Annotated in this window: 50 protein-coding genes, 2 tRNA genes and 1 riboswitch (2 of these 53 cut by a window edge); of the genes, 35 read left to right on the top strand and 17 right to left on the bottom strand. The window is 70.4% G+C overall.

Translation table 11 applies throughout. The features are described 5' to 3' along the window. On the top strand, window positions 1-269 hold the end of the coding sequence (locus tag H9Y04_RS31640; RefSeq protein WP_187817522.1) for a class E sortase. It extends 568 nt beyond the left edge of the window; 269 of the gene's 837 nt are visible here — the last part of the coding sequence; its start codon lies beyond the left edge, outside the window; it ends in the stop codon at window positions 267-269. Window positions 270-297: 28 nt separating this feature from the next. Here H9Y04_RS31640 and H9Y04_RS31635 read toward each other — a convergent pair whose 3' ends face one another. Further along, a complete protein-coding gene (locus H9Y04_RS31635) occupies window positions 298-1,302 on the bottom strand; it encodes a hypothetical protein (protein ID WP_308801279.1) in 1,005 nt (334 codons plus the stop codon). Beyond that, window positions 1,299-1,844, bottom strand: a complete 546-nt coding sequence (locus H9Y04_RS31630; RefSeq protein ID WP_187817521.1) for a SigE family RNA polymerase sigma factor — start codon at window positions 1,842-1,844, stop codon at window positions 1,299-1,301. The genes H9Y04_RS31635 and H9Y04_RS31630 overlap by 4 nt, the downstream gene beginning before the upstream one ends. A gap of 161 nt (window positions 1,845-2,005) precedes the next feature. Here H9Y04_RS31630 and H9Y04_RS31625 point away from each other — a divergent pair, with 161 nt between their 5' ends. The 5 genes from H9Y04_RS31625 (at window position 2,006) to H9Y04_RS31605 (ending at window position 5,953) form a co-directional block, all read left to right on the top strand. Then, the gene (locus H9Y04_RS31625) at window positions 2,006-2,224 is read left to right on the top strand and encodes a DUF3311 domain-containing protein (RefSeq protein ID WP_308801277.1); all 219 of its coding nucleotides are present in this window, start codon (window positions 2,006-2,008) and stop codon (window positions 2,222-2,224) included. Then, window positions 2,221-3,729, top strand: a complete 1,509-nt coding sequence (locus H9Y04_RS31620) for a sodium:solute symporter family protein (protein WP_187817520.1) — start codon at window positions 2,221-2,223, stop codon at window positions 3,727-3,729. Before H9Y04_RS31625 ends, H9Y04_RS31620 begins: the two co-directional genes overlap by 4 nt. 41 nt (window positions 3,730-3,770) lie before the next feature. Then, on the top strand, window positions 3,771-4,100 hold the full coding sequence (locus tag H9Y04_RS31615) for a DUF6412 domain-containing protein (RefSeq protein WP_438818172.1): 330 nt from the start codon (window positions 3,771-3,773) through the stop codon (window positions 4,098-4,100). 117 nt (window positions 4,101-4,217) lie between these two features. Beyond that, on the top strand, window positions 4,218-4,964 hold the full coding sequence (locus H9Y04_RS31610; protein WP_187817519.1) for a YidC/Oxa1 family membrane protein insertase: 747 nt from the start codon (window positions 4,218-4,220) through the stop codon (window positions 4,962-4,964). Between the two features lie 137 nt (window positions 4,965-5,101). Further along, a complete protein-coding gene (locus H9Y04_RS31605; protein ID WP_187817518.1) occupies window positions 5,102-5,953 on the top strand; it encodes a fumarylacetoacetate hydrolase family protein in 852 nt (283 codons plus the stop codon). Between the two features lie 77 nt (window positions 5,954-6,030). Here H9Y04_RS31605 and H9Y04_RS31600 read toward each other — a convergent pair whose 3' ends face one another. Then, the gene (locus tag H9Y04_RS31600) at window positions 6,031-6,477 is read right to left on the bottom strand and encodes a heme-degrading domain-containing protein (RefSeq protein WP_187817571.1); all 447 of its coding nucleotides are present in this window, start codon (window positions 6,475-6,477) and stop codon (window positions 6,031-6,033) included. Window positions 6,478-6,500: 23 nt separating this feature from the next. Then, entirely contained in the window at window positions 6,501-7,574 is a 1,074-nt protein-coding gene (locus tag H9Y04_RS31595; protein WP_187817517.1) for a Gfo/Idh/MocA family oxidoreductase, read from the bottom strand. A 47-nt stretch (window positions 7,575-7,621) separates the two neighbouring features. Here H9Y04_RS31595 and H9Y04_RS31590 point away from each other — a divergent pair, with 47 nt between their 5' ends. The 14 genes from H9Y04_RS31590 to H9Y04_RS31525 all read left to right on the top strand — a co-directional run bounded on the left by H9Y04_RS31590 (window position 7,622) and on the right by H9Y04_RS31525 (window position 21,073). Continuing rightward, on the top strand, window positions 7,622-8,746 hold the full coding sequence (locus tag H9Y04_RS31590; protein ID WP_187817516.1) for an ROK family transcriptional regulator: 1,125 nt from the start codon (window positions 7,622-7,624) through the stop codon (window positions 8,744-8,746). A gap of 232 nt (window positions 8,747-8,978) precedes the next feature. Then, a complete protein-coding gene (locus H9Y04_RS31585) occupies window positions 8,979-10,316 on the top strand; it encodes a hypothetical protein (protein ID WP_187817515.1) in 1,338 nt (445 codons plus the stop codon). 118 nt (window positions 10,317-10,434) lie between these two features. Continuing rightward, window positions 10,435-11,205: a GntR family transcriptional regulator gene (locus tag H9Y04_RS31580; protein ID WP_187817514.1), complete on the top strand. Its 771-nt coding sequence runs from the start codon at window positions 10,435-10,437 to the stop codon at window positions 11,203-11,205. Between the two features lie 136 nt (window positions 11,206-11,341). Continuing rightward, complete coding sequence (locus tag H9Y04_RS31575; RefSeq protein ID WP_187817513.1) at window positions 11,342-12,463, top strand: TIGR03364 family FAD-dependent oxidoreductase; 1,122 nt, start codon at window positions 11,342-11,344, stop codon at window positions 12,461-12,463. After that, window positions 12,457-13,170, top strand: coding sequence for a phosphonatase-like hydrolase (locus H9Y04_RS31570; RefSeq protein WP_187817512.1), 714 nt, complete (start codon window positions 12,457-12,459; stop codon window positions 13,168-13,170). Before H9Y04_RS31575 ends, H9Y04_RS31570 begins: the two co-directional genes overlap by 7 nt. Window positions 13,171-13,221: 51 nt before the next feature. Then, window positions 13,222-14,136 (top strand): phosphate/phosphite/phosphonate ABC transporter substrate-binding protein, encoded by a 915-nt coding sequence (locus H9Y04_RS31565; protein ID WP_187817511.1) that lies wholly within the window; start codon window positions 13,222-13,224, stop codon window positions 14,134-14,136. Next, a complete protein-coding gene (locus H9Y04_RS31560; RefSeq protein WP_187817510.1) occupies window positions 14,136-14,849 on the top strand; it encodes a phosphonate ABC transporter ATP-binding protein in 714 nt (237 codons plus the stop codon). The genes H9Y04_RS31565 and H9Y04_RS31560 overlap by 1 nt, the downstream gene beginning before the upstream one ends. Further along, window positions 14,846-15,670 carry a phosphonate ABC transporter, permease protein PhnE gene (gene phnE, locus H9Y04_RS31555; protein WP_187817509.1) on the top strand — a complete coding sequence of 275 codons (825 nt, stop codon included), beginning with the start codon at window positions 14,846-14,848 and terminating at the stop codon, window positions 15,668-15,670. The genes H9Y04_RS31560 and phnE overlap by 4 nt, the downstream gene beginning before the upstream one ends. After that, complete coding sequence (locus tag H9Y04_RS31550; RefSeq protein ID WP_187817508.1) at window positions 15,667-16,746, top strand: zinc-binding dehydrogenase; 1,080 nt, start codon at window positions 15,667-15,669, stop codon at window positions 16,744-16,746. The genes phnE and H9Y04_RS31550 overlap by 4 nt, the downstream gene beginning before the upstream one ends. Before the next feature lie 103 nt (window positions 16,747-16,849). After that, window positions 16,850-18,373 (top strand): alkaline phosphatase family protein, encoded by a 1,524-nt coding sequence (locus H9Y04_RS31545; protein ID WP_308801272.1) that lies wholly within the window; start codon window positions 16,850-16,852, stop codon window positions 18,371-18,373. A 151-nt stretch (window positions 18,374-18,524) separates the two neighbouring features. After that, on the top strand, window positions 18,525-19,265 hold the full coding sequence (locus H9Y04_RS31540; RefSeq protein ID WP_214661836.1) for an HAD-IIA family hydrolase: 741 nt from the start codon (window positions 18,525-18,527) through the stop codon (window positions 19,263-19,265). Window positions 19,266-19,549: 284 nt separating this feature from the next. Continuing rightward, complete coding sequence (locus H9Y04_RS31535; protein ID WP_187817505.1) at window positions 19,550-20,074, top strand: hypothetical protein; 525 nt, start codon at window positions 19,550-19,552, stop codon at window positions 20,072-20,074. 4 nt (window positions 20,075-20,078) lie between these two features. Continuing rightward, the gene (locus tag H9Y04_RS31530) at window positions 20,079-20,741 is read left to right on the top strand and encodes a class F sortase (RefSeq protein WP_187817504.1); all 663 of its coding nucleotides are present in this window, start codon (window positions 20,079-20,081) and stop codon (window positions 20,739-20,741) included. A gap of 98 nt (window positions 20,742-20,839) precedes the next feature. Next, the gene (locus tag H9Y04_RS31525; protein ID WP_187817503.1) at window positions 20,840-21,073 is read left to right on the top strand and encodes a hypothetical protein; all 234 of its coding nucleotides are present in this window, start codon (window positions 20,840-20,842) and stop codon (window positions 21,071-21,073) included. A gap of 295 nt (window positions 21,074-21,368) precedes the next feature. Here H9Y04_RS31525 and H9Y04_RS31520 read toward each other — a convergent pair whose 3' ends face one another. From H9Y04_RS31520 to H9Y04_RS31510, 3 genes are all read right to left on the bottom strand, one after another. Further along, window positions 21,369-22,130: a CbtA family protein gene (locus H9Y04_RS31520; protein WP_187817502.1), complete on the bottom strand. Its 762-nt coding sequence runs from the start codon at window positions 22,128-22,130 to the stop codon at window positions 21,369-21,371. Between the two features lie 19 nt (window positions 22,131-22,149). Then, the gene (locus H9Y04_RS31515; protein WP_187817501.1) at window positions 22,150-22,368 is read right to left on the bottom strand and encodes a CbtB domain-containing protein; all 219 of its coding nucleotides are present in this window, start codon (window positions 22,366-22,368) and stop codon (window positions 22,150-22,152) included. 34 nt (window positions 22,369-22,402) lie between these two features. Then, window positions 22,403-22,558: riboswitch (cobalamin riboswitch) on the bottom strand. A gap of 348 nt (window positions 22,559-22,906) precedes the next feature. Beyond that, on the bottom strand, window positions 22,907-23,677 hold the full coding sequence (locus tag H9Y04_RS31510) for a GAF and ANTAR domain-containing protein (protein ID WP_187817500.1): 771 nt from the start codon (window positions 23,675-23,677) through the stop codon (window positions 22,907-22,909). Between the two features lie 183 nt (window positions 23,678-23,860). Here H9Y04_RS31510 and H9Y04_RS31505 point away from each other — a divergent pair, with 183 nt between their 5' ends. Beyond that, window positions 23,861-24,880 (top strand): glycoside hydrolase family 6 protein, encoded by a 1,020-nt coding sequence (locus tag H9Y04_RS31505; RefSeq protein ID WP_187817499.1) that lies wholly within the window; start codon window positions 23,861-23,863, stop codon window positions 24,878-24,880. Between the two features lie 93 nt (window positions 24,881-24,973). On the opposite strand, the gene glxA is transcribed toward H9Y04_RS31505, so the two are convergent. From glxA to H9Y04_RS31485, 4 genes are all read right to left on the bottom strand, one after another. Next, window positions 24,974-26,932 (bottom strand): radical copper oxidase GlxA, encoded by a 1,959-nt coding sequence (gene glxA, locus H9Y04_RS31500; RefSeq protein WP_187817498.1) that lies wholly within the window; start codon window positions 26,930-26,932, stop codon window positions 24,974-24,976. Then, a complete protein-coding gene (locus H9Y04_RS31495) occupies window positions 26,929-28,905 on the bottom strand; it encodes a glycosyltransferase family 2 protein (RefSeq protein WP_187817497.1) in 1,977 nt (658 codons plus the stop codon). Before H9Y04_RS31495 ends, glxA begins: the two co-directional genes overlap by 4 nt. 368 nt (window positions 28,906-29,273) lie before the next feature. Next, window positions 29,274-29,981: a FadR/GntR family transcriptional regulator gene (locus H9Y04_RS31490; RefSeq protein ID WP_187817496.1), complete on the bottom strand. Its 708-nt coding sequence runs from the start codon at window positions 29,979-29,981 to the stop codon at window positions 29,274-29,276. Window positions 29,982-30,117: 136 nt separating this feature from the next. Continuing rightward, window positions 30,118-30,191 (bottom strand) — tRNA-Lys (locus H9Y04_RS31485). Between the two features lie 199 nt (window positions 30,192-30,390). On the opposite strand from H9Y04_RS31485, the gene H9Y04_RS31480 reads away from it, so the two are divergent. The 9 genes from H9Y04_RS31480 to H9Y04_RS31440 all read left to right on the top strand — a co-directional run bounded on the left by H9Y04_RS31480 (window position 30,391) and on the right by H9Y04_RS31440 (window position 39,375). Then, complete coding sequence (locus tag H9Y04_RS31480; protein ID WP_187817495.1) at window positions 30,391-31,686, top strand: peptidoglycan-binding protein; 1,296 nt, start codon at window positions 30,391-30,393, stop codon at window positions 31,684-31,686. Between the two features lie 79 nt (window positions 31,687-31,765). After that, complete coding sequence (locus tag H9Y04_RS31475) at window positions 31,766-33,049, top strand: SPFH domain-containing protein (RefSeq protein ID WP_236071689.1); 1,284 nt, start codon at window positions 31,766-31,768, stop codon at window positions 33,047-33,049. Continuing rightward, window positions 33,036-33,692: a nucleoside/nucleotide kinase family protein gene (locus H9Y04_RS31470; protein WP_187817494.1), complete on the top strand. Its 657-nt coding sequence runs from the start codon at window positions 33,036-33,038 to the stop codon at window positions 33,690-33,692. The genes H9Y04_RS31475 and H9Y04_RS31470 overlap by 14 nt, the downstream gene beginning before the upstream one ends. A 164-nt stretch (window positions 33,693-33,856) precedes the next feature. Further along, window positions 33,857-34,456 (top strand): lytic polysaccharide monooxygenase auxiliary activity family 9 protein, encoded by a 600-nt coding sequence (locus tag H9Y04_RS31465; protein ID WP_187817493.1) that lies wholly within the window; start codon window positions 33,857-33,859, stop codon window positions 34,454-34,456. 130 nt (window positions 34,457-34,586) lie between these two features. Further along, window positions 34,587-35,048 (top strand): DUF3592 domain-containing protein, encoded by a 462-nt coding sequence (locus H9Y04_RS31460; protein WP_187817492.1) that lies wholly within the window; start codon window positions 34,587-34,589, stop codon window positions 35,046-35,048. Window positions 35,049-35,094: 46 nt separating this feature from the next. Continuing rightward, window positions 35,095-36,762, top strand: a complete 1,668-nt coding sequence (locus H9Y04_RS31455) for an AMP-binding protein (protein WP_187817491.1) — start codon at window positions 35,095-35,097, stop codon at window positions 36,760-36,762. Between the two features lie 61 nt (window positions 36,763-36,823). After that, a tRNA-Lys gene (locus tag H9Y04_RS31450) sits at window positions 36,824-36,897 on the top strand. Between the two features lie 385 nt (window positions 36,898-37,282). After that, window positions 37,283-38,794: an alkaline phosphatase D family protein gene (locus H9Y04_RS31445; protein ID WP_236071714.1), complete on the top strand. Its 1,512-nt coding sequence runs from the start codon at window positions 37,283-37,285 to the stop codon at window positions 38,792-38,794. A gap of 227 nt (window positions 38,795-39,021) precedes the next feature. Further along, window positions 39,022-39,375, top strand: a complete 354-nt coding sequence (locus H9Y04_RS31440) for a DUF4333 domain-containing protein (RefSeq protein WP_187817489.1) — start codon at window positions 39,022-39,024, stop codon at window positions 39,373-39,375. 60 nt (window positions 39,376-39,435) lie between these two features. Here the strand turns inward: H9Y04_RS31440 and H9Y04_RS31435 are convergent, their stop codons facing one another. The 3 genes from H9Y04_RS31435 to H9Y04_RS31425 form a co-directional block, all read right to left on the bottom strand. Next, the gene (locus H9Y04_RS31435; protein ID WP_187817488.1) at window positions 39,436-39,924 is read right to left on the bottom strand and encodes a cupin domain-containing protein; all 489 of its coding nucleotides are present in this window, start codon (window positions 39,922-39,924) and stop codon (window positions 39,436-39,438) included. A gap of 87 nt (window positions 39,925-40,011) precedes the next feature. After that, window positions 40,012-42,234: a terpene synthase family protein gene (locus H9Y04_RS31430; protein WP_187817487.1), complete on the bottom strand. Its 2,223-nt coding sequence runs from the start codon at window positions 42,232-42,234 to the stop codon at window positions 40,012-40,014. Then, window positions 42,225-43,631, bottom strand: coding sequence for a family 2B encapsulin nanocompartment shell protein (locus H9Y04_RS31425; protein ID WP_187817486.1), 1,407 nt, complete (start codon window positions 43,629-43,631; stop codon window positions 42,225-42,227). Before H9Y04_RS31425 ends, H9Y04_RS31430 begins: the two co-directional genes overlap by 10 nt. Before the next feature lie 256 nt (window positions 43,632-43,887). Here H9Y04_RS31425 and H9Y04_RS31420 point away from each other — a divergent pair, with 256 nt between their 5' ends. Further along, on the top strand, window positions 43,888-47,028 hold the full coding sequence (locus tag H9Y04_RS31420) for an AfsR/SARP family transcriptional regulator (protein WP_308801266.1): 3,141 nt from the start codon (window positions 43,888-43,890) through the stop codon (window positions 47,026-47,028). Between the two features lie 95 nt (window positions 47,029-47,123). Here H9Y04_RS31420 and H9Y04_RS31415 read toward each other — a convergent pair whose 3' ends face one another. The 3 genes from H9Y04_RS31415 to H9Y04_RS31405 form a co-directional block, all read right to left on the bottom strand. Next, window positions 47,124-47,948, bottom strand: coding sequence for an ABC transporter permease (locus H9Y04_RS31415; protein ID WP_187817485.1), 825 nt, complete (start codon window positions 47,946-47,948; stop codon window positions 47,124-47,126). Window positions 47,949-48,046: 98 nt separating this feature from the next. Continuing rightward, window positions 48,047-49,018, bottom strand: a complete 972-nt coding sequence (locus H9Y04_RS31410) for an ATP-binding cassette domain-containing protein (protein WP_187817484.1) — start codon at window positions 49,016-49,018, stop codon at window positions 48,047-48,049. Between the two features lie 345 nt (window positions 49,019-49,363). Further along, entirely contained in the window at window positions 49,364-50,638 is a 1,275-nt protein-coding gene (locus H9Y04_RS31405; RefSeq protein WP_187817483.1) for a M6 family metalloprotease domain-containing protein, read from the bottom strand. Between the two features lie 337 nt (window positions 50,639-50,975). Here H9Y04_RS31405 and H9Y04_RS31400 point away from each other — a divergent pair, with 337 nt between their 5' ends. The 4 genes from H9Y04_RS31400 to H9Y04_RS31385 form a co-directional block, all read left to right on the top strand. After that, window positions 50,976-52,832 (top strand): putative bifunctional diguanylate cyclase/phosphodiesterase, encoded by a 1,857-nt coding sequence (locus H9Y04_RS31400; RefSeq protein ID WP_187817482.1) that lies wholly within the window; start codon window positions 50,976-50,978, stop codon window positions 52,830-52,832. Window positions 52,833-53,131: 299 nt separating this feature from the next. Then, window positions 53,132-54,658, top strand: a complete 1,527-nt coding sequence (locus H9Y04_RS31395; RefSeq protein ID WP_187817568.1) for a flavin monoamine oxidase family protein — start codon at window positions 53,132-53,134, stop codon at window positions 54,656-54,658. Then, window positions 54,655-55,296 (top strand): Rid family hydrolase, encoded by a 642-nt coding sequence (locus H9Y04_RS31390; RefSeq protein ID WP_187817481.1) that lies wholly within the window; start codon window positions 54,655-54,657, stop codon window positions 55,294-55,296. The genes H9Y04_RS31395 and H9Y04_RS31390 overlap by 4 nt, the downstream gene beginning before the upstream one ends. Window positions 55,297-55,419: 123 nt before the next feature. Continuing rightward, window positions 55,420-56,052: the 5' portion of an LLM class flavin-dependent oxidoreductase gene (locus tag H9Y04_RS31385; protein WP_187817480.1), read on the top strand. Its footprint extends 429 nt past the window's final position; the window shows 633 of its 1,062 coding nt (coding positions 1-633); it begins with the start codon at window positions 55,420-55,422; its stop codon lies beyond the right edge, outside the window.

Below are 56,052 nucleotides of genomic sequence, written 5' to 3'. Positions count from 1 at the left end.
TCCGCTACATCAACCGGCTCGCCAAGGGGGACCGGCTCACGGTGGACACCAAGTCCGCGACCTTCACGTACATCGTGGACCGCACGCTGCCGCAGACCAGCGCGCGCGACAGCGGAGTGATCGCGAAGGTGCCGCGCAGCATCGTGAAACCGTCGTACGGATACAACGAGCCCGGCCTCTACATCACGCTGACCACCTGCACGCCGGAGTACACCTCCAAGTACCGGCTGGTGGTGTGGGGCAAGCTCAGCGCCATCAAGCGGCGTTGACAGCGCCGAGCGTCGCCCCCCGGGCCGGTCAGCTCTTCGGCAGGGCGTGCTCGTAGAACTTGTCCTGGGTCGAGTCGTAGATCTGCTTGCCGTCGGCGTCATAGCCCTTGATGTGCGGGGCGGTCGTCGGCTGCTTCTGAAGGATCCCGGTCGCCGCGAACCAGCCGTGGTCCAGGGACGCCTCGACGGTCTCGTCGCCGTAGGTCACGGTGACGCGCTCGACCTCGGAGGCGAACTGGCCGATGCTGCCCCAGCGGTAGGGCATGCGCCAGCCGCCGCTGGTGATGATGGTCTGCTGGTTGAGCTTGCCGGCGTTGATGTCCGGGTGGACCGGGCCGAACTCCGGGAGCAGCTCCTCGGAGCCGCTGCTGATACCGGTCGACTTACCGTCCACTATCCGGCAGATGACGCGGTTGGGCCGGGGCTTGTCGGTCGTCGCCGCCACCCAGAATCCGTCCCCGGGCGCATTGTCGTCACCGGTCATGCGGTGGGCAAGCAGGATGCGGTAGTCCTCGGCTTTGCCCAGCTCGATCCGCAGGTCCTCGTCGGTGGTGACGTCCATCTCACGGTGGTACGCCAGGCATTTCTCCAGGCCGTCCGCCGCCTGCTCATAGGTGATCCCGTCGGCCAGCTGCTCCGGAGAGCCGGGGGCTGCGGGACCCGAGGGGGTCGGCGTGGGTGTCGTGTGCGCAGGGGGAACGCCGACCTTCGTGGGCGAGGTGGGCGAAGGGGCCTTCGCGACCGGTGTGTTGTCGCCCGAGCCGACCGCATACGCGCCCACGGGCACCGCGATCACCACCGCCAGCGCGGAGGCCGTCACGGCCACGCGCAGCCGCTGTCCTCTGCGTCCCCGGCGCTCGATCGCGTCGAGGGGAGCCTCATGGGTCCTGATCGAACCCGCCTGCCGGCTCAGCAGCTCCCGCAGCCGCGCCTCCGCGGGCGTCTGCGGAGCGGCCCCGTACGCAGCGCCCCCGTACGCAGCGCCCCCGTACGCATCGTCCTGATACTCGTCGTCCTGCGTGAAGTCCTTCACCGGGCCCCTCCCCGACTCGTGGCGATCCCGCCAGGTGTCTGTGCCATCGCGTCCGCCAGCTCCGGACAGGCCCGCAGCTTCGCCAGGCCCTTCGCGGCCTGGCTCTTGACCGTGCCCGTCGAGCAGCCGAGCGTCTCGGCCACCTCGCTCTCCGAGAGGTCCTCCCAGTAGCGCAGCACGACCACCGCCCGCTGCCTCGGCGGCAATTGGGCCAGCGCGCGCAGCAGACTGCCGCGGTCGTCGATCTGAGCGGCGGAGTCACCCGGGCCCGCCACATCCGGCGGTATCGCCGTCAGGTGCTCGCCCACGCGGCGTTTGCGGAACCTGTCGCTGTTGCACGTGACCAGCATCTTGCGGACGTACGCCTCCGGCCGGCTGCTGCGCGACACCTTGCGCCACGACCGGTACGCCTTGGCCAGCGCCGTCTGCGTCAGGTCCTCCGCATGATGGAGATCGCCCGTCAGCAGATACGCCGTGCGCACCAGCTGCGGCCAGCGCGCCCGCACGAACTCCCGGTAGCCGTCCTGCTCCTCGGCTCTCACGCCCTCACCCCCTCGCCATGCCTCCGGGCTGTCGGCACGGCAGCCCCCCGGCTGTCGTGCCGACAGCCCCTCGCCCTCCAGACCACCGTTCCGCCGGATTCGGTTGCCCGGGCCGTAGGTCGCGGTGCCTCTCGGGCGGATCAGGCCTTTAGGCTCACCCGGTGATCGTTCGCCCCCATCTCCTCTGGCTGCTCGTCCCGTTCCTCCTGTACGCAGGCGCCCTGCCGTTCGTCAACCGGGTCGAACCCACCGTCCTCGGGCTGCCGTTCTTCTTCGCCTGGCTGATCGCGGCCACCCTGCTCACGCCGGTCGCCGCCTGGATGACCTGGCGCGGAGACCGCAAGTACCGGGACAAGCACGGGAAGGGGGCCGCTCGATGAGCACCCAGGCCACCGTCGCCACCACCGTCTTCGCGGTCTTCATGGTCGCCACCGTCGCCCTCGGCCTGCTCGCCGTACGCGGAAGAGGCGGACAGGGCGGGCTCGCCGAGTGGTCCGTCGGCGGGCGGAGCCTCGGCGTCGTGTTCATCTGGGTCCTGATGGCCGGCGAGGGCTACACCAGCTTCAGCTACCTCGGCGCCGCGGGCTGGGGCTACAACTACGGCGCACCCGTGCTCTACGTCGTCGCCTACATGTCCTGCGGATACGCGGTCGGCTACGTGGTCGGCCCGATGCTCTGGGCCTACGCCCGCGACCACCAGCTCGTGGGCATCACCGACATGATCAGCCACCGCTACGGGAAGCCCTGGCTCGGCGCCGCCGTCGCCGTGCTCGCGACCGTGTTCCTGCTCCCGTACATCCAGCTGCAGATCACCGGCATGGGCGTGGTCGTCTCGACCATCTCGTACGGCACGATCAGCCTCAACTGGGCCTATTTCCTTGCCTTCGCGATCACCACGGGCTTCGTGGTCGTGAGCGGTCTGCGCGGCAGCGCCTGGGTGTCGGTGCTCAAGGACGTGCTGGTCATCGGCACGCTCGCGTTCCTCGCGATCTATGTACCGCTGCACTACTTCGACGGCTACGGGCCGTTCCTCGACCGTCTCGCCGAGCAGAAGCGCGACTGGCTCACGCTGCCGGGCCACGGGGGAGCCGACAGCGGCCTCGGCATGGCCTGGTTCGCCTCGACCACCGTGCTCAACGCCTTCACCGTGGTGATCTTCCCGACCACCGTCGCCGGCTACCTCGGCGCCCGCAACGCCGACGCCCTGCGCCGCAACGCCATCCTGCTGCCCGCGTACAACATCCTGCTCTTCGTCCCGATGCTGCTCGGCATGGCGGCGCTCTTCGTCGTTCCCGGCCTCGCGGGCGCGGATTCGAACCTCGCGCTCTTCAAGCTCGTCGTGGACTCGCTGCCGGCCTGGGCGGTCGGGGTCATCGGGGTCGCGGCCGCGCTGTCGTCCATCGTGCCCATGGCCGTGTTCATGCTGGTCATCGGCACGATGTGGGGGAGGAGCGTGCTCAGTCACGTGCCGCGTCTGCACAGCCAGGAGCGGCAGAAGAACGCCTCCCAGGCCGTGGTCGTGCTCGCCGGCACGCTCGCGCTGCTCATGACATACGCCGCCCCCAACACCCTCGTCCGGCTCTCGCTCATCTCGTACGAGGGGATGGCGCAGCTCCTTCCGATGCTGCTGCTCGGCCTCGTCTGGCGGCGGCTCGGCACGGCGGCCGCGCTGAGCGGTCTGGTCGTCGGGGTCGGGATCGTCTGCGCGCTGGTCTTCACCGGGAACGATCCGGTGTGGGGGATCAATGCCGGACTTGTGGCTCTCACGGCGAATGTCGTGGTAGTGCTGCTCGTCACCTTTGCCGGGCCCAAGGATCAGGACGTACGTCCCGACCGTGACGTCCTCGCGAAGGAGCCCCTCGTGGAGGAGCCGGTTCGCGCTTAGGATCGGGGGAGCGCACACAAGGGACGCGAGAGGAGGCAGCCGTGATCGACAGGTTCAAGGATCTGCACGTCACCTTCAAGGATCTGCGGATCACCGGCCTGCTGCTCCTGCTCGTCGCCCAGGTGCTGCTCACCGACGCGGGCCCGCTCTCCGCCGCCGTCGCCCTGGCCGCGACCGCCGCGGCCGGCACCGCGCTCGCCGTCTGCGCGCTCATCGCCTCGCGCTCCGTGCCCGGCGCCCAGCCGGCCCGGGTGCGCACCGCGATCCGCGATCGTGAACAACGCACGGCCTTCTTGCCGCAACGCGATCCGGACGCCGCGGGCCGTCCGCGTCCGCGAGCACCGGGGCGTCTCGCCCCGACGGCCGCGTAAGCCTCTCCCGTACGGCTTCACAGCTCCACAGGAGCGCCTCTTCGCGGTCCGTCACGCCGAAATCCCGCCGGTACTCCGGCATTTCCGGTACGACGAGACTCCCTCAAGGGGCCCAGCATGTCCTTTTTCAGCGGCTTCGCCGACGTGGTCGACCAGCTCGCCGACGTTCTCCACCCTCTGTTCCAGGGCGCATCCGTAGCCGTCGCGATCATCCTGTTCACGATGGCCGTACGCCTCGCCGTGCACCCCCTGTCCCGGGCCGCGGCGCGCGGTCAGAAGGCGCGCACCAAGCTCGCCCCGCAGCTGGCCGAGCTGCGCAAGAAGCACGGCAAGAACCCCGAGAAGCTGCAGCGCGAGATGCTCGAACTGCACAAGCGGGAAGGGGTTTCGCCGCTCTCCGGCTGCCTGCCGAGCCTGCTGCAGCTGCCCGCCTTCTTCCTCATGTACCACCTGTTCTCCACCAAGGAGATCGGCGGCGAGGCCAACCCGCTACTCGGGCACAGCCTCGGCGGCGCACCGCTCGCCGGGCGCTTCCACGACGCTCTCGCCGACGGCGGTCTCTTCGGCGGGGCGGGTCTGGTCTACATCGCGCTGTTCCTGCTCGTGACCGCCGTCGCCACCTTCAACTACCGGCGTACGAAGCAGCAGATGGCCACCGCGCCGGCCCCCACCGGTGAGGCGGCTCCGGGCATGGGCGCGATGCTGAAGTTCATGCCGCTGATGTCTTTCCTCACCCTGTTCACGGTGGCGGTCGTGCCGCTCGCCGCCGCCCTCTACGTGGTGACGAGCACCACGTGGAGCGCCGCGGAACGCTACTTCCTCTACCGGGACGCGCCCCCGACCGCCCTTGCGGCGGCCATGTGAGACCGCGAGCGGGGACACGCGCAGTGACGGTCCAGTACGTGAACTGGGTATTGCGGGCTGGATCCATTTCTTGGAGGATCAGCCAAGCTCCGATGGCCGCAACCCATCGGCACCCTTCGACCACAGGAGAGTGAACGATGAAGCTGCTGCGAGTCGGAAACCCCGGGGCCGAACGCCCCGCACTGCTCGACGAGGACGGCGCGCTGCGCGATCTGTCCGGGCTCGTCACGGACATCGACGGCGCTCTGCTCGCCGACGAGGCGCAGCTCGCCCGGATCCGGGAAGCCGCCCCGACCCTGCCCGTGCTCGACGCCGAGGGGCAGCGCATCGGCCCGCCCCTCGCGCGGATCGGCAAGGTCGTCTGCATCGGCCTGAACTACCACGACCACGCCCGAGAGACCGGCGCCGAGATACCCGCGGAGCCGATCATCTTCTTCAAGGCGGCGGACACGGTCGTCGGCCCGAACGACACCGTGCTCATCCCCCGTAAGTCCGTGAAGACGGACTGGGAGGTCGAGCTCGCGATCGTGATCGGCAGGACGGCCCGCTACCTGGAGTCGCACGAGGAGGCCCTCGCGCACGTCGCCGGATACGCGGTGTCGAACGACGTGTCCGAGCGCGAGTTCCAGATCGAGCGCGGCGGCACCTGGGACAAGGGCAAGAACTGCGAGACGTTCAACCCGCTCGGCCCCTGGTTCGTGACGGCCGACGAGATCGCCGACCCGCAGGCGCTCGGCCTCAAGCTCTGGGTCAACGGTGAGCTCAAGCAGGACGGCACCACCGCCGAGCAGATCTTCCCGGTCGCCGAAGTGGTCCGTTATGTAAGCCAGTTCATGACGCTCTACCCGGGCGACATCATCAACACCGGTACGCCGGCGGGTGTCGCGATGGGCGAGCCCGAGCCCAAGCCGTATCTGCGGGCGGGTGATGTGGTCGAGCTCGAGATCGAGGGTCTCGGCCGCCAGCGCCAGGAATTCAAGGACGCGTAGGTCCTTTTACGGGGAGCAGCCCGGCCGGATCGTTCCGGCCGGGCTGCTCCGCCGCTCCGCGGTGGGGAGTTGGGGGGCTAACGCCCTCCGACCCCTTTGAATCGCTCCAGCGCCTCGACCACCATCGCGTGGTCCTCCGCCTGCGGCAGCCCGGAGACCACCACGGTCCCGATGACGCCCGCACCGCGGACCGCGATCGGGAACGCGCCACCATGCGCGGCATACGTATCCGGGTCGAGCCGCGAGGACTCCTCGAAGGTCGTGCCCTTGGCCCGGAAGCGCGCGCCCACCAGGAACGACGCACAGCCGTAGCGCTCCACGACCCGGCGCTTGCGGTCGATCCACGCGTCGTTGTCCGGGGTCGATCCGGGCAGTGCGGCGTGGAAGAGCTGCTGGCCGCCGCGGCGGATGTCGATGGCGACCGGGGCCTGGCGCTCGCGGGCCATCTTGACCAGCATCGAGCCCAGTTCCCAGGCGTCGTCGTACGTGAAGTGGTCGAGGACCAGGCGCTCTTCCTGCGCCATCAGCTCCTCGACGGTCGGGCCGCTCACAGCTGCACCGCCACACCGTCACGGGCCGAACGGCGCGCCGCTTCCAGTACGTCGAGGGCGTCGGCCGCCTCGAAGGCGGTGACCGGGTTGGGGGCCTCGCCCCGCACGGCCGCCGCGACCGCCGCGTAGTACGCGGGGTAGTCGCCCGGCAGGCTGGCCTGGGGGCGGCCGCCGCCGGTCAGCGGGGACTCGCCGGAGCCGACGCGGCCCCACATCGACTCGGGCTCGGTGCCCCAGACACCCTCGTCCGTGGGCCGCTTGCCCTCACGCAGATCGGCCTCCTGCGGGTCGAGCCCGTACTTGACGAACCCGGCACGCGAACCGAGCACGCGGAAACGCGGACCCAGCTGGGCGGTGGTGGCGGAGACGTACAGGTGCGAGCGGACACCGTTCGCGTGGGTCACCGCGATGAAGGTGTCGTCGTCGGTCTGCGCGTCCGGGCGGCGCACATCGGCCTCCGCGTACACCTGGACCGCCGGGCCGAACAGGGTCAGCGCCTGGTCGACGACATGGCTGCCGAGGTCGTAGAGCAGACCGCCGATCTCCTCGGGGTTGCCCGACTCGCGCCAGCCGCCCTTGAGCTGCGGACGCCAGCGCTCGAAGCGGGACTCGAAGCGCTGGATCTCACCGAGCTCGCCGTCGGCGATCAGCTTGCGCAGGGTCAGGAAGTCGTTGTCCCAGCGGCGGTTCTGGAAGACCGAGAGCACCAGGCCGCGCTCGTCGGCCAGGGCCGCGAGCTCACGGGCCTCGGCGGCCGTACCGGCGATCGGCTTGTCCACGACGACCGGCAGGCCGGCCTTGAGCGCGGCCGTGGCGAGCGGGACATGGGTCTTGTTCGGCGAGGCGATCACGATCAGATCGAGCTCGTCGGCCCGCTGCCACAGCTCGTCGGGCGAGGCGGCGAAGCGCAGCCCGTCACCGAACTCGGCGCGCGCCTGCGCCTGGCGCTCCAGGCTGGACGTGACCACCGTGTCGAGCGTCAGACCCTCGGTCGCGGCGATCAGCGGGGCGTGGAATACGGAACCGGCGAGGCCGTAGCCGACGAGGCCGACCCTCAGCGTGGAAGTCATGCTTCTACTTAAACAACAGTGTTGCCAAAGTGCAAACGAACAGGAGAATGGGGGACGTGAACCCCATCGCACCGCATACCGGCACCCCCGGCGTGAACCTCCCCGCCCTGCGCGGGCACAACGCCGCGCTCGTCCTCGACCTGCTGCGCGGTTCCGGCGAGGAGGGCATAAGCCGTCTCGAGATCGCCGAGCGGACCGGGCTCACCCCGCAGGCCGTCAGCAAGATCGTGAGCCGGCTGCGCGAGGAGGGTCTCGTCGTGGAGGCGGGCCGGCGCGCCTCCACCGGCGGCAAGCCGCGCACCGTGCTGCGCCTCGCGCCCGGCGCCGGGCACGCGGTGGGCGTGCAGCTGGACCGGGACGCGCTCGTCGCGGTGCTCATGGACCTGTCGGGCGCGGTGGTCGCCGAGCGCCATGCGCCGCTCGATCTGGGCGCGGGGTCGGACGCCGTCCTTTCCGTCGTGGCCCGCGAGGTCGCCGCGCTCACCGCCGTACGCGAATCCGTCCTCGGCGTCGGCGTCGCCCTGCCCGGACCGCTCGACCACCGCAGCGGAGTCCTGCGCCAGGTGACCGGCTTCCCCGAGTGGGACGGCTTCCCGCTGCGGGACGCCCTGGCGGAGCGCCTCGCCGCGCCGGTCGTCGTCGACAAGGACACCAACGCGGCCACCCTCGGACTCGCCCTGGCCCGCCCGTCCGGAGGCTCCTTCGCGTATCTCCATCTCGGTACGGGGCTCGGGGCCGGGCTCGTCCTGGGCGGCTCCCTATATAGGGGCGATCACACGGGGGCGGGCGAATTCGGCCACCAGGTGCTGCAGTTGGACGGCGTCCGCTGCTCCTGCGGCAACCGTGGCTGCATCGAGGCCCTCTGTCTCGCGGCGGTCGCCGCCGGCGATCTGGAGTCCGCGGCGCGGATGCTCGGCGAAGGTGCCGCGAATCTCGTCGGGCTGCTCGACATCGACCTCGTACTTCTCGGCGGCCGCACGGTCGAGCGGGCTCCGGAGATCTTCGTACGGGGAGTCTCGGGGGTGATCGGCGGCCGTGCCCGGTCGGCCGTCGAGGTGCCGGTGCGGCGGGCCGAAGGGGGTGGGCGCCTGGTGGCGGAAGGGGCCGCACAACTGGTCCTTGCGCCCTTGTTCGGGCGGGCGAATGTTGCCTTTCCCGCCAATCGGAATTGACGGAAACTGGGCTGATAGAGGGGGATTCGGCGGCCGTTCGGCCGTACGGGGCCGTGGCGTGCGCGAAAGGCCGCGCGCGCGTGGCAGGGTCGCGGACGCCACTTACGGTTGATTCGGCCGGAGGTTCGCATGTCCTGGTTGCCTGGGGCGTGCGGGCTTGTTCCGCGGACCGGTGCGTGAGTGGGCCTGTTTGTTCCGTGCTCCTGTTCCGCGCTCCGTAAAGGCCTCCTCCATGCGACTGCGCAGTGTTCTCGCTGTCGGCGTCACCGCCGCGGCTCTTTCCCCTGCGGTGGTCGCTCTGCCGGCGACGGCGGACGACGACCCGCTGCTGCGGACGAAGAACTGCCTGACCCTCGCCATTCTGGGGACGGCTCAGGACTGCCCGGGGTCGGGCACCTCCGCCACTACGGATGCCACGGATGCCACGGACGCCGGGAATTCCTCGGACACCACCGACATCTCCGACACCGGCGATGCCGCCGACACCTCGGACTCGTCGACGGACGCGGATGGCGCGACCGATGTCGGCTCCGGTGACGATGTCGGCGCGATCGGTGTGCCGGACGAGACCGGGGACAGCACGGACACCAGTGGTACGGACACCGTGGGGGACGCCGACACCACGGACGGGACGGACACCACCGGCGCCACGGACACGGCGGACGGGACCGACACCTCCGACACCTCGGACGGGACCGACGCCACGGACGGGACCGACAGCACCGACTCCGGCACCTCCGTGATCCCGGCCGTCGACACGGGAGAGACCGGGGACGCCGGTGACGTCCCGATCGCGTCAGACGAGAACACCGACACGGGCGCGGACGCCGGCACCGACACGGGCAACACCCCGGTCGTCACCAGCGTCGAGCAGCAGCCCGCCGTGCAGCCGCAGCCCAAGGAGGGGCTCGCCGACACGGCCGCGGGGCTGCAGTCCACCTGTGCCGTCGAGGACAGCGACGCCTTCCCGATCGAGTCGGCGATCAACCCCGGCCCCAAGACGTACTACCCGGGCGGCGGCTTCGAGAACTGGTCGGTGAAGCTGACCAACACCTCGGACGACACCTGCCACAACATCCACCCGATCGTCGTCTTCCTCGACCGCGACCGTGATCTGCAGTCCTCGCAGGCGCAGTTCGAGTTCAGGACGCCGGACGGCAAGTGGCACCCCGTTCCGTTCGAGCGCACGGATGTCGACGAGCACGTCGGGGTCTTCGACGACGGCTTCGGCGGGTTCTCGATCCCGGCGGGCGAGTCGGTGACCGTGCCCGTGCGGCTGCGGTTCACGGCCGACACGACGGCGAACCGCGTCACCGCGAGCCTCGCCGTGGTGCAGCGGCGTGACGACGACGGGGAGTGGGTGGGCGAGTCCGAGGACTACGTCTTCGATATTTCGGGGAACTCTCAAGGGAGTTCGCTGCCGGGTGACGCACCCGCCGCGGACGAACTCGCAAAGACGGGCCGGAGCAGTGACGATTCGCTGCTCGGGCTTGGGGCTACCGCCGGCGCCTTCCTCCTCGGCGGCGGAGCTCTTGTGGTGGGATCTCGGCGCCGGTTCCGACGGCGCTGACCAGCCGACCTGCCACCGTACGGAAGCGGTGTCCGTGCCTTTCCAGCCGAAGGCACGGGCACCGTTTCGCTGTGTGGGCCCCCGAGTTGGCCGGCACCCGTACGCATAGGGTTTCCCCGTGGACTACCCGAACGACCAGCACCCCGCAGCCCCCGTACGCGCCGGGATTCCGGAGCATGGGCGGATTCCCAAGTACTACGCCGTGAAGGCCCGGATCGGTGAGCTGGTCGGTGGGCTTGCCGAGGGACAACCCCTGCCCACCGAAAGGGACTTGGCCGAACGGTACGAAGTCGCCCGGGAGACCGTGCGGCAGGCGCTCAGGGAGCTGGTGCTCGAAGGGCGGCTGCGCAGGGCGGGGCGGGGGACCGTGGCCGCGGGTCCCAAGCTGGAGCAGCCCCTCGCGCTCGCCAGCTATACGGAAGGCGTGCGGCGGCAAGGGCGGCGGCCCGGCCGGACGCTCATCTCGCTCGACCGCTTCCCCAGCCCGCAGGCGCTGGCCGACGAGCTCGGGGCCGAACGCGGTGAGCCCGTATGGCATTTGGAGCGTGTGCTGCTCGCCGATGACGAGCGTGTGGGGCTCGAGAGCACGTACGTCAGGGTGGCGCGGGTGCCGCACCTGGACACGGCGTTCGATCCCGACTCGTCCTTCTACGCGTATCTGAGCGAGGAGCTCGGGATCTCCTTCGGGGCCGCGCGGGAGCGCATCGAGACGGTGCTCGCGACGCCGCGCGAGGCGCTGCTCATCGGGACGCCGCCCGCGCTGCCGATGCTGCTCATCCACCGTGTCTCGCAGGATGCGGAGGGACGGCGGCTCGAGCGGGTGCGGACGCTGTTCCGTGGGGACCGGTTCAGCTTCACCGCTCAGCTCGGAGAGCAAGGGCAGGCATAACGTCCCCAAACGGTAGGGGAGTTGGACCGTTTGGTTACGAAGAGATAACGGGTCTAGTCCAAGCTTGGGTGGTCGTTCACCCTCCCGTTGCCGTAAGGACCGTGGCGGGTCATGCGGCGACCGGACCGTATGGGGCATGAGAGTCATCGTTGTAGGCGGCGGAGTCATCGGCACGATGCACGCCTGGCAGGCCGTCGAGCGCGGCCACGAGGTCGTCCAGATCGAACGGGAGGCGGAGGCGCGCGGCGCTTCCCTGCGGAACTTCGGGCTGGTGTGGGTGGGCGGGCGCGCCGAGGGCCCCGAGCTCGACGTGGCCCTGCGGGCCCGCGAGCTGTGGGAGGAGATCGGCGCCCGCGTCCCGAAGGTGGGCTTCCGGGCGAACGGGTCGCTGACTCCCGTCCGTACGGCCGCGGAACTGGCCGTCGCGGAGGCCGCGCCGGCCCGCGAGGACGCCGGTGCGCGCGGCTTCAAGCTGCTCACCGCGGCCGAGGCGCGGGCTCTGAACCCGGCGCTGCGCGGTGAGTTCGAGGCCGCCCTGTACTGCGAGCGGGACGGCGCCGTCGAGTCGCGGACCGCGCAGCTCGCCCTGCGCGAGGCGCTCGCCGCCACCGGCCGCTACACCTTCCTGCCCGGACGCGAGGTGCGGGACGTGGTCGGTGAGGACGGGGTGCGCGACGACCACGGGGACATCCACCGCGGCGACCATGTGATTCTCGCGACCGGTGCCTGGCTGAGCGGGCTCGTACGCGAGCTCGACCCCGAACTGCCCGTGCGCAAGGTCCGGTTGCAGATGATGCAGACCGACCCGCTGGGCGAGGAGCTGACCACGACGGTCGCCGACGCCGACAGCTTCCGCTACTACCCGGCGTACGCGGGCGAGGCGCTCGACGCGCTCAACTCCGGCCAGGCGCAGCCCGAGGTCGCGGCCGCGCACAAGATGCAGCTGCTGATGGTGCAGCGGCTCGACGGCTCGCTGACCATCGGCGACACCCACGAGTACGAGCACCCCTTCGCCTTCGACACCGTCGAGGACCCGTACGACCACCTGGTGCGGGTGGCCGAGCAGCTGCTCGGGCGGCCGCTGCCGAAGATCCGCCGGCGCTGGGCCGGGGTGTACGCGCAGACCCAGGGCGCGGACCCGATCGTGCACCGCAAGCGGCTGCGCGAGGGCGTCACCCTCGTCACCGGCCCCGGCGGGCGCGGCATGACCTGTTCCCCGGCGATCGCCGAGACCACTGCCAACTCCCTCGGATGGTGAGCAACGTGAGCACGGACATACGTCTGGTCGTCCTCGACATGGCCGGTACCACCGTCGCCGACGGCGGTCTCGTCGAGCAGGCGTTCAGCAAGGCTGCCGAGCGGCTCGGTGTGGAGCCGGGGTCGCAGGACCACGCCGAGAAGCTGCAGTACGTACGCGACACCATGGGCGAGTCGAAGATCACCGTCTTCCGGGCGCTGTTCGGCGACGAGGAGAAGGCGCAGCTCGCCAACGCCCGCTTCGAGGAGGCCTACGGCGAGCTCGTGAACGGCGGGAAGATCGCTCCGCTGCCCGGCGCGGAGGAGGCCATCGGCCGCCTCAAGGCCGAGGGCCGCACGGTCGTCCTGACCACCGGATTCGCCCGCGCCACGCAGGACGCCATCCTCTCTGCGCTCGGCTGGCACGACCTGGTCGGCCTCACGCTCTGCCCGGCCGACGCGGGCCGCGGCCGCCCGTATCCCGACATGGTGCTCGCGGCCTTCCTGCGCACCGCCGCCGTCGACGGGGTGCGGCAGATCGCCGTGGCCGGCGACACCGCGTACGACATGCTCAGCGGCGTCCGCTCCGGGGCCGGCCTGGTGGCCGGCGTCCTGACCGGCGCCCATGACGAGCAGGCGCTCAAGGAAGCGGGCGCCACGCACGTACTGGCCTCCGTCGCCGAACTCCCGGACGCCATCGCGGCGTTCGAGAACGCCACCACCCCATAGCACCGCCCTCCCTCCCTGCTTCTCTTCCTGCTTCTCACCCCGGAGACCACCATGTCCCTGCGCCGACTCACCCTCGCCGGCGTCCTCGTCGCCTCCCTGGCCCTCACCGCTGCCTGCGGCAGCGAGGACAAGGCCGACAGCGGCAAGGCCTCCGCCACCTGCCCCGGTGGCAAGATCCGGTTCGGCGTCGAGCCCTTCGAGGACCCGTCCAAGCTCACCCCCGCCGCCGAGGCGCTCGCCGACGGCATCAGCAAGCAGCTCGACTGCCCGGTCGAACTCACCATCACCGAGGACTACTCGGCCGAGGTGCTCGCCATGGAGAACGGCAAGCTCGACATCGGCATGTTCGGCCCGCTCGGCTATGTCTTCGCCAGCAAGCGCGCCGACGCCGAGGCGCTGGCCTCCTTCGGTGACGCCGAGGGCAAGCTCTCCACGTACACCGCCGGCATATGGGTTCCGAAGGACTCGGGCATCAAGTCCGTCGAGGACCTCGAGGGCAAGTCCCTGGCGCTCGGTTCGCCCGGCTCCACCTCCGGTGACGCGCTGCCGCGCCAGGCCATCGTGGACGCAGGGCTCAAGGAGAAGGACGTCAAGATCGACTATGCGGGCGGCCACCCCGAGGCGCTGCTCGCCCTGACCAACGGCAAGGTCGAGGCCGCCGAGATCAACTCGCAGCAGCTCGCGGTCGCCACCGAGGAAGGCAAGTTCGACCAGGCGAAGTTCCGCCAGGTGTGGACCTCGGACCCGATCCCGAACGACCCGATCACCGTACGCGGCGACATGGACCCGAAGTTCAAGGAAGCCCTGCAGAAGGCGCTGCTCGAACTGCCGAAGGACAAGGTCGCCGAGATCGGCAAGCTGCTCGACGTGGACCCCGCGGGCCCGCTGCTCAAGGTCGACAACAAGACGTACCAGCCGCTGTTCGACCTCGCGGAGGACCTGGGCCTGAGCGAGAAGGACGTCTGATGCTCGCCCTGACCGGGATCGAGGTGCACTACGGCGCGAAGCAGGTCCTGCACGGTGTCGACGTCACCGTCGGGCGAGGCGAACTCCTCGCCGTCCTCGGCGCCAACGGATGCGGCAAGTCCACGCTCCTGCGCGCCGCCGCGGGCCTGCAGCCGATGACCTCCGGCGAGGTCCTGGTCGGGGGCGAGCCCGCGGGCCGGCTCGACATCGCCGTGATCTTCCAGCACATCCATCTCGTCCGCAGGCGCACGGTGCTCGACAACGTGTGCGCCGGAGCCCTCGGCCGGCTGCCGCTGCACAAGTCCCTCGTGCCGGCGCTGTTCCCGGCCGAGGTCAAGGAGGAGGCCATGGCCTGCCTCGACCGGGTCGGCCTCGCCGACCGGGCGCACGACAAGGCGGGCCGCCTCTCCGGCGGCCAGCAGCAGCGGGTCGCCGTGGCCCGCGCGCTGTGCCAGCGGCCGAAGGTGCTGCTCGCCGACGAGCCGGTCTCGGCGCTCGACCCCGCCGCGTCCGAGCAGGTCCTCGCGCTCCTCGCGGAGCTCGCGCACGACGAGGACATGGCGGTGCTCGCCGTACTGCACCAGCCGGCGCTCGCCGCCCGGCACGCCGATCGGATCGTCGGGATGCGCGACGGGCACGTGGTGCTCGACGGCGCACCGGACCAGGCGGTCGACGACCTGTACAGCTACCACCTCGTGGAGACCGTGTCATGACCGTCCTGCAGCAGGAGGGCCGGATCCGGAAGCTGACCGTCCCGCCCAAGCCCAAGCGGACCAAGCAGAAGACCGTCGGCCTCGTCATCACGGCGGTGATCGTCGCGGCCCATGTGTTCGCCTGGAACACCACGGGGATATCCGTGACGGCCTTCGCCGAAGGCTGGCAGGGCATGGTGGACTTCATCGGCGAGGCCTTCCCGCCGGACTTCTCCTGGGAGGTCCTGAAGCCGAGCCTCGAAGGCGCCCGCACCACCTTGTGGATCGGTCTGCTCGGCACCACGCTCTCGGTGCCCGCGTCCCTCGTCCTCGCCCTGCTCGCGACCAAGGGCATGGCACCGGGCTGGGTCTACCAGTCCTCGCGCTCGGTCCTGTCCTTCCTGCGGGCCGTCCCCGAGATCGTCTTCGCGCTGATCTTCGTGACGGCCGTGGGTCTCGGGCCCTTCCCCGGCGTGCTCGCGCTGGTGTGCCACAACGTCGGTGTGATGGGCAAGCTGTGGGCGGAGTCCATCGAGGACGTCGACCCGGGGCCGGCCACCGCGCTGCGCTCGGCCGGCGCCTCGCGGGTCCAGGTCGCCTCGCACGCCCTGCTGCCGATGGTGACTCCGCAGCTCACCGGCCTGCTGATGTACCGCTTCGACGTCAACGTACGGTCCTCGCTGGTGCTCGGTCTGGTCGGCGCGGGCGGTATCGGCTTCCTCATCAACCAGTCCATCAGGACCTTCAAGTTCGACGAGATGCTCACGCACATCGTCGTGGTGCTCGTGTTGATCATCGCGGTGGACCGGCTGTCCGCTCTCGTACGGGCGCGGCTGTCGTGACCTGTATCCCTGTGCGGTACGCCCGTTGGGACGGGCCCGGCCTCCCCTTCACCCTGGTCGACGGGGTGACGGCGGCCGAGCCCGGGCCGGGCGAGGTCCTGGTCCGTATCGACCTCGCGACGGTCTGCGGCAGCGATCTGCACACGGCCTCGGGGCGCAGGGTGTCACCGGCCCCGAGCGTCCTCGGGCACGAGCAGGTCGGCACGGTGATCGCCGCCGGGGGACCGGTGCGCTGCGAGGACGGCACCCCCGTGGTTCCCGGTCAGCGGGTCGTGTGGTCGGTCACCGCGTCCTGCGGCGACTGCGACCGCTGCGCGCGCGGCTTCACCCAGAAATGCCGGTCGCTCTTCAAGTACGGACATGAGCGCGTCGATCAGCGTGCTCCGCTGACCGGCGGGTTCGCCAGCCACTGCGTGCTGCGTCCCGGTACGGCGATCGTCGCCGTGCCGGACGGTCTGCCCGACGAGGTGGCCGCTCCGGCCTCCTGCGCGACCGCGACGGTGGCGGCCGTGCTCGCCGAGGCGGGCGAACTCACGGGCCGCCGCGTCCTGGTGACCGGCGCCGGGATGCTCGGTGTCACCGCGGTCGCGATGGCCGCGCAGGCCGGCGCGCGGGTGACCGCCGTCGACCCGGATCCCCGACGCCGGGCGCAGGCCCTGCGGTTCGGCGCGTCCGAGGTGGACCCGGCGAAGGCCGCCGAGGCCGACGTGGCCCTTGAACTCTCCGGCCACCCCGACGCCGTACGCACCTGTCTGCAGGCACTGGCCATCGGCGGTACGGCGGTCCTCGCCGGTTCCGTCTTCCCCGGGCCGGCCGTGGCCCTCGACCCCGAGCGGCTGGTGCGCGGACTGCACCGGATCGCGGGGGTCCACAACTACCGGCCGACCGATCTGCAGCGGGCCGTGGACTTCCTCGCCGCGCACCACGCGGCCCACCCCTTCGCCGAACTGGTCGAAGGCGACCATGACTTGGGCACCCTCGACGCTGCTTTCGAGGCTGCCCATGGAGCGGAAGCCCCGCGTCAGGCGGTCCGGCCCCACGCGGCCGTCACCACCGTCAGCGACAGCGGCATCTGATCTTCCGTTCTGCGACCGGACGTCGTACACCGGTCACCGCACGTCCACCCTGACCGCCGAGCATCCTCGGCGGCTCAACTCTGCCCCCACACTGGAGGAGAACGTGCCCAGCACCCGTACCAGACGCTCGACTGCCCTGTCCCTCACGGCAGTCGCCCTGCTCGCCGGGACCACCCAGCTCACCGCGGCACCCGCGACCGCAGCCCCCGCAGCCATCCAGGACAAGGTCCTCGTGATCGGCCTCGACGGCGCCAACCTCGACCGCATCAAGACCGCGAACGCCCCCAACCTCAAGCGCCTGATGGCCGAGGGCCTCACCGCCGCGAGCACCCTCTACAGCTCGCCGATGGCCGCGACCTCCTCGGGCCCCGGCTGGTCGACCATCGCCACCGGCGTATGGCCCGACAAGCACGGCGTGAAGGACAACTCCTTCGCGGGCAAGCAGTTCGGCACCCACCCCGACTTCCTGACGCGTGCCGAGAAGGCCAACCCCTCGCTCAACACGTACGCGGCCGCCGACTGGGAGCCCATCGCCTCCGCGGACGCGGGCGGCCCGATCTTCTCGCCCACCGTCGACAAGCGCCTCGGCCTCAAGGGCGACGCCAACGGATACGACGTGGAGGACCCGAAGATCGCGGCGGCCGCCGCCGACGAGCTGAAGAACGGCAACCCGGACGCCTCCTTCGTCTACTTCGGCGAGATCGACATCGCGGGCCACAACTCGGGCCCGGGCAGCCAGGCCTACCTGGACGCGATCGCCCGCAGCGACCGCCACATCGGCACGGTCCTCAACGCCGTGACTTCCCGGGCCACTTACGCCCAGGAGAACTGGAAGATCCTGGTCACCACCGACCACGGCCACAAGGACGGCGGCGGCCACGGCGGCTCCACCATCAAGGAGCGCGGCACCTTCGTCATCGCCAAGGGCGCCGGGATCCCGGCCGGTTCGGTCCGCAATGACGTGCGCCTCGTGGACGTGGCCGCGACCGCCCTCAAGCAGGTCGGCGTCTCCACAGCGGGCCTCGACGGCGTGCCGCTCGACGCACCGGACAACGACGCCTTCGACACCGTACGGGGATCACTGCAATCCCGTACGGACGAGACCGGCATCCCGTCCGGCGTGAAGGGCTACACGCACACCGCGCCGAGCGGCTGGTCCGTGGACAACTCCGCGATGGGCACCGGCGGCGTCACCGAGTGGCGGGGCTGGTCCTTCACCACCGACGAGTTCTGGACGCAGGCCCAGCGCGACCAGTGGCGCGAGCTGAACGTCCGCGGCCGTGACGTGTTCGCCGTCGCCGACTCCGACGAGTGGGACGACAGGACCAACAGCGGGAAGTTCGACTCCACGCTCGTCAGCCCGAAGTGGCAGGTCCAGGGCGGCACCACCCGCACCCTGCGCTTCCAGACCCACTACCGGCACGAGGCGGGCCAGACGGCCCAGGTCCTCGTCTCGTACGGGGGCGGGGCGCCGCAGGTCGTGAAGTCCTTCACGGCCGATGCGACCGCGCAGCCGCAGAGCATCGCCCTGAACGTGCCGGCGGGTGTCTCGGACGTCCAGGTCCGCTTCCGCTACGCGGGCACGAACAATTGGTTCTGGGCCGTGGACAACGTGACTCTCGGGTAGCAGTCCATGAGCTGGGACGGGACGGGCCCGGTGGGGTCCGTCCCGTTAGGCTGACGGTGTCCGGACATCTTTCCGGACAGCAGTATCCGGCCGAGAAGCGGAGATCAGTCCCGTGGCAGAGCGCAAGCCGATCGAATCCTGGCTCACCGACATGGACGGGGTCCTCATTCACGAGGGCGTGCCGATCCCTGGCGCCGATGCCTTCCTCAAGCGGCTGCGCGAGTCCGGCAAGCCCTTCCTGGTCCTGACGAACAACTCGATCTACACGGCGCGCGACCTGCACGCCCGGCTGAAGAGGATGGGCCTCGACATCCCCGTCGAGAACATCTGGACGTCGGCGCTCGCGACGGCGAAGTTCCTCGACGACCAGCGGCCCAACGGCACGGCGTACGTGATCGGCGAGGCCGGTCTGACGACGGCGCTGCACGACATCGGGTATGTCCTGACCGACGCGGACCCCGACTATGTCGTCCTCGGCGAGACCCGTACGTACTCCTTCGAGGCCATGACGAAGGCCGTACGGCTGATCAACAACGGTGCCCGCTTCATCTGCACCAACCCGGACGAGACCGGCCCCTCGCTCGAGGGCCCGCTGCCGGCCACGGGTGCGGTGGCCGCGCTGATCACCAAAGCCACGGGCAAGGAGCCGTACTTCGCGGGCAAGCCCAATCCGCTGATGATGCGGACCGGTCTGAATGCGATCGGGGCGCACTCCGAGACGAGCGCGATGATCGGTGACCGGATGGATACGGATGTCCTCGCGGGGCTCGAGGCCGGGATGATCACGTATCTGGTCCTGACGGGGCTGACGTCTCCGGCGGAGGTCGAGAAGTATCCGTTCCGGCCGTCGCACATCGTGGACTCGATCGCGGATCTGGTGGATCTGGTCTGAGGGTGCGGGGCGTCTTCGTGCGCGGGTGGTCTGAGGGTGCGGGGCGTCTTCGGGTGCGGGTGGTCTGAGGGTGCGGGGCGTCTTCGGGTGCGGGTGGGGGCGCCTGCGGCGGGCCTTTCTCCCCGCCCCGCCCCTTCCCGAAACCGAGGGCTTCGCCCCCGGACCCCCGCATCCGAACTTCGTTCGGATCGCCTCAAGCGCCGGCGGGGCTGAGTGACCCGTTCGGCCCACACCCGCATGCACCCCGGGCCTCCCCGCGTCACGCTCGACGCAGGAGGTCCACCATGCCCTCAGCCCGGGTCAGGCTCACTCTGTGCGCCACTGTCGCCGCCCTCGCGCTCACCACGCCCGCGCTCGCCGCGGACGGCACCGTCAAGGTCACGCCAGGCACCGTCACGCCGGGTGCTCAGGTCGAGCTGAACGTCACCGGGTGTGACGGGACGACCGGGGCGGCCAAGTCGGAGGTGTTCGTCGCCGACGGTGCCCTCACCGGGCGCGACGGCGCCGGGTACGCGCTGAGCGGTGAGGCGATGATCCGGTCGACGGCGATGCCCGGCACGTACGACGTCTCCGTCACCTGCGACGGCAAGGACGGCAAGGCCAAGGGCACCGTCACCGTCGTCAAGGAGACCACCCCGACCCCCACCGCCCCGATCCGCGCGGGCGGCGGCGGTATGGCCTCCCTGAGCGCCGAGCAGCCGAGCACGGGCCCCGGCTGGCGGCACGCCCTGATCGGGCTGCTGCTCGCGACGGCCGCCGGTCTCGCCGTCGCCGGGCGCCTCGTGCGCCGGCGTCGAGGCGGCGCATAGCCCCATGGCGCACGACCGTTCGTCAGGGAGCGGGCGGCTGCTCACCGGGATCGCCTGGGCCGTGCTGCTGATCGGCCTGTGGCTGTGGGGCCGTGAGATCGCCGGGGTGCCGGGCGGCGGTTCCACCGCGACCGGTGATGTCGCGGCCGTCGGCCGTCCGCTGGTCGCCGTCGATCTCCCGCCCGCGATCAAGCCGTTGGGCGACGCGGGCCCCCACCGTGTGGACATCCCCGCCATAGGGGTGCAGGCCCCGGTGATCAAGCGCGGGCTCGACAGCGAGGGCGCGATCGCGCCGCCGCCGTACGACCAGGCCGGAGTCGTCGGCTGGTACGGGGCCGGGGTGAAGCCGGGCGCGAAGGGCACGGCGCTGTTCGTCGGGCATGTGGACACCGAGTCGCGGCCCGCCGTGTTCTACAACCTGAGCACGCTCAAGCCCGGTGAGAAGGTCCGTGTGGTCCGCTCCGACGGCTCGATCGCCGAGTTCACCGTCGAAGAGGTCGCGGTCCACGAACGCGCCGGGTTCGACCCGCACAAGGCATACGGAGCGCGCCAGGACGACCGGGCCGAGCTGCGGCTCATCACCTGCGGCGGCACCTTCGACCGGGCCACGAAGACGTACTCGTCGAATGTGGTGGTGTCGGCCTTCCTGACCGGCAAGGGGCCCTGACCGCAGGCTTGGAGCGTTTCTTTCGGACTCCAGGTGTTCGGTCAAGGTCCAAGGCCAGTAGCGTGCAGTCGAGGGCGGGCCGAGCCGGAGGGGTGTGCATGAGTGACAGCCAGGTCACGATCAAGCTCACGAGTGACGAGGCTCTGGTGCTGTCGCACTGGCTGGAGAAGCTCCAGATGACGGACCTCAGCCGCGTTGTCGACGATCCGGCGGTCTGGGCACCGATCCGTCGAATCGCCGGAACACTCGACAAGACCCTTCCCGCGCTGTTCGCGCCTGACTACGACCAGCGGCTTGAGGCTGCTCGTCAGCGGCTTCGGCCGGAGCACTGATCGATCGCGCGATCCGAGTGGCCCCGTCGGCCAGGTCGTCGTCGCACCGCGTAGCGGCCGGCGATCCGCCGCATCGTCAGCCCCGGCAGACAAGCCACCGGGCAGCCCACGTCCCGGGCGATGTGGCGGCGGTGGCGTGGTGTTCGCCCCCGCCGACGTCCGGGCCGAGGAAGACGTCGATGCAGCTGATGCCGATCACGTGGTGGGGGAGGGCGGTCCGACGCCCCATACGACCGGAGTGATCGTGTGGGGCGTCGGACCGTCCAGGCCGATCAAGGTGTGCTTGACGCGGGCCTCACTGAAGAGGGACGGGCTGTCCCGCCGAAGGTGCCCTGGCCCCGGCGAGCGCCCGCAGCCCCAACGCCCCGAAGACCATCCCGAACACCGCCCAGAGCAGCGCGTGCGAGGCGATCGACAGGATGCGGAAGTCCCACAACAGCGTGGCGGATACGGGGACTTCGTCCGGGTTGCCCGGCAGGGCGAACAGGACCGCGAGGACCGCGACCCCCGTCACGCCCGCCGCGACCTGGCGTACCGGAACGCTGCGGCCCGCGAGCCGTACGTACACCTGCCAGACCAGGAACATGCCGAGCACGCCGATGACGACGGCGGCCAGCCACAGACCCTGGCGGTTGGCGACGGTGGACGAGTCGCCCACGCCCGGCGGGTTGGCCGGATAGCGCAGGGCCGGCAGGAGCGAGACCGCGAGGAAGGCCCCGCCGGCGAAGAGCAGCGCGCGCGGCCACGGCGAGGCGGCGGGGTCGCGGCGGTGCACGAGCGCGTAGGCGATCGCGAAGAGGATGCCGAGTGCCAGGCCGAACACCACGGAGGTGACGACCAGGCCGAAGTGCTGCGTGGAGCGCGTGAAGAGCTCCTCGTGGTGCTGGACGGCGGCCGCGCCCGCGTCGGCGTGCTCATGGGAGCGCGCCTCTTCGAGCCGGATCGCCCGGTCCATCAGCGGCTCGGCGAGCAGCAGTGAGAAGAGGCCGGCCGCGAGGCCCGCCGCTCCTCCTGCCGCAAGACCGCGTCCGAGCAGGGGGAGTACAGGAGTCGACATGATGTGCTTCGGTCCCCGATCAGTGGCAGGGGGCGCCGAAGAGGTGCCGTCCGTCGTGAGCGAACTCGTGCAGATAGTCGCCGGTCGCCGAGATCAGCGTGCCGTTGTCGAAGAACACCGCATACAGGGCGATGATCGCCACGATCGCGGCCGCGGAGGCGATCAGCCAGTCACGCGTGCTGGTCGTCGCGTCCTGGGCGGCCGTCGTGCTCGGGTGCTGTGCCGAGTGCAGGGACATCCGGGTGGGTCTCCTTCCGGGGTTTCCACGCCCCAAGGCAGGAGGACGACGGGTCAGTTCCTGACTTCCGCGCACGCGCTGCGTGGATACGCAGCGTGTACGCGGTCACAGTGGCGGGACCGTCCCGGGTTCGCACCGGGTTCCTGTCAACCGTCGCCTCGATGTATGGACTTGTCGTCCGGAGAGTCCCAACTCGAGGGGAGAACTGTCAACCGCGCATCAGGCCATCACCCGCGGACGTACCGGTCCCGGCCGGTGGCCCGCTCCCCCCGGAGCCGCCGGCCGGGCCGGTCCTCGACCGTGCGCGCGCGGGCTGCGGGAGAAACCCGGCGCCGGCACGGGAGGTCTGGAAAGGCAGCCGCCCCATGACGGGGTGGCGCTGTGACGGACGCCCGGGACCGGGGGAGCCGGGCACGGGGGCGTCGCTGAAGGCCGGGGGCTGGGGCCGTTGGCCCCTACTCTAGAACGGAAGCACCGGCTCGCCCAGAGTCGAATGTCCGTCAACTCGCTGGGCAAGGCACGCAGTTGGGGACGCTCCTCACCAGCGTGACGGGCGGTCCGGCTCGAGAGCCGCGTCGTCGATCAGCCCGTCGATCACTTCCTGGGCGATGGCGTCGATCGGCCGCCGTGTCCGCCGGGCGTGCGCCCGCAGCGCCGTGAACGCGGCGTCCACCTTGACGCCCCAGCGCTCGGCGAGCAGCCCCTTGGCCTGTTCGATCCGGATCCTGCTGGACAGCGCGGACTGCAACTGCCGTGTGAGCGCTCCGCAGTTCTCGTACATCTGCCGGTGCACCAGACCGATCGCCGCCGCGTCGGCGAGCAGCTGGGCCAGCTCCAGCGGGATGCGGTGGTGCTCGGGCCGGCCGTTGCAGAAGAGGTTCAGCGCGCCGATCAGGGTCTCGCCGCGGCGCAGCGGCACCGCGCACGTCATGGTCATCCCGTCGTGCAGGGCCCGCTCCGTCAAGTGCGGCCAGCGCTCGGCCGCTTCGAGCCCTGCGAGCCGCGTCGGCGGCACCGCCTCGCCCGAGGCGCAGGCGTCGAGGCAGGGGCCGCCCTGGTGCTGGATCTCCAGGAGTCCGCGTATCCGGCCGCGCGGGTCGCTGCTGGTGACGATGGAGACCTGGGCATCGGCGCCGACGAGGAGGATGCCCGCGGCGTCCGCGCCGAGCACCGCGACGCATTGGTCGGCGAAGCGCTGCAGATACGCGGGCAGGCTGAAGGAGTCGTCCAGGGTGTCGGCCACCGCGACGAGAGCCCCGGCCAGGCGCAGATCCCTGGCAAGTCGCAGATCTCTCCCTGTCTCGTTCATCGGGCCTCCCCTTGTCTGCCGGTCGCTGCGCGCCTACCCCAGTCCCGTCAGCAGTAACACGTCACTTTCGAGACCGCGTAACAGCTCGTCCACGAAGCGGGCGGCCAGGGCAGACGCCCCTCGTGACTCTTGCGGCACCTATGTCAGGATTGAGTCTCCGACAGTGCACCCAAGGGGGAGTGGATGTACCGCAGTTCCGCGACGTTCCGAGGGGCGGTGAAGACGGGTGTGGCGTTCGTGGGGGCGGCGCTGCTTCTGACCGGCTGCTCGTCGGACGGTGACAAGGACCCTGACAATCCTTCGAGCAGTGCCAAGCAGCAGCCGAAGGACAAGGACCCGTACTGGGTCAATCCCGATACGAACGCGGCCAAGCAGCTGCAGACGTACACGGAAGAGAGCAAGAAGTCGGACGCCGAGCTGATCAGGAAGATCGCCGAGCAGCCGACGGGCGAGTGGCTCGTGCCGGAGAAGGCGCAGGACCAGGCGCGCGATGTCACGGAGGCGGCCGAGCAGGCCGACCGCGAGGCGGTCCTGGTGCTCTACAACATCCCGCACCGCGACTGCGATCAGTACTCCGGGGGCGGTGCCGCCGACGGGGATGCGTACCGTGCCTTCATCGACGAGGTCGCCAAGGGCATCGAGGACCGCAAGGCCACCGTCATCCTCGAGCCGGACGCCCTGCTGCACGTCGTGGACGGCTGCACACCGCCGGAGTTCCACGAGGAGCGCTACGACCTGCTCAAGGGCGCCATCGACAAGCTGCACACGCTGAAGAACACCAAGGTGTACATCGACGGCGGCAACCCTGGCTCGTCCGGCCCCGATGCCTTCTACGACCCGCTGAAGCGGGCGGGTATCGACAAGGCCGACGGGTTCGCGGTGAACGTGTCGAACTACTTCACCACCCAGGAGTCCATCGAGTTCGGCAAGCAGCTCTCGGACAAGGTGGGCGCCAAGCCGTTCGTCATCGACACCAGCCGCAACGGCAACGGTGTGTGGCAGTCGGACGACAAGGAGGCCTGGTGCAATCCGCCGGGCCGTGCGCTCGGCGAGGCGCCCACGGTGGACACGGCCGACGAACGGGTCGACGCCTACCTGTGGATCAAGCGCCCCGGTGAGTCGGACGGCGAGTGCCGCGGCGGCCCCAAGGCCGGCGAATGGTGGCCGGAGTATGCGCTGGAGCTGGCCAAGAACGCCAAGTAGCTCACACGGCGGGTCACCAAGTGACCTGCCCGGTAAAGAAATTGAGGGCGCCCCCCGAGCCGGGGGGCGCCCTCGATCACGTAACGCCGGGACCTACTCGGGGATCTCCACCCACTGCGCCTCGCTCGGCACACCCTGGTCGTCCGTGACGAACAGCATGTACCAGCCCGGCTGCACCAGGTTCTTGTTCTCCGGGACCGTCACCGTGACGCTGTCCTTGCCCTTCTTCACGTCCAAGGCGATCGAGCGCTGGTCGATGTCCGTGACATGCGTGGACGCGCTCGGCCTGATCAGCCGGGCGTTCTTGATCGACGAGGTGTGCTGCGTCTTGAAGGTGGCCGACTCACCGCGCTCGATGGAGTCGGGGCCGCCGCTCAGCGAGGGCTGCGAGCCCTGGTAGAGATACGGCGGGGTGTAGATCTCCAGACGCTGCTCGAACGTGCCCGGCTTGGTGTTGCCCTCGTCCGCGTACAGCGAGTCCGAGCCGAAGAACACCACGCGTCCGTCGGGCAGCAGCAGCGAGCCCGAGTGGTAGTTGCGGCCCACCAGCGGGTCGGCGACCTTGCGCATCTCGCCGGTCTGCGCGTCGTACATCCGCGCTTCGAGGATGTTGGAGTCACTGCGGCCGCGGTAGTCCTCGGAGCCGCCGGAGATCAGCACGCTGTCGTCGGGCAGGACCGAGGACTGCGGATAGCGGGTGCCCTTGTCGAAGGAGGGCCCGTCCTTGAACTCCGGGTTGTCCTCGCTGAGATCGATGATCCGGGTCTTGTCGCTGGACTGCTCCGACTCACCGACACCGCCACCGCCGACGACCATGAACTTCTCGTCCTGCGCGGGCGGCAGCCACACCGTGCCGGCCGTCTCCATCAGCTTCGGGTCGGACAGACCCTTCAGCTTGGTGAAGTCATTGGTGTCGAAATCCCAGATGCCCGGGTCGCGGCCGACGTCGTCCGGGCCGTAACCGGCGTTGGCGCCCGAGTAGAAGAGCTTGCCGTTGGGCAGCAGGAAGATCGCGGGGTACGTCGGGAACTGCCGCTCCTGCTTGACGTAACTCCACTTCTTCGTCTTCGGGTTGTAGACCTCGTTACGGTTGCCGGGCACGACCTGGCCGATGTCGTCCAGGCCCGAAAGGGCGAGGATCCGGCCGTCCTCGAGCGTGGTCAGCGTGGGGTACCAGCGCGCCTCGTTCATCGGGTCGACCTTGATGTACTCCTCGGCCACCGGGTCGAACTCATAGGCGTCGTCGATGCCCTGGAAGTCCTTCTTGTCGAGGGCGAGCTTCTGCGCGATGCCGTAGGTGTTCTTGGCGTCGGCGGCCGAGAGGCCCTCGACCTTGTAGTTGTCCTCGGTGCCGGTCTCGTACTTCTTGCCGCTCTTCGCGGCCTCGACGTAGACGCGCTCGATGCCCGCCTTGTTGCCGAGGAACTTGCCGGTCGCCTTGTCGAACTGCTTCGTGGCGCGCTCGACGGAGATCGACTCGGTGAGGACGAACGTCTTGCCGTTCTCCTTGCCCGTGAGCTTGGTGCCCTTGGGCAGGGTGATCGGCTTGTCCGGGTTCTCGTTGTGGACGATCATCAGGCCGCCGGCCTTGGTCACATCGCCCTTGAGCTTCTCGTACGACTTGGTGCCGCCGGCGACCAGGAGCTTGCCGTCCGGGAGCTGGGTGTGCCCCGTGCAGAACAGGTCGTTGGGGGTGGGGATCTTCTTGAAGGTGTTCTCGACCGGGTCCCACAGGACGGTGTCGAACTTCTTCGCGTCGAAGTTCTTCTGGTTGTTCCCCGAGCCCGCGACGAGCAGCACCTTGCCGGTGTGCAGGAGCGCGGCGTGGATCGTGTTGAGCTTGTACTCGTCGGGAAGTTCGACGATGTCCCACTTGCCGTTGTCGGCTTTGTACTCGGGTCTGTTGATCTTGTACTGGTGGTACTGATCCGAGCCGAAGCGCCACAGCGCGGGCCCGTTCATCCCGGCGAGCGCAAGCACCACCGCCGCGCCTATCGCTATGCGGCGGGCGCGGCGGCGGGTGTGCTTCACCGGCGTGGAGCCGACGGTCATTTCTTACGTCCCCCAAGGGCGATCTGCATGGTTTCGTCCGGGCGTCCGGTCCGAGCGGGACGCTCGGCGTCGGCCCAGCTGGGCCTGCCCTGGTGGTGCGGAGCGGCTGCCTGGGGCGGCACCGCTGCCTGCTGCGGCGCGGACGTACCGTCGCCCGAACCGCTTCCCTGAGCACCGGACTTGGGCTTCTTCTTGTCCTGGCGGAGCTGCCAGCGCCATACGAGGATGGGCGTGGCGGTGATCAGCATCGCGATCACACCCCAGATGATCATGGCCGGGTGGGCGTGCCCGTAATAGAACCCGGCACCGATCGAGCCGCCGAAGATCAAGATGAAGTACCAGTGGTAGCGGAAGGTCCCGAACCAGCGGTCGGGGGACGCCGAGTCGCCCTTCGGCGTGACCACGAACTTGGACTTGCGCCGAAGCACCGAGTCGATCAGCGCCTTCGCGTACAGCGGCGCGGACAGCGCGGACATCACCATGCCGGCCACACCGCCGGAGCCCTCGGGCTCGTGCGGCGAGACGTTGTGCCGGCGGTTCCAGATGTACAGGCCGATCTGCAGCGCCGAGGCGTTGCCGTAGAGCATCAGCCAGATCGTCGGATCGATGTTCACGCCCGAGGCGCCCAGGCCCAGGAACAGCGCACAGCTCAGCGCCGCCAGGATCCAGTTCAGGGCCGACATCGGGTAGAAGATGATCATCATCGTGTAGTTGAAGAGCTTGGTCGGCGGAAGCGAGTACCAGCCCTTCCAGTACTGCTTGAGGATCGTCTCGTACGTACCGCGCGACCAGCGCATCTGCTGCGTGAAGAAGTCCGTCCAGGCGCTCGGGCCCTCACCGACGGCGAGCACGTCCGGCGTGTAGACCGAGCGCCACTTCTTCCCCGTCTTCGGGTTGCGGTGGCGGTGGATCTCGAAGCCGGTCGCCATGTCCTCGGTGATCGAGTCGTACAGACCGCCGATCTGCTTGAGGGCGCTGATCCGCACGGCGTTCGAGGTGCCGACGAACATCGGCGCACCGTACGCGTTGCCCGCGCGCTGGATCAGCGCGTGGAAGAGGAACTGCTGGGACTCGGCGGCCTTCGTGACGAACGAGTCGTAGTTGCCGTACACCTGCGGGCCGATGACGAAGCCGACGTCCGGGTCGCGGAAGAAGCCGAGCATCCGCTCCAGGTAGTTGGGCATCGGCACGTGGTCGGTGTCCACGGAGGCGAAGTAGTCGTAGTCGTCGCCGTGCGCGTCCAGCCAGGCGTTGTAGTTGCCGTGCTTGGTCTTGGCGCGGTGCGGACCCTTCTTCTGGTTCCACTTGGCGATGCCCTTGCGGGAGAAGTGGTGCACGCCGAGCCGGGCGCACACCTCCTTGACCTCCGGGTCGTCGCCCTCGTCGAGCAGCCAGATGTGCAGCAGACCGCGGTGGCGCAGCTTGACCGCGGCCTCCAGGGTCTTGGTCACCATCTCGATCGGCTCCTTGCCGGGCACGAACGAGGTGAGGAACGCGACGCGCGTCCCGGTCTCGGGAACCACCGGGATCGGGTCACGGGCGACGAGCGTGGCATGCGCGTTGGACAGCACGTTCATGCAGCGGAAGAACTCGATCAGGCCGATCGAGACCAGCATGACGAGGTCGAGGTGCTCCAGATACGCGTTCGGAACGTAGTCCCGCTTCGTCCAGTGCTCCGGCTGAAGCAGCCAGGCGAGGAGGATGAGGGAGAGCAGCGGCGCCGCGCCCAGCATGAGGGCAGCTCTTATACGGTGCGGCTCCTGCGAGAGCAGCGACCGGTACTGCACCTTGTAGGGCTTGCTCGGATCGGGGTTGGTCAGTGGCCCCGAGAGCCGGCTGTAGTGCTCGTAGTCGTACCTCGGCAGCGTCTTCTTGATGCGCCGGAAGCCGCCCGTCCGATGTGATGGCACGCGCAACTGGGTCGTCTGGGTCGGGTCGGAGCCCGGCCGGGCGCCCGTCGGCGTCGACGTCATGAGTCATCCCCCCGCACGCACTGGTCTGCGTGTTCGTCGGTCCTTCCGCCCGCCGGAGTCCCCCTCGACCCCCGCAGGCGCGTCACTGGCTGGCCACCTCACCTGTCACTAGGACATGGAAGAGGTGCCTTCCGGTTGCATGATGCCCGCCCCGCCTTGCTTCATGAACGGGACCCCCACCGTTTCACGGCCGGAGCCCTCCGGCTTACACCGTCGGGGTCCCCTCCCCGTACCACCCGTTCATGTGGTGACGGCGACGAGAACCCCCAACTGTCTCGTACCGTCCGCCCCATGGAAGCCCAAGGCTCCCAATCTTCCAGCCAGGGTTCTACGATTCCTGGCTTGATCGCAAGAGCGATACAAGGTGTTTACTTGTCATACGCGTGGTTTGGGTGGCCAGTTGGGACTGGTGAGCCGAGCCTCGTGCGAATGTTACCGAAGTGCTCGCGTATTGCCTGCTCGGCCCGGATCACATCACCCGAGCGAACGGCGTCGAGGATCTCCCGGTGCTGGCGGCAGGTCACCTTGGGGTCCTGCGGCAGGTCGACGAGGTCCGTGCGGACGCGGTGGAAGGCGTCCCAGAAGGCCTCGAGCACCTCGCCGAGCAGCAGGTTCCCCAGGCCGCGGTAGAGCGTGGCGTGGAAGGCGCGGTCGGTGTCGGCGGCCACTTCGCCCGCGGCCGCCTCGCGCTCCATCCGCTCGATGAGCGCGTCGAGTTCGGCCAGGTCAGCGGCGGGTACACGGCCGGCGAGGCGGGCGATCAGACCGGTCTCCACGGCCTCGCGCAGCTCCAGGAGCTGCAACAGGCTGTCCTCGCCGCGGTAGTGGCCCGCGACCGTGCGGAAGGTCAGTCCTTCGATCATGGGTGCGACGGACATCGGTCCCACATAGGTACCGAATCCATGCCGGATCTCCACGATTCCCATCGCCTGGAGGGCCTTGAGCGCCTCTCGCACGGAATTGCGACTCACGCCCAGGAGTGCCATCAGCTCGGGCTCGGTGGGCAGCGAAGCGCCCGACGGCAGCCGCCCGTCGATGATGAGCTTCTTGATGCGCTCCTGTATGTCGCTCGCCATGGGGGTCACCGTATCCGGCGGATGGCTTGTCCTGACCCTGTACGGGGAGAAAGAGATGCGCTCGTACGCAGGGTGCGTGCACGCCCGTACGCAGCAGAAAGGCCCCCACCGCGAGGTGGAGGCCTTTCCGTGTCTGTGCGCCGCCAGGGACTCGAACCCCGGACCCGCTGATTAAGAGTCAGCTGCTCTAACCAACTGAGCTAGCGGCGCCTGCTGACCTGGAGAACTCTACCGGATGCCGGGGGGTGGTCCCGACCAGCCTCCGGCGGCGGGGGCGGGGTGCGGGGGTGGCCGCGTACAGCATTCGGACCGTCAACATGCGATATCCGGGAGCAGTTGGGAAACTGACGACCATGCAGATCCGCGTACGGCGATTTCCCGAACGATTCACGAGTGTGAGGTAGATCGCATGGAATCCGATGCGGCGGGACTGCCGGCATTCGAGGAATTCGAACCCGCGGTCGGTGCGTGCGGCTGCGCGGGGTGTCTCCGCTCAGGGAGTACCCGTCCCGGCCGGACCGCCCGTATTTCCGCGGCGTATTGCGCCAGGAGCGCACTGATCTCCGTGACCGCCGCGGGCACCCTGCTCGCGGCGGGATCCTCGGTCGCCTGTGCCGTGGCCCACCCCCTGGTCCGGCCGGCCGCCGACGACCCCGACGGGCATCCGCAGGGCACGGCCGCCCCGCTGCACGGCCCGTCCGGAACGGCCGCGGCGCCGGGCGCACCCGGCGCACCGGCGGCCGCCCGGGTGCGGCCCACCACCCGGGCCGACATCATCAGGCGGGCCAAGAGCTGGGTGGCCGCCGAGGTGCCGTACAGCCTGGAGAAGTACTGGGGCGACGGGTACCGGCAGGACTGTTCGGGCTTTGTCTCGATGGCCTGGAATCTCGGTTCGAATCAGTGGACAGGGACACTCGACCGATTCGCCGTCCGAATCAGCCGCGATCAGCTGCAGCCCGGGGACATTCTGTTGTTCCACAATCCCGCCGATCCGGAAAGGGGCTCGCACGTGACGATTTTCGGTGGCTGGACGGATTACACCCGCTCGCATTACCTCGCCTACGAACAGGCCCGCCCGCATACGCGCAAACAGGCCACCCCGTACGCGTATTGGAACCACGCGCAGCGCTATACGGCCTATCGCTACAAGGGCCTGACGGCCGCCGCGGCCGGTGCGCCCGCCCGCTATCCGGGGCGCGCGGCGTTCGGGCCCGGTGTGCGCAGCCCGTATGTGACGCAGCTCGGGAAGATGCTCGTGGCGCGCGGCGGCAAGCGGTACTACACGCAGGGCCCCGGTCCGGTGTGGGGCGAGGCCGACCGGCGGGCGGTCCAGGCCTTCCAGCTCGCGCAGGGCTGGCGCGGCAAGGACGCCGACGGGCTGCCGGGCCCGCGGACCTGGGAGTACCTGGCGAGCGGCAAGGGCCGCGACATCACGGCGGCCGGCGCTCCGGGGGCGCCGCGCAGGGTGCCGGTGTATCCGGGGCGCGGGATGTTCCGGCCGGGGCAGTCGAACGACTTCGTCACTGTGCTCGGGCGGCAGCTCGTCAAGAAGGGATACGGACGCTTCTACGCGCAGGGGCCGGGTCCGCGCTGGGGCACGGCGGACCGGCGCGCGGTCGAGGCGTTCCAGCGGGCGCAGGGGTGGCGGGGCGGTGCGGCCGACGGTGTGCCGGGGCCGGAGACCTGGCGGCGGTTGTTCTCGTGAGGTGGCTGTCGGGTGGGCCGGCGGGCTGCTGGGTCGTGGGGCGTGGGTTGGTGTCGGCTGCGGTGGTACGGAGGGTGCGATGACGTCGGCGGAAGCGGGGACCGGGGCCGTGGGTCCTGAGCGGGTGCGCTTGATCCAGAACGAGGCGACCACGGAAATTCCGGTGCATCTGCTGTTCCGCGATGAGCCGGTGGGTGGGGCGGGCTCGGTGGGTGGTGTGGGTTCGGTCGGTGGGGCGGCCTCGATCGGTGGGGCGGCCTTGGCCGGTGGCGCTGCTTCGGCCGGTGGTGCGGCTTCGGCCGGTGGTGCGGCTTCGGCGGTCGGGGTCGGCTCGGCGGCCGGAGCCGTGTCTCCCGCGGTCGGCGCGCGGCCCGCCGTGGTGGGGCGGGCCCGGCAGGGGACGGGGGAGCAGCCGCGTGCCGTGCGCAGGCCGCTGCCGCGTACGTCCGCACGGGCCGTGCTGCCAGTGGACGAGACCCTCGTCGAGCGCCCGGCCTCCGCGCTGTCCGGCGCCGTGGCCGTGGCCGCGGGGGCGGCCGGACTCGTGGGCGGCGCGGCCGGCCTGTGGTGGGCGGGGCTCGTGCCGCCGCTCGCGCTGCACCTCGCCCGGCTGCCGGTGATCGAGGGCGCACAGCCGGGGCCGGCGCAGTGGGCGCTGCTCGCGGGCTCCGGCGCGCTGGCCCTGTGCGCGTTCGGCGGGCTCGGGCGCGGACGGACCGGACGGGCCTGGGTGGTCTCGCTGTTCGGGCGGTACCGGGGGAGTGTGCGGCGGACCGGCCTGGTGTGGATCAACCCGTTCCTGAAGCGCCGCCGGGTCGACGTACGGCTGCGGCACTGGCGCAGCGAGCCGATGCCCGCCGTGGACGCGCAGGGTGCGGCGCTGCGGGTGGTGGTGCTCGTGGTGTGGCGGGTGAAGGACACGGCGCGGGCGACGTTCGGGGTCGAGCACCATGAGACGTATCTGCGCGAGTGCGTGGAGGCGGCGATGGCGCGGGTGCTCTCGCAGCTGCCGGCCGACGCGTTCCACGGCGACGGGCCGACCCTGCGCAACGCCGAGGCCGTGGGCGACGCCCTGACCCGGCTGCTCGTCGCGGACGCGGAGCCCGCGGGGCTCGAGGTGTTCTCGGCGCAGCCGACCCGGATCGAGTACGCGCCCGAGGTGGCCGAGGTGATGCAGCGGCGGCGGATCGCGGCCCTGGATGCCCGCCGCCGCGAGAGCGTCCTGACGCAGGTGGTGGACTCGGTGGAGGACACGGTGACCCGGCTGACGATGCGCGGTCTGGTGGAACTGGACGACTACGAGCGCAAGGCCCTGGTGAAGGACCTGACGGTGGCGTTCTATACGGGTCATGGAGATCGCTGAGCCCACGCTGGAAACCCTCGCGGCCGACGCCTGGCGGCTGACCGCCGCCGGGCCGCGCGTCCTGCTCGGTCTCGCGGGGCCGCCCGGCGCGGGGAAGTCCACGCTCGCGCGGGCCCTCGTGGAGCGGATCGGTGCCGGGGCCGCGTATCTGCCGCTGGACGGATTCCACCTCTCCAACGCCCAGTTGGAACGGCTCGGGCTCACCGCGCGCAAGGGTTCGGAGCCGAGCTTCGACGTGTACGGGTATCTGGCGCTGCTGCGGCGCGTGCTGGCGGAGACCGAACGGGACATCTACGTACCGGACTTCGACCGCACTGTGGACGAACCAGTGGCGGCGCGCCACCGCGTCGCCGCCGGGGCCCGTCTGGTGGTCACCGAGGGGAACTATCTCGGCTGCGATCTGCCCGGCTGGCGCGAGGCGCGCGAGCTGATGGGTGCGCTGTGGTACGTCGACGCGTCGGTTGATGTGCGTCAACTGCGCCTGGTGGAACGGCAGTTGACCGGGGGACGAACCTGGAGCGGCGCCGAGGAGTGGGTGCGGACGAACGACCGGCCCAATGGCGAACTCGTGGAGGAATCGCGGGGACGGGCCGACCGGATCCTCTCCACTATTGGTATGGACATGTTCAACTCCCGGCAATAATCTGGGACTTGGTCTAGACCGGACCTCGTACTTCCGGATCATGTACGCCGAGTCGTGCGGGTCTGCACCCCTGCATGTCCGCACGCCCGGATCACGCACTTCCGCACGGAGCACTGCGCAGCGCTCGAGCTCACCCCCACATCACGAGCCCCAGGAGCAGCAGTATGCGGAGAAAGAAGACGTACGCGGCCTTGGTGGGCCTGGCGACGGCCGGAGCGTTCGCGCTGTCCTCCGGTGGCGCCAGCTCGCACGGCTACACCGATCTGCCCATCAGCCGGCAGAAGCTCTGCCAGAACGGCACGGTCACCGGCTGCGGCGCCATCCAGTGGGAGCCGCAGAGCGTCGAGGGCCCGAAGGGCTTCCCGGCGGCGGGTCCCGCGGACGGCAAGATCTGTTCGGCGGGTCTCGGGCAGTTCGACGTGCTCAACTCGCCCACCAAGCCGGGCGGTGGCGCCTGGCCGGCCACGCAGGTGACCAGCGGTGCCACCCAGACCTTCCGCTGGCAGTTCACGGCACGGCACTCCACGACCGACTTCCGCTACTACATCACCAAGAACGGCTGGAACCAGAGCGCCCCGCTCTCCCGGTCGTCCCTCGACACCGCACCGTTCCTGACCGTCCCCTTCAGCGGCCAGCCCCCGGCGACGCTCTCGCACTCGGGCCGGCTGCCGTCGGGCAAGTCGGGGCGGCACATCATCCTCGCGGTCTGGACGATCGCGGATACGGGCAACGCGTTCTACGCGTGCTCGGACGTCCAGTTCTGAGCGTCCCGGCGCACCCCTTTCCGGCTCGCGGCTCAGATCTTGCTCAGATCGGGTTCTTCCCCTCTGGCCTGCGGGCATACGGTCTGCGCACACCGTGTTCGAGCGGTGTGCGCGGATCCGGGGGGATGCCATGGACTTCTTCTTCTACGCGGTGCCGACGGTGATGGCGGCTTTCGCCATCCTTTTCGCGGTGTCGTCGCTGCGCAGGGCGCGCGAGTTGAGCGCCGCGTGGCGCAGTGGCCTGACCGCGGAGGCGCGCTGTCTGCGCGCCTATACGACGACGTCGGGCAGCCGCGGCGGCAGTACGTCGACCACGCAGCACCACGTGTACGAGTTCCTGACCCGCGACGGGCGCGCGATCCGCTTCGAGGAGGACAACGGGCCGGGGATGAGGGTGGCGGGCGACATCGTGACCGTGCACTACACGGCCGAGCGCCCCGAACGTGCCACGGCGCACCGGCCCCAGCGGGGTCTCAACGCCGCCGCGGGAGGCGGGGTCCTGGTCTTCTGCGGGGCGATGGTGGCGTTCTGCGTCTTCGTCATGGTGACGTACTCGTCGATGTCCGCGGGGCCCGATCTGATGATGCCCTGAGGTCGCACTCTCCACATCTGACGGGGCGTCAATTATCGTGCGCCGCATGGGCACTCAAGGCGCAACCGTCGCGGAACTCGTCCAGGCCCGCTGGGCGGATCACCGTCCCGGACTCTGGTTCGAGGACGAGGTGTACAGCCACCACGAGGTCGCCGCCGCCGCCGCCGCGCGGGCCGCGCTGCTTGCCGATCTGCTGCCTCGGGGAGTCGAGCCGCATGTGGCGGTGCTGCTCGACAACACTCCTGAATTCCCCAGATGGTTGAGCGCCGCCGCGCTCGCCGGGGCCGCCGTCGCCGGCATCAACCCGACGCGGCGCGGCGCCGAGCTGGCCCGCGACATCCTGCACACCGAGGCCCGCATCCTGATCACGGAGCGCTCGCAACTCCCGCTGCTCGAAGGCCTGGAGCTGCCCGGCGTACGGGTGCTCGTCAGCGACACACCGGAGTACGCCGAGCTCCTGAAGCCGTACGAGGGCGCCAAGCCGGGCGAGCACACGGTCGGCGAGGTGGGGCCGCGGACCCGCATCCTCCTGTACTTCACGTCCGGCTCGACGGGCGCGCCGAAGGCCGCGATCTGTACGCAGGGGCGGCTCGCGGGAGCCGGGCAGTCGCTGCGGCGCTTCTTCGACGTGCGGCCGGAGGACGTGCACTACATCTGCATGCCGATGTTCCACGGGAACGCCGTGATCGCCGACTGGGCCCCGGCCCTCGCGGCCGGCGCGGGAGTTGCCCTGCGGCGCCGCTTCTCGGCCTCCGCCTTCCTCTCCGACGTACGGAAATACCGCGCGACCTACTTCACGTACGTCGGCCGGGCCGTGCAGTACCTCCTGGCCACCGAGCCCGCCGAGGACGACCGGGACAACCCGCTGCGGGTCGGGTTCGGGACCGAGGCGGGCGCGGTGGACGCGGGGCGGTTCGCCGAGCGCTTCGGGGTGCGGCTCGTCGAGGGGTACGGGTCCTCCGAGGGCGGCGCGTCGATCCAGCGCACGGCCGACACCCCGCCCGGCGCGATCGGCCGGGCCACGCCCGGCGACGACCTGGCGGTGGTCGACCCTTCGTCGCGCACCGAGTGCCCGCCCGCGAGGTTCGGGCCCGGCGGGCGGCTGCTCAACGGCGACGAGGCGATAGGGGAGCTGGTCAACCGGGGCCGTACGGTCTTCGAGGGCTACTGGCGCAACCCCGAGGCGGACGCGGCGCGGGTGCGGGACGGCTGGTACTGGACCGGCGACCTCTTCTACCGGGACGCCGAGGGCTTCCTCTACTTCGCGGGCCGCACCGACGACCGGCTGCGCGTGGACAGCGAGAACCTGGCCGCCGCGATGATCGAGAACATTCTGGCGCGCTGGACGTCGGCCTCCGCGGTGGCGGTCTACGCCGTGCCCGATCCGGTGGCGGGCGACCAGGTGATGGCCACGGTCGCGCTGCGCCCGGGGGCTGTCTTCGATCCCGCCGCCTTCGCCGCCTTCCTGTCCGCCCAGTCCGACCTCGGACCGAAAATGGTCCCCACGTATCTCCGCATCGTCGACCGGATGCCGGTCACGGCCACGAACAAGGTCCACCGCGTGGCCCTGCGCCGAACGGGCTTCCGCTGTGCGGAGCCGGTGTGGTGGCGTTCCGGACCCTCCACGGCGTACCGCCCGTTCACGCCCGCGGACCTGGCGGAGGTCCTGGCCCGCTACCGGTCACAGGGCCGCGAGGACCTCCTCGCCCACTGACGATCACGCCCCGGAAATGGTCGGGACCACCCCCTCGGACCGGGTACTATTTACTCGTCACGCGCCGCTAGCTCAGTTGGTTAGAGCAGCTGACTCTTAATCAGCGGGTCCGGGGTTCGAGTCCCTGGCGGCGCACGATGGCGATGGGCGAGAAGTGTCCGCGGAATGCGCGGACCTTCTCGCCCTCGTTGTTTTTTGCGCGGCTGCGCCGCGCGTTGTGGGGGCTTCGCCACCCACACCCCCTTGGGGTGGGGCCGGCCGCACGCGTGCCCGCACCCCCGCATCCGGCCTCGCGTGCGTGCCCGCACCCCCCGCATCCGCCCTCGCACGCGTGCCCCATGCGCCCGTTCATCTCGCCCTCCGCGGGTGGCCACTCGGTTGGCGCTGACATGTCATGTGCCCCCTTCAGGGTTTTTCCGGTTCGGTACGCCACGCGCCCGAGGAGGAACCCGTGCACAGATCCCCCACCCCTACCCGACGCCAGATATTCGGGTACGGAGGAGCCGGAGCGGCCGCCCTCATGCTCGGCACCGGTCTGTGGAGCTCCGGCGCCGCCCACGCCGCGCCCGCCCTGACCGGTGACCCCTTCTCGCTCGGCGTCGCCTCGGGCGACCCGATGCCCGACGGGGTTGTGCTGTGGACGCGTCTCGCGCCCGACCCGTTCGCCGCCGACGGTCACGGCGGCATGCCGGACAAGCCGGTACGCGTGCACTACGAGGTCGCCACCGACGAGCGGTTCCGCAAGGTGGTGCGCCGGGACAGCGTGGTCGCCACACCCGAACTCGCGCACTCCGTCCACCCCGAGGTGCGCGGCCTCGCCCCCGACCGCGTGTACTACTACCGCTTCCGTACCGGCACCGCGATCTCCCCGGTCGGCCGCACCCGCACCACGCCGCGTGCCTTCGCGATGCCGCGCGACCTGAAGTTCGCCTTCGCGTCCTGCCAGGCGTGGCAGGACGGCTACTTCACCGCGTACGACCACATGGCCGAGGAGGACCTCGACCTGGTGGTGCATCTCGGCGACTACCTCTACGAGTACGGGGTGCGCACCAACAAGCGCGGCGTCACCACGGACCCCAAGTTCCATACGGAGACCCTGGATCTGGCCCGCTACCGCCTTCAGTACGGCCTCTACAAGTCCGAGGCACCGCTGCAGAAGGCACACGCACGCTTCCCGTGGATCATGACCTTCGACGACCACGAGGTGGACAACGACTGGGCCGGCGCCGTCTCCCAGGACGCGGGCGCGGACCCGGAGGTGTTCCTGAAGCGCCGCGCGGACGCGTTCCAGGCGCTCTACGAGCACGCGCCGCTGCGGCACACCCAGCTGCCCAAGGGCCCCGACGTGCGGATCCACCGCAGGCTCGGGTACGGCCGGCTCGCGGACTTCACCATGCTGGACACCCGTCAGTACCGCGACGACCAGCTCTGCGGCGGGAAGACCAGCGCCGACTGCGAGGACCGCTTCGACCAGGGGCGCACTCTCCTCGGTGCCGAACAGCGCGACTGGGTCCTCAAGGGCTTCTCGCGTTCGCCCGCGCGCTGGCAGGTGCTCGGCAACCAGACCCCCATGGGCCAGACCGACCTGGACGAGGGGGAAGCCACCAACGTGTTCATGGACCCCTGGGACGGCTACGTCGCCGAACGCAACCGCCTCCTCGCGGAGGCCCGCAACCGTGACGTGCGCAACCTCGTCGTCATCACCGGCGACCGCCACCAGAACTACGCGGTCGACCTCAAGGCCGACTTCACCGACCCCCGATCGGCCACGCTGGCCGCCGAGTTCGTCGGTACCTCCATCGCGAGCGGCGGCGACGGCGCCGACATGACCGCGGAGGGACAGCGGTTCCTAGCTGCCAACCCGCATATGAAGTTCTTCAACGCGCAGCGCGGCTACGTCCGCGTCCACGTCGACCGCGACCGCCTCACCAGCGACTTCCGCGTCCTTCCGTACGTCACCCGCCCGGGCGCGCCGGTGAGCACGCGAGCCACGGCGGTGGTGGAGGACCGGGTGCCGGGCGTCCAGCTCTGACCCACGACGAAGGCCCTTCGCTTCGGCGGGGGGCCTTCGCCGTGCGGTGAAGTCTGCGTGGCGCCCGTGCAGGTGGGTGCGGGGGCGGCGACGGTGGAGCTTCGCTCGAACGGGGGATCTTCGGCTTGGCGGGCACAGGAGGTGCCGCTCAGGCGGCATCGGGAGCTCCGCCCGCGCCCTAGGCTTCCTGGCTCGTCCAGCCAGGCCCTTCGGACCGGAGTACCTCCATGCGCCCAGCCCGGTTGCCCGTAGCCGCCACGCTCCTGACGGCCGCCGCGGCCGGTCTTCTCCTCGCCGGCTGCTCGGCCTCCGTCGAGGTCGGCTCCGCCGCACCGAGGATGTCGGCGGAGCGGCTCTCCGACCTGGTGGCGGCGGAGCTCGCCGCCACCACCGGCCGGCCCGAGCCGGACATCACCTGCCCCGAAGCCCTGGCCGGCAAGGTCGGCACCACGACCCGCTGCCGCCTCACCGCAAGCGACGGCAGCACCCTCGGCGTCGCGGTCAGGGTGACCTCGGTCGACGGAGACCGCATCAACTTCGCCATCAAGGCCGACGAAACGGCTTCTCCGGCTGCGAACTGACTGTCCGGCGAAGTGCCCTGGGGAGTACGAGAGCTATCGCAGGTCCGGAAGACCGGCCGTTCAGCAGCCCGGGTCCGGGGCGTCCAGCGACAGAGGGCTGCCCTCCGGGAGGAGGTACGTGACGTAGAGGACCACTGGGGTCGTGCCCAGGTTGCGGCCGATGTGGATGTCCTTGCTGCCGCCCGGTTCCACGAAGGAGCCGCCCGCCGGGGTGGACTCGACCGTGCAGTCGCCGAGCGTTCGGGTCAAGGTGCCCGACTGGACCACGGCGAGCACCTGGCCCGGGTGGTAGTGCCAGCCCGTGGAGCCGCCGGGGGCGATCGTGATGGTGCGGACCGTGACGTCCGTGCGGCCCTTGGCCTTGATGCGCAGGGTGTCCTCGGAGGTGCCCTTGGCCAGGATCGTGCCGGTGACGCCGCTGCCGGGGGTCGCGCCCGCGGCGGAGGGCAGCAGGGCGAGTCCGGTCACGGTGGCGACGGCCGCGGCCGCGCGGTAGAGGCGGGTGCGGCGGTTGGACTTGGGTGCGTGGCGCTGAGCGGTGCCGGACATGGTGGGTTCCCTCCCTGGATGGATCAGTACGGGCCAACCGTACTGATCCATCCGGGAGTTCGGTTCGACCTCCACAAGTGCCCTGGCTCACCCCGTCATCGAGAACACGCGCGCCGCCGAAGTCCCCAGCCCCGTCAGCGGGGGCAGCGGGCCGTGGCTCAGGTCCTGAGGGCGGTAACGCCGTACGCCCTCGTGCCAGTTGAGGATGCCGGTCATCCAGTTCTGCAGCTCCCGTACGTATCCGTCCAGGACCCCGCGCGCCTCCGCGTCCAGGTCGAAGTCCTCGTACAGGACGGGGAGTTCCAGTGCCGCGACGTGCTGGAACTGTGCGAGCCGCGAGTGCAGCAGGTCCGTCACGATCGCGCCCGCCTGATCGCGGGTGCAGCCGAAGAAGTTCTGCACGACCAGGACGGCGTTGTGCAGCTCGCCCTCGTACTCGATCTCCTTGCGGTAGGAGAAGAGGTCGTTGAGCAGCCCGGCGGTGTCGGCCGCCGAGCTCTCCAGGGCGCGCAGCGTCCCGCTCGCGTACACCTCGGGCGGCACCGACTTCCCGTGCCCGATCCGGCACAGGCTCATCGTGAAGTCCGCACCGAAGGTCTGCCGGCGCATCTCGACGTAGTCGACCGGGTCGGGGATCCGGTGCTGCGCCTGGTTGGCGAGCTCCCAGAGCCAGCTGTCGAGCATGTCCGTGATGGCCCGCCGGAAGTCGGTACGGGCGGAGAGGGTCATCGGGCCTGCGCTGCGCCGCCACAGGTCGTCGAGCCCGCGCTCAAGTGCTGTGACAGGAGCGGGTGTTGCGGTCAGGTCGACGGGGACGAAGAGGCGCAGCCGCTCCACGCACGCGTGCGCCGACACCAGGTCGCGGGTGCGGCCGTAGATCACGGGGAAGAGGTCGTCCCCGTATGTGCCCCAGGCCAGCCACTGCGTCGTGAGGTCCAGCTGCTCGACGGGCGCGTCCGGATGGATGCCCGCCGCGCACAGCGCCAGGTCGTACCCGGCGAGCTTGTGCTCGTCCCAGACGTCCGAGCCGGGCACGCCCGGCTGGGCTTCCAGGATCCCCATCTCCCGTGCCCACCGCAGGACATGCGCACGGGCGACGTCGAGATGCGGGCTGAGCGTGAGCGGAAAGGGGATGCGGATCTCGGGCACCTGCCACGTGCCGACCGACTGATACGGCAGGTGGGTGTGGCTGCGTACACGAGAAGCGCCGGTCGCCGCGAGCAGGTCCTTCAGGGACAGCGCCCCCATGCCCAAGGGGGCAGCAGTGCCGATCGCCGCCCCCATGCCCAAGGCAGCCGAACTGCCGCTCACCGCCCCCTCGTTCATATAGCGGCTGGAGCGCATGTGCCACTCGTGGCCGCCCGACTGCCAGTCCTGCAGCCCCTTCACATACGCGGCCACCGCCGCGCACTCGTCGGGACGCAGGCCCTCCGCCAGGAACAGGGGCGCCAGCTCCGTCAGCGCCGTGTTCTCGAACTGCTGCATCCGGGACGTGATCAGCTCGTTGACCGCGTCCGCCGCCTCCTGCGTCGTACAGCCGAGGAAGGTCTCCAGGACGAGCACGCCGTTGCTGAGCTCGCCCTCCTCCTCGATCTCGCGCTGGTACGAGAACAGGTCGTTGCGCAGGTGCACCGCGTCCGAGAACGTGTCCATCAACACCCGGAGCGGCCTCGACGAGGCCACGGACGCGGGGACTTCGGCGGTCACGTACTCCACGAGCTGGGCCGACCAGGGTGCGCCGCCGACCTTGCGGCGCATCTCGATGTACTCGACCGGGTTGGAGATCCGGCCCTCGTTGATGTTGGAGAGTTCCCACAGCGACTCGTTGAGGAGGTTGCGGGTGCTCGTCGCGAAACGTTCCCTCCAGTCGGCCGTCATGTGCGGCACGGTCCGCCGCCACAGATCCGCCAGGCCCGCCTCGACCGGGTTCTCCGGTTCCGGCACGGCGGCCGACGGATCGAGAGGCATGAAGGCCGGGAGCCGGTCCAGGTACGCCTTGCCGCCGCGCCGGTCCAGCGTCCGCTTGAACAGCTTCAGGAAGTGGTCGTCGAAGAAGAACACCCACACGTACCACTCGGTGACCAGCGTCAACTGCTCGGCGGAGCAGTCGGGATGGGTGTAAGCGCACAGAAGTGCGTAGTCGTGCGCCGCGAGATCGTCGGAGTCCCAGACCCCCGAACCCTCCAGCATCCCCATCCCGCGCGCCCACTCGGTCGACTCCTCCCGGGCCCGCGCGGTGTGCGGGCTGAGCCGCGCGGGGTGGGGGAGATAGCAGGCCGGCAGCGCGAAGGGCTGCGTGCTCAACGCCACCGTCCGATCTCGACGTTCTCCAGGACGCCGAGCGCGTCCGGCACGAGCACGGCCGCCGAGTAGTAAGCGGTGACCAGGTAGGACATGATCGCCTGCTCGTTGATGCCCATGAAGCGCACCGACAGGCTCGGCTCGATCTCGTCGGGGATCCCTGCCTGCCGCAGACCGATGACGCCCGCGTCGTCCTCTCCCGTACGCATGCACAGGATCGAGGTCGTACGGGCCTCGCTGATCGGCAGCTTGTTGCAGGGCAGAATCGGTACGCCGCGCCAGCCGGGCACCTGGTGGCCGTCGAACATCACCGGCTCCGGGTAAAGACCCCGCTTGTTGCACTCGCGGCCGAACGCGGCGATCGCGCGCGGGTGCGCCAGGAACAGCTTCGAGCCCCGGCGCCGGCTCAGGAGCTCGTCCATGTCGTCGGGGCTGGGCACACCGTCGTGCGGCTGCAGACGCTGGTCGTACTCGCAGTTGGCGAGCAGACCGAACTCGCGGTTGTTGATCAGCTCGTGCTCCTGGCGCTCCTTGAGCGCCTCGACCGTCAGCCGCAGCTGCTGCTCGGTCTGGTTCATCGGCTGGTTGTAGAGGTCGGCGACGCGCGTGTGGATGCGCAACACGGTCTGCGCGACGCTCAGTTCGTACTCGCGCGGCGAGGCGTCGTAGTCGACGAAGGTGCTCGGGATCTCCGCCTCGCCGACATGGCCGGCCGACAGATCGATCTCCTTCTCGCCGTACTTGTTGGTGCGCTGGCTGGGCATCGTGCGCAGCTGCTCCAGGTGGGCCTGGAGGGCCGGGGTGCGCTCGACGACCTGCTGGAAGGAGTTCAGGGGCAGGACGAGCACGGTGCACGTGGTCACCGCGCGCACCGAGAACTCCCAGATCGCGTCCGGATCGACCAGCCCCGCCTCACCGAAGTACGAGCCGTCGGCGAGCACACCGAGCTTCGAATCGTCTCCGTAAGGTCCGGTGCCGACCTTCGCCGCACGGCCGTGCGCGAGCAGGAACACCTCGTCCGACGGGCTGCCGAAATGGGCGAGCACCTCGCCGGGCGCGAACTCCCGCTGTTCGCACCGGCGGGCCAGCTCGGTCAGTACGTCCAGGTCCTCGAAGTCCCGCAGCGGCGGCAGTTCGCCCAGCTCGGCGGGGATCACCTCGACACGGTCGCCGGTCTTCACGAAGGTGACACGGCCATCGCCGACGGAGTAGCTCAGACGCCGGTTCACCCGGTAGGCGCCGCCCTGCACCTGCACCCACGGCAGTGCCCGCAGGAGCCAGCGGGAGCTGATCTCCTGCATCTGCGGCGTGGACTTGGTCGTCGTGGCCAGATTCCGCGCCGCCGCGGTGCCCAGACTCTGCTGCGGCCGGGCCTCGGCTGTACGGATCTCTTCGCCTACGGACATGTATGTGCCTCCAGTCGGTACTGCGGTGCGTCGTCTGCTGACGCGGTGATCACCTTGCAGTACGGAGCGTGAGTGCGTCATCACGTAAATGAGTGCGAGTGGATCTCTGCGAGGGGTGGGGGCGGCTCGGGGGCGCAGTTTGTCCGGCCGCGCGCCCCCGCCGAACCGAACAGGGCTTTACCGTCGCCCCCAACTGGGTGATTCTTAGCCCGCGTTCGGCGCGGAGTTCGAACACGGGAAGGCCGGGGGAGTCGTGGTGCTGAAAGTGGACCTGCTGGGTCCGGTGCAGGCCGAAGGCGAGGCCGGGCCCGTCGACATCGGCGGTCCCCGGGTGCGGATGCTGCTCGCCCGGCTCGCCCTCGAAGGCGGCCGGCCCGTCAGCACCGACGCTCTGGTCGACGGGCTGTGGGGCGAGGAGCCCCCCGCCGATGCCGCCAACGCCCTGCAGGCACTGGTGTCCCGGCTGCGCAGGGCCCTGCGCGGGCACGCGGCCGTCGAGTCGGCAGGCGGCGGCTACCGCCTCGGTGTGCAGGAGGCGGATGTCGACGTCCACCGCTTCGAGCAGCTGGCCGCGGCGGGCCGGCGCGCCCTGGCCGCGCGGCGCGACGCCGACGCGGCAGGATCCCTGCGGACCGCGCTCGCACTATGGCGCGGACCGGCCCTCGCCGATGTGCTCGACGCCCCCTTCGCCGCCCCGGTCGCCACCCGGCTCGACGGTCTGCGGGCCGCCGTGGCCGAGGACGGATACGAGGCCGAGATACGGGAAGGGCGCGCGGCCGACGTACTTGCCGACCTCGAAGCGGCGGGCGCACAGCACCCGTTGAGCGAGCGGATCGCCGGGCTCAGGATGCGCGCCCTGGCCGCCGTGGGCCGGCAGTCGGACGCGCTCGGCGCCTACGAGGAGCTCAGGGTGCGGCTCGGCGACGAGCTGGGAGTGGACCCGTCGGCGGAGGTGAAGGAGATCCATCTCGCCCTGCTGCGCGGCGAGTTGGAGCGCCCCAGGCCCACCGCGGCCGCCGCGAGCCGACTGCCCGCGCGTCTGACCTCCTTCGTCGGCCGCGACGGCGAACTCACCCGGCTCGCCGCCCTGATGACCTCCACGCGCCTGGTCACGCTCGTCGGCCCCGGCGGCGCGGGCAAGACCCGGCTCTCCCTGGAGGCCGCCACCCGCGACCCCGCCCATGACCGCGGCCGGCTCCACTACGTACCGCTGGCCGGTGTCAGCGACCCCGCGCAGCTCGCCGATGCCGTGCTCGGCGCGATCGGCGCCACGGACGCCGGCCTCTATGAAGGCGGCGGCCGGGGGCGGACCGGCCCGGTCGACCGGCTCGCGGGCCTGCTCGGCAGCGGCGACGCCCTCCTGATGCTCGACAACTGCGAGCACCTGGTGGAGGCGGCCGCCGAGTTCGCCGATCAACTCCTCGTACGGATGCCGGAGTTGCGCATCCTCGCCACCAGCCGCGAACCGCTCGCCATCACCGGCGAGGCCCTCTTCCACCTGGGCCCGCTCGATGTGCCGCACGGCGAACCCGAGCCCGCCGAAGCGCTGGAGACCGCGGCCGTACGGCTCTTCGTCGACCGGGCCGCGGGCGTACGCCAGGGCTTCACGCTCGACGACTCCACCCTCGACGCCGTCCTGCGGATCTGCCGAGGGCTCGACGGGATGCCGCTCGCACTCGAACTCGCCGCGGCCAAACTCCGCTCCATGAACGTCGAGCAGATCGCCCGCCGCCTCGACGACCGCTTCCGCCTGCTGTCCTCCGGCAGCCGCACCGCCCTGCCCCGCCAGCGCACCCTGCTCGCCCTGGTCGAGTGGAGCTGGGACCTGCTCGACGAGCCCGAACGCACCCTCGCCCGGCGCCTGTCCGCGTTCCCCGGGGGCGCCACGCTCGACGCCCTGGAAGCCGTGTGTGCGGACGAGGAGCTGCCCGCGGACGATGTCCTCTACGTGGTCGGCTCGCTGATCGAGAAGTCGCTCGTCGAGGAGAGCAGCGGGGAGAGCGGCGGAACGGGTGGCGGGTCGGGCGGTGTGACGGGTGGCGAAGGGCGCTACCGGATGCTGGAGACCGTCCGCGCCTACGCCGCCCGCCGGCTGGCCGAGTCACCCGAGGAGAGCGCGGCCGTGTGCGCCCGCCTCACCTCGTACTACCTGCAGCTCGCCGAGGAGAACGAACCGTTGCTGCGCACCCGCGAGCAGCTGCGCGCCATCGCGGTCTTCGACGCCGAGTACGCCAACCTCAGCTACGCGCTCAAGATCCTCACCGAATCGGGGGACCTGGGAGATTCCGGGGACTCCGGCGGCTCTGGTGAACAGGACGCCGCCCGGCGCTTCGCTTCGGCGATGTACTGGTACTGGGGCATCCGCGGCATGAGCAGCCGGCTGCCCGAAGCGGCCGCCACGTCCGGCGCCAGCGCCATAGCGCGCGAGTTCCACCCCGCGGCCCAGCTTCTGCAGATGTCCCGGACGGTGTTCGCCGACGGGCGGTCCGAGGCCGCGGGACTCGACGACCTGCTCCGGTCGCCCGATCCCTGGATACGGGCGGGCGCCCACCTCGCGCACGACTTCACGCTCACCGAACAGGGCGACCTGGAAAGCGGCAAGGAGTCCCGGGCCGAGGCGCTGCGCGGATTCGAGCAGGTCGGCGACCGCTGGGGGATCGTGCTCGCCCTGATGCCGATCGGCCGCGACCACTCCCTGCGCGCCGAGTATCCCCAGGCCATCGCCACCTGGGAGCGCGCGGTGGCGCTCAGCTCGGAACTCGGCACCGAGGACTACCTGTACCTCAGCAAGGCCCGCCTCGCCCGCGAACGCCGTCGCAGCGGCGACATCGAGGGCGCCTTCCGCGATCTGCACGCCGCCCACCGCCAGGCCCGCGCCCGCGGACAGCTGCGTCTGGAGGCCAACATCCTGGTGGGCATCGCCAACGCCCACCGCAGGGCGGGTGACCTCGACCGGTCGGACGCCACCCTCGACCGGCTCGAAGCGCTCAGCACCCGCCGCCCCCAACTCCGCGAACTGGCACGGGACCTGATCGTCTCCACCCGTATCGAGAACCGGCTCGCCGCTGGGGACGCGCGCGCCGCCCGCGCTCTGCTGCCGGAAGCGGCCGGCGCGCTGTTCGGCCAGGGGGCCTCGGCCGCGCTCGCCTGGGTGGCCGAACTGCTCGGCGGACTCCTGCCGTTGGAGGGCGCACCGGCCGAGGGCGCGACGGCGCTCGGCATGAGCGAGGTGATGCGCGGGGCCTTCGACTGGGGCGAGCCGGAGTGGCGCGAGCTGGTCGACCGCCTGAAGGAGGACCTCGGCGCGGACGGATTCCAGGAGGCGTACGACAAGGGCGCGGCGTATCCGCGCGAGGACGCCTTGCGGTGGCTGGAGGAGCGGGCCCTGCGCACCTGAACCGCCGGGCGGGCCCGCACCCTTGTGGGTGCGGGCCCGCCCGACGGTGCGACGGTGCGGCGGTGCGGCGGTGCGACTGTGCGGCGGTGCGGTGGTCAGCCGGCGTTCTTGCGGTAGGCGCGCATCGCCAGCGGGAAGAAGACCACGATCACGCCGGCCATCCAGGCGAGGCTGCCGTACAGACCGTGGGCGACGGGGCCGCCGTTGAGCAGGCCGCGGGTGGCGTCGGCCACGAGCGAGACCGGGTTGACGTCGGACCAGGCCTGCAGCCAGCCCGGCATGCCGTCGTTCTTCATGAAGACGTTGCTGGCGAAGGTCAGCGGCAGGATCAGGATGGTCATCAGACCCTGCACGGAGGTCGGGTTCTTGATCAGCATGCCGAGGTAGACCGACATCCAGGAGAAGCTCAGCGCGAACCCGATGAGCAGGGCGAGCGCGCCGGTCCCCGCGACCAGGTTGGTGTCGAAGCGGTAGCCCATGACCAGGGCGAGCGCGACCAGCGTGACCAGGCAGGCGACGTACCGGACGATGTCGGCCAGAACCGCGCCGATCAGCGGGGCGGACCGGGCGATCGGCATGGACCGGAACCGGTCGAAGATCCCGGTGCTGGCGTCCGCGGCGAGCGAGGCGCCGATGCCCACGCTGGCCTGGAAGACGGCCATCACCATGACGCCTGGGACCACATGGTGCAGATACCAGTCGGTATTGCCCTTCGCCATCGACTCCCCGAAGAGGTAGATGAACATCAGCAGGGTGATGATCGGCGTGAGGACGACATCGACCAGCTGGATCGGCGACTTCATGAACTTCATGAACCCGCGGCCCGCGAGGGCGAAGCTGTGCGAGACGGTCTGCGCGACGCTGATCCGGCCGGTGAGCTCGACGGTGGGCGCGGGGACGGAGATGGTCTGGGTGCTCATGACGAGGTCCTCTCGGGAAGTTCCGTACGGGGTGGGCGAGTCGGTGCTCGGGGGCTTCGTGCTCAGACGGTGACGGCTGTGCGTCGGATGCTGCGTGCTCAGACGGAGACGGGCTGTGCGTCGGACGCCTCGTCCTTGACGGTCGGGGTGTGGCCGGTCAGGGCGAGGAAGACCTCGTCCAGGCTCGGCAGCCGCAGCCCGAGTTCGTCGGCGGTGATGCCGGCGCCGTCGAGCCTGCGGGCGACCGCCGCGACGAGCAGCGGGTCGTCGACCGGGACGGTGAGGACCCCGGAGTCCTCGGCGGGCGCGTGGCCCGACAGTTCGCCAAGAAGCTGTGCGACCAGCGGCACATCGGCGGCCACGGTGGGCCTGACCTGCAGGACCTGTCCGCCGACCCGGCGCTTCAGCTCGCCCGGGCGGCCCTCGGCGACCTTGCGGCCCTTGTCGAAGACGGTGATCGAGTCGGCCAGCTGGTCGGCCTCCTCCAGGTACTGCGTGGTGAGCAGGACCGTCGAGCCGTCGGCGACCAGGTTCCGTACGACCTCCCAGACCTCCTGCCGTGCGTGCGGGTCGAGACCGGTGGTCGGCTCGTCCAAGTAGAGGACCTGCGGCCGGCCGACCAGGCTCGCCGCCAGGTCGAGGCGGCGGCGCATTCCGCCGGAGAACGTGGCGATCGGCTTGCGGGCCGCGTCCGTCAGGGAGAACTGTTCGAGCAGCTGGGCCGAGCGTGCCTTCGCGTCCCGGCGGGACAGGCCGAGCAGGCGGCCGATCAGGACGAGGTTCTCGGTGCCGGTCAGGGTCTCGTCGACGGAGGCGTACTGGCCGGTGAGGCCGATCAACTGCCGTACCTTCACCGGGTCCTTGACGATGTCGTGCCCGCCGACCGTGGCGTGCCCGGCGTCGGGGCGCATCAGCGTGGCGAGGATGCGCACGGTGGTGGTCTTGCCGGCGCCGTTGGGGCCGAGCACCCCGACGACCTTTCCGGCCGGGACCTCCAGGTCCACCCCGTCCAGGGCGGTGAAGTCCCCGTACTTCTTGACCAGGCCCTCGGCCTTGATCGCATACGACATGGTGGTCAACTCCTCGGTGGTGGCTTGCCGTTCTCGATGGGCAAGACACTGCCGGGGGGAGCTGACAGGGGGCGGACAGGGCGCTGACAGCGGTGACGGCTGCGCTGACAGTGGGGGCGGAGGTGCTGTCAGCGGGGTTGGAGGTGCTGTCGGTCAGCGGGGCGGAGGTGCTGTCGGTCAGCGGGTCCGAGGCGGTGTCGGCGGAGGAGGGTGAGACGCCTGGCCCAGGTAGGGAAAGGGCAGGTCAGGCGGTTGGGGTGGGGCGTTGTCAGTGGGCGCCGATAGCCTTGGAAGGGCTTGGCCCCCGGGTGGGCGGGGACTGTCCGGCGCACTAGCGGCCGACCCTCACGGCCTGACCTTCACCGTCCAAGCCCCCGAAGGCGTCCGCCCCACCACCTGGATCCGGGTCCGTTCGCCGGGCACCTTGAAGGTCTCGCCCACCTGGACCGGAGCGTCCGCGAGCGGCGGGTAGACCGAGGAGTCCCAGCAGGCCTCCGACTCCGGGTGCGCGTCGAGCACCTGGATCGGCCCGCCGCCGGACTCGGTCTCATTGCGTACGCGGTAGACGAGCACGCCTTCCGTACAGGTCTGGTGGTCGTTGCCGTGCGAGCCGCGCGCCTCGATCGCGAGCACGCTGCCGCGGCCGGTGCGGACGACCGCGAGGCGTTTGCCGCCGGCCTGGCCGCGGACCGCGGGCGCGGCGAGCGGGTCGAGGGTGAACGGGGCGGAGTCGGTGCCCTGGACGCAGGTCACCTGATGGGGTTCGAGCCAGCCCAGCTTCCACTTGTGCCAGCCGAACAGGTCGGGGGCGAGGCCGAACTGGCTGCCCATGACGTCCCAGTCGCCGACATGCGTGTCCCAGTCGCCCTTGCCGTCGCGCGGCCGGTGGTAGAGGTCGGGCAGGTCGAAGACATGGCCGGTCTCGTGGGCGAGCACGTTGCGGTCCGGCGGGTGCTGCTCGAAGACCGTGACGATCCGCCGGACGTCCGTGCCGTCGGCGCGCAGCGGCTGGTCGAAGTTGACGACCTTCGTGGCGTCCGAGTCCACTCCGGGGGCATCGGGATCGGCCACGAAATACACGATGTCGTACTGACTGAAATCGACCACCGGGTCGGCCACGGACAGTGCGTCCTTGAGATACATGCTGCGCTTGTCCGCGTCCCAGTCCCGCGCTATTGCGTACTCGGTCGAGGCCCGCGGCATCTCGATCCACTCGGTGCGCGGATGCGGCCGCAGCTGGAACCGGCCGTAGGAGGCCCGCTCGAAGAAGCGGCTGGTGGTGGGGAAGTAGTCGCCGGTGAGCTCCTGCGGGGTGGCCGCCGGGCTCGCGTCCGGGAAGGACAGGAAGACCATGACCGCGTCGAGCTTCTTCGCCGGGCGCGGATACGAGGAGTTCCAGGTGTCCAGGCCCTCGGAGTGGTGTGCGGACGTGCGCTCCAGGGCGCAGGGGCCCGCCACCGATTCGGCCACGGCGGGTCCCGCGACCAGCGACATGGAGGCGAGCGCCGCGAGAGAGGTGAAAGCCGCTGCGGCACTGCGCGCCCGGTCCCCCTCACGAGGCAGGCCCCCTTGGGGGAGCTGACGCGGCACGTAGACCTCCGTGGACGGATGGCGGAACACCTCCCTCAGCCTGTGATGGTTTGTTGAAGTACGCCCTGTTTGGGTGGACCGGTCGGGTGAGTCGATGACATGCCCGGTGTTCACACAACGTCACAAGCGGAATCGGATTGATCGGGATGTGAGGGGGCGGCGAAGCGTTCCGGTCCAGGTCTGTGCAGAAACGATCTGGCACTAACAGCCCCATGGGGCAAGGGAGTCCGGAAGTTGCCCCTGAGGGGGGTCAAGGGGTGCCGGGTAAGTGGAATGGCCCTCCGGCCAGCCTCTATGATCGGCACACTTTCCGGCCGACCCACCCTGACCAGACCTGAACACGACAACTGCCCTCCGGGAGCGAGCGGTGAGCGGAACGTCCGAAGGGCCAGCGGCCACGGCGGGCTCGACCCCCGATGACACCGTGCCTGTGATCACAGAGCGTCATGCAGGCTCGGTGCTCGCGGTGGGCCGCAGCGCCTCCGAGCTGAGGGACTACCGGGCCGCCTTCCACGCGGCCCACTTCGCCATGGCCGTCGTCGACCACGACGGCTTCGTCACCTCCGCCAACGACGCGCTGGGCGCCCTGCTCGGCACCCCGGCCGCCGAGCTGACCGGCCAGATCGCCGCCGACCTGGTCGACCTGGCCTCGGACGCCCGCACCTGGCACGCGTACCGCGAGGTGCTGCGGGGACGGCAGGCCAGGCTGCGCTGCACCCGCCGCCTCAAGCACCCCGACGGCCACTCGCTGTGGGCCCAGATCACCGTCGCGCCCGTGCCCGGCACGGCCACCGTGCTGCTCTCGCTCGCCGACGTCAGCGCCCGCCGTGAACTCCAGGCCCAGCTGCGCCATCTGCAGATGTACGACGCGGTGACCCGCCTGCCCAACCGCACGCTGTTCTTCGAGCGCCTCTCCGGAGCGCTCGAGGCGGCCTCGTACGAGGACGGCGGCACCGGCCGGATCGGCCTGTGCTACCTGGACGTCGACGGCTTCAAGGCGGTCAACGACACCCTCGGCCACCGCATCGGCGACCGGCTGCTCGCGGCAGTCGCGGGCCGACTGACCCAGTGCGCCGACCAGGTCGCGTACGACCGCTGGAAGCACGGGCACGCGGCGCCGCTCGTGGCCCGGCTCGGCGGGGACGAGTTCGCGCTGCTCGTCGAGGACTCGACGGGTACGGAGCAGCTGGCGGACCTTGCGGAATCGGTTCTGAAGTCGCTCCAGGAGCCCTTCGACCTCGCGGGCCAGCGGCTGTCCGTCTCCGCCTCGATCGGGGTGGTCGAACGCCGTGCGGCCGGCACCACCGCCACCCACCTCATGCAGGCCGCGGACACGACGCTGTACTGGGCGAAGGCCGACGGCAAGGCCCGCTGGACCCTCTTCGACCCGGAGCGCAACGCGCACCGGATGACCCGCCAGGCGCTCTCGTCCTCGCTGCGGCCCGCCGTCGAGCGGGGTGAATTCACCCTGGAATACCAGCCGTTGGTCGGGCTCGACGATGGCGGGGTGCAGGGTGTCGAGGCGCTGGTGCGCTGGAACCACCCGCAGTTCGGCACATTGACGCCGAATCGGTTCATCACACTCGCCGAGGAGGACGGCTCGATCGTCCAGCTCGGCCGCTGGGTGCTGCGCACGGCCTGCGCGCAGGCGCGGCGCTGGCAGCTGGAGCACCCGACCGTGCCCCCGGTGTTCGTCTCCGTCAATGTGGCGGTGCGGCAGGTCTGGGACTCCGACCTCGTCGCGGACGTCGCCGCGATCCTCGCCGAGACGGGCCTCGCGCCCGAGCTGCTGCAGCTGGAGCTCACCGAGTCCGCGGTCATGGGCTCGGCGGGCCGGCCGCTGCAGGCCCTGCAGTCGCTCTCCGACATGGGCGTGCGGATCGCGATCGACGACTTCGGCACGGGCTACTCGAACCTGGCGTACCTCAGCCGGCTGCCGGTCTCCGTCCTGAAGCTGGACGGCTCCTTCGTGCGCGGTTTCCAGTACGAGGACGGCGACAGCCATGCGAACCCGGCCGACGCGACGATCGTCGAGGCCCTGGTGCGCCTGGCCCACCGCCTCGGCCTCACGGTCACCGCGGAGTGCGTGGAGACCGCGCTGCAGGCGGACCGGCTGCGCTCGATCGGCTGCGACACGGGGCAGGGGTGGCACTACTCGCGGGCCCTGCCCCCGGACCGTATCTCCGAGATGCTGCGCGGCACCGCAGAGGTCGTCGAGGGCTGAGAGAGAGCTCCCCGGGCGCTCTCCGCGTCCTCAACTCCCTTGAAACAAAAGGGTGAACGATCAACGACTCCGACATGTCCGTGGCATGCCCACGTAATAGAGCGGGCGGAGGCTCCTCCTGTCCGCACCGCCCGTCCCTCCTTCCCCATCCGAGGCCGGGCGTTCAGCTAGGCGCGGCCTTCGGTGCCCCTTGCCGGCGGTCGCCCGGCAAGGAGGAGACGTTGGCAGGAGCAGCAACCCGCCGGGACTTTCTGCGGTCGGTCGGCATCGCCGGCGGCGCCGGAGCGCTGTACTCGACGATGGGCGCGCTCGGGCTCGGCCCCGTCATCGAGGCGAACGCGGCCGCCTACCGGGCGCCGCAGCGCGGGGACTTCACGCTCAGCGGCAGGGCGGGCGCGAAGGTGGTGGTGCTCGGTGCCGGAATCGCCGGTCTGGCCACCGCGTACGAACTGGGCAAGGCCGGTTACGACGTACGGATCCTGGAGGCCAAGAACCGGCCCGGCGGCCGGAACTGGACCGTGCGCGGCGGCACCGTGGAGACGGACCTCGACGGCCGTACTCAGCGTGCGACGTTCTCCGACGGGCAGTACATGAACGCGGGCCCGGGGCGGCTGCCGCAGTCCCATGTCACGCTCGACTACTGCCGTGAACTCGGCGTGGAACTCGAGGTGTTCACCAACCAGAACGCCAACGCCTATATCCACCACGAGAACGTCGGCGGCGCCCTGGCCGGCCAGCGGATGCGCTACCGCACCGCCAAGGCCGACGTCTACGGCTATGTCTCCGAACTGCTCGCCACCGCCACCGACCAGGGCGCCCTGGACAAGGAGCTGACGGCCGCCGACAAGGAGCGGCTGCTCGAGTTCCTGCGCGGCTTCGGCGACATCGGCGGCCGCGCCGACGGCTGGGCGTACACGGGCAGTTCACGCCGCGGTTACGAGGTGGAGCCGGGCGCGGGCCTGGAGGCGGGCACCGTGCTGGGTGACGTGCCCTCGCTCTCCGATGTCGTCGCGAGCGGCGTCGGGCGCCGCTTCAGCTTCGAGTTCGGTTACGACCAGGCCATGATGATGTTCCAGCCGGTGGGCGGCATGGACCGGATACCGTACGCGCTCGCCAAGGCGATAGGCCGCGGCCGGATCACGTACGGCGCCGAGGCCACCGGGGTCAGGAACCTGCCCGATGGGGCCGAGGTCAGCTGGCAGGACGCGCGGGGACGCAAGCATGTCGAGCACGCCGACTTCGTGGTGGTCGCGACGCCGCCGATGATCGCGGCACGGTTCGAGCACAACCTGGGCGCCGACGTCACCGCGGCGCTGAAGTACCCCGTCGCGTCAGCGGCCGGAAAGATCGGTCTGGAATACCGCAGCCGCTGGTGGGAGACGGACGAGCACATCTACGGCGGCATCACCGAGACCGACAGCGACCTGGCCCACATCTGGTACCCGTCCTCCGGCTTCCAGAGCAGACGCGGCACCGTCATCGGCTACTACAACACCGGCGCCGCGGCCCGTGCGTACGGGGAGCTCCCGCACGCCGAGCGCGAGGCGCGGGCGGTCAGCCGAGGCGTGAAGATCCACGGCGAGAAGTACCGCACCGAGCTCGCCGCGTCCTTCAGCGTCGCCTGGCACCGCACCCGGTTCATCGAGGGCGCCTGGGTGGGCTGGCCCTCGCAGACAGGACCCGAGTACCGGCTGCTCAACGAGCCCGCGGGCCGTGTCTACTTCGCCGGCGACTGGCTCAGCCACGCCATCGCCTGGCAGCACGGGGCGTTCACCTCGGCCCGCAAGGTCGTCACCGGGATCCACGAGAGGGTGCTGCAGGCATGAAGCGACGCAATCTGCTGATCACCGCCGCGGGAGCGGGCACGGCCCTGCTGGCCTCCGGCACCGCCTATGCCGCGCACCGCGGCTGGATCCCGCGGCCGTGGGAGACCAAGGTCATGCTGCCCGCGGGGCAGAACAACCCGTCGATCGCGGGCGGGGTCGCGATGGGCGAGGCCGTACCGCAGTACATCAGCAGCGGACTCGGCCCCGACGCGCTCAACCCCGCGGCCCCGGCGGGCACCCCCGAGCGGTACACGGACCCGGCGCTGACCGCGGGCGCCACCGGTGTCACCGTCACCGAGGCGCAGGCCCTCGTCGTGCTCGGCAAGATCTCCGCCAACCTGGCCGCCGCCGGGCTCACCGCGTCGGACGTGGTGACGATGAAGTGCTACCTGATGAAGCCGCCGGGCGCCGCGCTCGCCGACTACGCCGGCTGGAACCGCGCGTACCGGCAGTTCTACGCCAATGTGGACCTGGCATCGGGCGCCGTGGTGGACGTGCCGATGGGCACCTCCGCGCCGAAGCCGCCGCTCGCCGTCAACAAGGCACGGCCGGCCCGCGCCACCCTCGAGGTGACCTCGCTGGCGGTGCCGGGGTGGCTGGTGGAGGTGGAGGTGTCGGCGGTCTATACGAGGCGGTGAGGCGCTGAGGCTTGTTCCATACGAGCCGCCGACGCAGCACGGGACACCCGGAGCGAGGAATACAGAGGTCCCCGCTCCGGTTCCCTCTGACGCACCACAAGCGAGCGGCAGGAGGACCCCACGGTGAGCGACGACATCCGAGGCGAAGCACAGGGGAGCGCACCCGTCCCGCTGTCCGTTCTGGACCTCGCCACCGTGGGCCAGGGGTCGACCGCCACACAGGCCTTGCGCACCAGCGTCGGCATAGCGAAGCTCGCGGAGGCGCGCGGCTTCCACCGCTACTGGGTCGCCGAGCACCACTCGATGCCCGGTGTGGCCTCCAGCTCGCCCGCGGTGATCCTCGCCCACCTCGCCGCCCACACCGACCGCATCCGGCTCGGCTCGGGCGGCGTCATGCTGCCCAACCACGCGCCCCTGGTGATCGCCGAGCAGTTCGGCACCCTGGAGGCCATGGCCCCGGGCCGCGTCGACCTCGGCCTCGGGCGCGCCCCGGGCACGGACGGCGCGACCGCGGCCGCCCTGCGGCGCAGCGAGAACCTGCACGAGGGTGCGGACGAATTCCCGCAGCAGCTCTCCGAGCTGATCCGCTTCCTCGACGACGACTTCCCCGACGGGCATCCGTACGCCCGAATCCATGCCGTGCCCGGCCCGGTGCAGGGGCCGAAGGGGCGCCCGCCTGTCTGGCTGCTCGGCTCGTCCGGTTTCAGCGCACGGCTCGCCGGGGCGCTCGGGCTGCCCTTCGCCTTCGCGCACCAC

It is taken from the genome of Streptomyces polyasparticus (genome assembly GCF_014493765.1).
Classification (GTDB): domain Bacteria; phylum Actinomycetota; class Actinomycetes; order Streptomycetales; family Streptomycetaceae; genus Streptomyces; species Streptomyces polyasparticus.
The sequence above is the reverse complement of the archived record's forward strand: the minus strand, read 5'-3'. Positions and strand labels throughout refer to the sequence as shown.

What these genes read in the sequence shown, in the direction of transcription:
- H9Y04_RS31620 (WP_187817520.1), top strand. Translation starts at nt 2,221, where the DNA reads ATGAGCACCCAGGCCACCGTCGCCACCACCGTCTTCGCGGTCTTCATG.
- H9Y04_RS31610 (WP_187817519.1), top strand. Translation starts at nt 4,218, where the DNA reads ATGTCCTTTTTCAGCGGCTTCGCCGACGTGGTCGACCAGCTCGCCGAC.
- H9Y04_RS31605 (WP_187817518.1), top strand. Translation starts at nt 5,102, where the DNA reads ATGAAGCTGCTGCGAGTCGGAAACCCCGGGGCCGAACGCCCCGCACTG.
- H9Y04_RS31600 (WP_187817571.1), bottom strand. Translation starts at nt 6,477, where the DNA reads ATGGCGCAGGAAGAGCGCCTGGTCCTCGACCACTTCACGTACGACGAC.
- H9Y04_RS31595 (WP_187817517.1), bottom strand. Translation starts at nt 7,574, where the DNA reads ATGACTTCCACGCTGAGGGTCGGCCTCGTCGGCTACGGCCTCGCCGGT.
- H9Y04_RS31590 (WP_187817516.1), top strand. Translation starts at nt 7,622, where the DNA reads ATGGGGGACGTGAACCCCATCGCACCGCATACCGGCACCCCCGGCGTG.
- H9Y04_RS31585 (WP_187817515.1), top strand. Translation starts at nt 8,979, where the DNA reads ATGCGACTGCGCAGTGTTCTCGCTGTCGGCGTCACCGCCGCGGCTCTT.
- H9Y04_RS31575 (WP_187817513.1), top strand. Translation starts at nt 11,342, where the DNA reads ATGAGAGTCATCGTTGTAGGCGGCGGAGTCATCGGCACGATGCACGCC.
- H9Y04_RS31570 (WP_187817512.1), top strand. Translation starts at nt 12,457, where the DNA reads ATGGTGAGCAACGTGAGCACGGACATACGTCTGGTCGTCCTCGACATG.
- H9Y04_RS31565 (WP_187817511.1), top strand. Translation starts at nt 13,222, where the DNA reads ATGTCCCTGCGCCGACTCACCCTCGCCGGCGTCCTCGTCGCCTCCCTG.
- H9Y04_RS31560 (WP_187817510.1), top strand. Translation starts at nt 14,136, where the DNA reads ATGCTCGCCCTGACCGGGATCGAGGTGCACTACGGCGCGAAGCAGGTC.
- phnE (WP_187817509.1), top strand. Translation starts at nt 14,846, where the DNA reads ATGACCGTCCTGCAGCAGGAGGGCCGGATCCGGAAGCTGACCGTCCCG.
- H9Y04_RS31540 (WP_214661836.1), top strand. Translation starts at nt 18,525, where the DNA reads ATGGACGGGGTCCTCATTCACGAGGGCGTGCCGATCCCTGGCGCCGAT.
- H9Y04_RS31535 (WP_187817505.1), top strand. Translation starts at nt 19,550, where the DNA reads ATGCCCTCAGCCCGGGTCAGGCTCACTCTGTGCGCCACTGTCGCCGCC.
- H9Y04_RS31530 (WP_187817504.1), top strand. Translation starts at nt 20,079, where the DNA reads ATGGCGCACGACCGTTCGTCAGGGAGCGGGCGGCTGCTCACCGGGATC.
- H9Y04_RS31525 (WP_187817503.1), top strand. Translation starts at nt 20,840, where the DNA reads ATGAGTGACAGCCAGGTCACGATCAAGCTCACGAGTGACGAGGCTCTG.
- H9Y04_RS31520 (WP_187817502.1), bottom strand. Translation starts at nt 22,130, where the DNA reads ATGTCGACTCCTGTACTCCCCCTGCTCGGACGCGGTCTTGCGGCAGGA.
- H9Y04_RS31515 (WP_187817501.1), bottom strand. Translation starts at nt 22,368, where the DNA reads ATGTCCCTGCACTCGGCACAGCACCCGAGCACGACGGCCGCCCAGGAC.
- H9Y04_RS31510 (WP_187817500.1), bottom strand. Translation starts at nt 23,677, where the DNA reads ATGAACGAGACAGGGAGAGATCTGCGACTTGCCAGGGATCTGCGCCTG.
- H9Y04_RS31505 (WP_187817499.1), top strand. Translation starts at nt 23,861, where the DNA reads ATGTACCGCAGTTCCGCGACGTTCCGAGGGGCGGTGAAGACGGGTGTG.
- glxA (WP_187817498.1), bottom strand. Translation starts at nt 26,932, where the DNA reads ATGACCGTCGGCTCCACGCCGGTGAAGCACACCCGCCGCCGCGCCCGC.
- H9Y04_RS31495 (WP_187817497.1), bottom strand. Translation starts at nt 28,905, where the DNA reads ATGACGTCGACGCCGACGGGCGCCCGGCCGGGCTCCGACCCGACCCAG.
- H9Y04_RS31490 (WP_187817496.1), bottom strand. Translation starts at nt 29,981, where the DNA reads ATGGCGAGCGACATACAGGAGCGCATCAAGAAGCTCATCATCGACGGG.
- H9Y04_RS31480 (WP_187817495.1), top strand. Translation starts at nt 30,391, where the DNA reads ATGGAATCCGATGCGGCGGGACTGCCGGCATTCGAGGAATTCGAACCC.
- H9Y04_RS31475 (WP_236071689.1), top strand. Translation starts at nt 31,766, where the DNA reads ATGACGTCGGCGGAAGCGGGGACCGGGGCCGTGGGTCCTGAGCGGGTG.
- H9Y04_RS31470 (WP_187817494.1), top strand. Translation starts at nt 33,036, where the DNA reads ATGGAGATCGCTGAGCCCACGCTGGAAACCCTCGCGGCCGACGCCTGG.
- H9Y04_RS31465 (WP_187817493.1), top strand. Translation starts at nt 33,857, where the DNA reads ATGCGGAGAAAGAAGACGTACGCGGCCTTGGTGGGCCTGGCGACGGCC.
- H9Y04_RS31460 (WP_187817492.1), top strand. Translation starts at nt 34,587, where the DNA reads ATGGACTTCTTCTTCTACGCGGTGCCGACGGTGATGGCGGCTTTCGCC.
- H9Y04_RS31455 (WP_187817491.1), top strand. Translation starts at nt 35,095, where the DNA reads ATGGGCACTCAAGGCGCAACCGTCGCGGAACTCGTCCAGGCCCGCTGG.
- H9Y04_RS31445 (WP_236071714.1), top strand. Translation starts at nt 37,283, where the DNA reads ATGCTCGGCACCGGTCTGTGGAGCTCCGGCGCCGCCCACGCCGCGCCC.
- H9Y04_RS31440 (WP_187817489.1), top strand. Translation starts at nt 39,022, where the DNA reads ATGCGCCCAGCCCGGTTGCCCGTAGCCGCCACGCTCCTGACGGCCGCC.
- H9Y04_RS31435 (WP_187817488.1), bottom strand. Translation starts at nt 39,924, where the DNA reads ATGTCCGGCACCGCTCAGCGCCACGCACCCAAGTCCAACCGCCGCACC.
- H9Y04_RS31425 (WP_187817486.1), bottom strand. Translation starts at nt 43,631, where the DNA reads ATGTCCGTAGGCGAAGAGATCCGTACAGCCGAGGCCCGGCCGCAGCAG.
- H9Y04_RS31415 (WP_187817485.1), bottom strand. Translation starts at nt 47,948, where the DNA reads ATGAGCACCCAGACCATCTCCGTCCCCGCGCCCACCGTCGAGCTCACC.
- H9Y04_RS31410 (WP_187817484.1), bottom strand. Translation starts at nt 49,018, where the DNA reads ATGTCGTATGCGATCAAGGCCGAGGGCCTGGTCAAGAAGTACGGGGAC.
- H9Y04_RS31395 (WP_187817568.1), top strand. Translation starts at nt 53,132, where the DNA reads ATGGGCGCGCTCGGGCTCGGCCCCGTCATCGAGGCGAACGCGGCCGCC.
- H9Y04_RS31390 (WP_187817481.1), top strand. Translation starts at nt 54,655, where the DNA reads ATGAAGCGACGCAATCTGCTGATCACCGCCGCGGGAGCGGGCACGGCC.